This is a genomic window from Methanoplanus endosymbiosus, assembly GCF_024662215.1.
Lineage (GTDB): Archaea > Halobacteriota > Methanomicrobia > Methanomicrobiales > Methanomicrobiaceae > Methanoplanus > Methanoplanus endosymbiosus.
Map to the genome: position 1 here is coordinate 2,475,988 of NZ_CP096115.1, position 57,671 is coordinate 2,533,658.

Below are 57,671 nucleotides of genomic sequence, written 5' to 3' on the forward strand. Positions count from 1 at the left end.
TCCGCTTCTGATCATCTCCATACAGGCGAGTTTTGTGCCCCAGTACACATCATCAGCCTGAAGGTGCGCCTCAAGCGGCCAGATCTTCTCTGACAGCCACTCCTGAAGGTGCATATCATCTGCATATCCTCTCAGAAGTGACATTGCCGCATGTGTGTGTGTGTTTACAAAACCGGGCACTGCAATCATATCCGAGGCCTCAACTACAATGTCTGCCTCATTTTCAGGTTTTCTGTCGGATTTAAATCCAACAGCTGCAATGATTCCGTCTTCGTCTATCAGTATGCCTCTCTTTCCGTCAGCAGTTTTTGCATCTTTCAGGAAAACAGACATTTTGCCTTTAAAAATATCATCATCAAGATAGTCAGGGGTCATAATATAACTTCCATTATTTGTTTAAGCTATTTATATCCGGAATTAATAATATGTCTGAAAAGTTTTTGGATTACAGGTACAGGAGAAGGATTCCTGCTGCAATAACCGGTATAATTCCGGTTCAGAGTTTCTCTGTAATCTCTCTGACTGTCTTTTCTATCCTCTCTTTTCCGGCCTTTGACCTCTCCAGTATAGCCTCATAGCTGAGTTCTTCATGGCAGAGGCCGTTGCAGTAGTTGTCAACCGAACAGAGGGCTGCAAATGGGATCTTCAGCTCGTTTGCAATGGTTGCCTCGCTTGCAACTGTCATCCCGACGATATCTCCCACACTCTTCAGTGTTCTTATCTCGGCATGGGTCTCAAATCTCGGCCCGGCTGTCTGGACATATGTGCCGCCCATAACCGCATCCGGAATTATCTCATGCAGTCTGCACCTCATATCCAGATCCAGCGAGGTTGCCGCATGGCCGATACTGTTGTTAAATATTGTCGGGATGTCTGCATAGCTGAAGTAGTCGTCCGGAATTACAAACATTCCGGGTGCGATTTCATTTTTTAGTGAGCCTGTTGAGCCTATTGAGAGTATTCTGTCAACCCCGCACAGTTTCATGGCCGATATTGTTGCGGCAAAGTTGATTCTGTGCGGCGGGGTGCTGAACTGATGTCTCATCAGGAGGGCAATATCGCCGAGATATACTTCGGCCGGGCCGAATGGTGTGCACACCGTTTTTTTCTTTAGGTTGGGAATGTCTGCATAGAGAAGACTTGTTCCGCCGATTATTCCAAGCATTGGCATTTATCCTGTAAATTATAATATTGATCTGAACTGCTCTCTGTTCCGTGAATCTCTGTTATTTTATATCTGATTCACAGTTCAGTAATTCTCTGATATATTTGTCTGTCTCTCTTTTTATGCCTTTATTCTCTACTGACTTTTGAAAGTCTGTGGGTTTTTGTTGCAGAATCTGACAGAAGATTTAATCTGTAATCTGGTTGAATCTCTTTTTATGGGAATATTTCAGATTGTCGGTGAAGAAGAGATTAAGTCGGGGCAGTCCACTGATATATATTTTATACGTACTGAGGATATTTTAACGATTGAGGACAAAAATCCGGCCGTAACTGTTGAGATAACAGCTTCTTCACTCTGTAATGACTGGGGTGTTTTCTGCGGCTTAAATGATGCCTTAAAACTTCTTGAGGGACTGGATGTTGATGTATATGCCATTCCGGAAGGCAGTGTCTTCTATCCCGGTGAGCCTGTAATGAGGATTTCAGGAAATTACAGGGATTTTGCCCGTTATGAAACCGCTCTTCTCGGCATGATCTGCCATGCTTCCGGTGTTGCATCGTCCGCTGCCCTGATCAGAATATGTGCCGGCGATGTTCCGGTGTACTCCTTTGGCTCACGAAGGCAGCACCCGGCCATTGCCGGAATGATTGAACGGTCCGCATGGGTGGGTGGTGTTGAAGGTGTGAGCAATACCTCGGCCCCTGCGGGAATTCCGCTTGCAGGGACTATGCCCCATGCCTATGTGATGTGCTTTGACAAACCTGCTGATGCCTGGAATGCCTTTATGCGGCACGCTCCGCCTGAGGTTTCAAGGACAATGCTCTGTGATACTTTCTGTGATGAGAAGAGGGAGGCGCTTTCAGCGGCGAGGGCCGGTGCAGCATCTGTCCGTCTTGATACACCGAGGTCAAGGAAAGGGGATATGAGGAGTATCATTGAGGAAGTCAGGTGGGAGCTTGATGTGAATGGTTTTAAGGATGTCGGGATCTTTCTCTCCGGAGGTCTGACTGCTGAGGATGTTTTAGAATACCGTGATATCGTGGACTCCTTTGGTGTAGGCGGTGCGATTGCCAATGCTCCTGTCGTTGATTTCTCACTGGATATTATTGAAACAGAGGGAGTTCCGGTATCAAAAAGAGGTAAGAAGAGCGGTGTGAAGGAGATATATGAGTTTGAGGATGGCGTACATCTTCTCCTTCCTGCGGGAGATGCCCCTCCTGAAGGTGCAAAAGCCATGCTGAAAAATTTTATCCGGAAAGGTCAGATACTCTCGCTTCCGGATATGAACAAGTCAAGGGCAAGGCTTCTTACATATCTTGAGAAGTCTGCCTGATTTTTATCACATATTTTTCATTCCCTGAATTGGGGATATTAACATATATTTTGAGATTAAATCTATTTTCAGGTGAGAAAATGGACTATAAAATAATCGGAGACAATCTACAGTTTGTAAACCTTGCAATAAATCCCGGTGAGCTGATCTACGCCGAGGCCGGCGCAATGGTCTATATGAGCGGCAATATCAATATGGAATCAAAGCTTCAGGGCGGACTTTTTACCGGGCTTAAGAGAAAGCTTGCCGGTGAGTCCTTCATGGTCTCGCATTTCACAAGCGCAGGCGGCCCCGGCAATGTGGCATTCGGGGGTAACTGTCCGGGTAAGATTATCACCCGCGATATGGCTGACGGCGATCTAATAGTTCAGAAGGACGCTTTCCTGTGTGCGGAAGAGGACGTAAAATGGGAGATTGCACTCCAGAAGAAGCTTGGTTCTACATTCTTCGGCGGAGAGGGTCTCATTCTTGAGCACCTCTCCGGCAGCGGTCTTGTATTCTGCCATGCAGCAGGAGACATTGTTGAAGTTGACCTTCAGGCTGGACAGGTGTATAAAGTCTCAACTGCACACGTGGTCGGATGGGAGCCTTCAGTTCAGTATGATATTCAGGCGGCAGGTGGTGTGAAGACTGCACTCTTTGGCGGAGAAGGGTTCTTTGTTACAACGCTTACAGGTCCTGGAAAGGTTTATATCCAGTCGATGACACTGCCGCAGCTTGCAAGTGCGCTGAATCCGTTTATGCCGCAGACCAGCAGTTCTTCGGGCGACAGCGGCGGATTTGGATTTAATATCTAAGAGGTTATGTCTATGGAGAGCAATACCAGAGCTTCAAGGGCAGGAGGAATACTCCTCATTGCTGTTCTGGTGATTCTGGCTCTTCTTTTCGTCCTTTATTTCCTTGAATTCATACTCTTAGGGGCATTTATTGCATTGGTTGTGGTCCTGTTAATTACGATTGCTGCGTGTTTCCTCACCGGAATTATAGCTATTCCGATGTATATCATGAAAGACACAACAACCAAAGCCGGAGACTACAGTATGGATTCAGTTAAGTCTGTTGAGGGCGAGAAGAAGAGAAAAGAGGAATAAAATCTTTTTTTTTTAATATTTTTCCCGGAATATCCTGCATTTTTCAGGTCGGGAGTTATTGCCGGAAGAATGCTTACTTTCAGCCTTTACCTTGTAAAATTGCCTGTTACCCAGCGTATATCTGCTCCTTCAATGATGGCTCCTGTGAGGTCGGCATTGTCAAGCTCTGCGCCCCGGAGATCTGCATATCTTAAGTCGGCATCCTGAAGGTTTGCTCCTTTAAGGTTCGCATAATCAAATTTAACACCTATAAGATCTGTATTTGAGAGGTCTGCCCCTGAAAAGTCTGCAAGTGTAAATCTTGCACCGTGCAGGTCAGCATTTCTGAGGTCGGCTCCGGTGAAGACTGCTTTATACCCGGCAGCGTTTGAGAGGTCGGCACCCTCCATCATAGTGCCGGAATAATCAAGATATGACAGTTCCTTTGGAGTATTTTCGTTATTATTCACAACTGTACTGCCGGAGACCTGGTATATGGGTGACTGATCCTGTGCATCAATAAACGAGGTATAAAGGACGATATTGCCAATTGCAGATACTGCAAGAAGGGCAACTGCAATTATGAGTAACTTAAACAGGCTTTTTTCTTCCATGCTTCCTCCTTATTCATATCATTAGATTACTTTGACAATTTATTTATTTTGTGGAAGCTATTCTGATTATCAGGGATATTATGGGATGTTCACAGGAGAGCCGGCTTGAGGGGCTGTCACGCCTCATTGTCACACCGCAGGACTGGAAGAAGTCTGTATTGTTCATTATACTTGCCGGAATCTGCATTGATCTGCTCGGATATGCCGGTATATTCACAATGAAGAGTGAGAATTTTGTCCTGCCCTTCTTTGGCATAGCATGCTTCACTCTGCCGGGAATCTTCTCGGTTTTCATGACCAATTTTCTGCTCTCATCATATGGCAGAAAGATAAGCCGTAACTGGTCTGCCCTTATCTCTGCTGCCTGCGTCGGTGTGAGCATTATATTCTCCTTTCTTCCGCTTACAATATTCTGGGATGATCTTGAATTTTTCTTTGCGATATCAATCGCCGCTGTATTTTCCCTAAGAATAATTGCCCTTCTTGTCCTTGCCGACAGCAGGTTCTCCCATGTATTCTTCCCGGCATTTTCACAGAGCCTCTTTGCCGGATTTATGGGCACAATATTCTTTCCGGATGAGTTCTTCGCCTTTACATTTCTGCTTCAGTTATTCTTCGGCGGCGGTATGTTTCTCATCGTCTGGCTCATTGAAAGGCCGCTTAAGATGAGTTTTGGTGTGAGTGCCCTTGGAATGGCAAATGCCTTTATGGCGCATGTGAATGACGGTTCTAAGGCTCTTGATGCGATATTTTCAGAGCTTGGCGAGGAGGTTTTTGTCCCGCAGGTGACACTGTTCTTTAAAAGGGAGGGCAGGGATGAGATTATCTTTACAGTGCCCAATGTCCATCCCGGCCCTCTGGGTGAGATCGGTGGCAGTAATCTCCCGTTTATTCTGAATGGTCTTCTTGGAAAAAATACTGTTGTACCGCATGGTGCTGCCACACATGACTTCAATCCTGTATCCTCTGATGAGATATCAAAGATTGCTGATGCGGTTGAAGATACCAGAAAGGATCTTGTATTTTCCGGAAAGGCAAGCCGCATGGTTCATTTTGATGAAAAGCCTGTCCATGCAACTGCACAGGTTTTTGGCGACTCACTCCTGATTATTGCCTCCCGCTCTCCTGAGATAACTGATGATCTCGACTTCTCAGTCGGCCTTGCCATTATGGAGGGCGGGCGGAGATATTTTAGGAATACTGCCTTTGTTGACGGGCATAACAGTATGAAAGATATTGCTCCGGCAGTTCATTCCGGTTCAAAAAAGGCCATTGAGTATATGCGTACTGCGGAAGTGGCTGCCGGAAGTATGCACGGGATGGATACTTTCAGCTTTGAGACCGGAATTTTCGCTGTTAAACTTCCGTTCGGGCGTGAGCGTGGATTTGGTGATCTCGGTATTCAGGCATTTGCAGTCCGTGCGGGTGGGAAAATCTCTGTTTATCTCATCTTTGACGGGAATAATATGGTGAGCGGGCTTAGGGAGAGGATAATTGACCTTGTTGTCAGTGAGACTGATGCTGATGCCTGTGAGGTTATGACGACTGATACCCATGTTGTCAATATTGTCTCCGGAAAAAATCCCGTTGGCGGTGCTGTGCCTTTTGAAGACTTTTCAGAGTATATTCTTGCTGCTGTAAGGGGAGCGACAGCTGATCTTGCGCCGTCAGAGGTTGCCGGTTCGACTGCATGGTGTGACGGGATAAAGGTGTTTGGTTCGCATAAGATCTCTCAGCTTGCAAGTTCGGCAGGAGCTATGATAGGTCTTTTAATTCCGGTTGCTGTGATTATTCTTATCCTCTCACTGCTGACCACGGTTCTTGTCTATATGGTCCTGCTGATCTGAATAATTCCGGTTTACACCGGAAATGTGGATAATTATAATCTTATGGCTGTCTGAAAAAAAGGGAATGGGTTTTTCACTTAAATACGAGCATTGTTGATGTCTGGTTTATATGACCGATATACTCCTCGCCATATGTGCTGAATCCGATGGCGGGGATGCCTTCAAATATTCTGGCATACTCTTCTGTCTGGTTTTTGGATTCAAGTTCAAGGGTTCTTAAGATACAGTGAAAGTTAATCAGGCCCGATATCTCTTTCAGTTCTGAGAGCCTGGCATTGACATCCTCTTTTGTGCTCTGTACGATGTCATCTGATTCAAGGATGTTAAGTTCCATTCCCTCAATGATATTGCAGTAGAATTTTACTGCACTGCCAGCAATCTGCTGAGGACTTCTGACAAATATGTCATCATCCGTAATTACGCCAAGAGGGTGCTTCATGAAATATTCCGGCAGTTTTTCAGCATCTGTGCCAAGCTGTGCAGCGTACTCTTCAGCGGCAGGTTTTCCGTTGAATTCAATGACTGTTCTGTTCTCCTCATCTACCTTTGTGGCAGTCATCTTTTTGTCAAGTGCAGTGAAGCTCTGGGTTTTTATGATCTCAAATCCGTTTGCAGGTTTTATTACTGCCAGCAGGACTGCATCTGTATATGCCTCTTTGTCTGCAAAGAGGTAAGTTTTCTCAAATTTAAGGTCATCTCCGGCAGATCCGCCTATGAATGTTATATTTGTGAGGTCCCCTATTTTGTCCATGACCTTCTCTTCTGAATTCGATAGGCCGTCAGCGAGAATGATGCCGACGTAATCCTCAAATTCGAGTTCTGACATGGGTTTTTTGAAATGCCGGGCGAAGGACTCAAACGCTTTTTCAGTGTTCTGTGTGTCGCCCGGATTTTTTACTATCTCAAGGGCGATGTCTGAGATCATTCCTTCCGGAAATGCCATTGCAACGATGGAATTTCTCAGCATTTTTCCACTTATTATCTCTCCTGATGTTGTGCATCCGATGACGGATGCATCCGGAAATTTCTCCTTCATCGCTCTGGCGGTCTCTTCCGCCGGGTAGGCTGATGATGAGAAGAAAATCACCATCTTTGGGTTTATTCCTGAAAAAATCCCCCTTATTTCCTCAGCTGCATCATTAATATCTGGTTTTTCCGAGTATGCTGTTGACGTTTTCATGATTATTCCCTTATAATTTAATTCCCATCTCTTTTGCTACAGATTTTACTTTATCAATGACTTCAGGGTCATCTTCTGACTGGCTGTCATACTTTTTTGGGTTTATTCCCTTAAGAAGCAGTTTTGTTCTCGTTGTGTTGGCGAGTGTGGGATTGCCACCTGATTTTAACTCAACAACTTTGTCAATGAGTTCGATTATTTTTCCGGTCATAATCTACCTTATTTTAAGGTGAGGATAATACTATTTATGTGTGACCTTTTCTGATTTGGATGCTTTATGTCTGTTATGTGGTCTTAAATTCAGAAAATATTGCTGTTTGGGGCTGTATTTTGTTGGTTTTTTATTGTTGGATGATCCATATTGTAAATAGTTATGGGTTTATCTTACTGTTTTGTCAGCACATTTCGTCTGCCTTGCTGTTTTTTATAATCTGTCTGATATTTCACCCGTATGTCCGGGCTGTTTGCCTGATTCAATGCCGGTTTATCCGGTAATTTTGTTATGCAATGGGTCGCAGCAGTGCCCTGCGACAAAAAAAGGAATGTATTTGTGTGGTCTATTGTATGTGGAATTTTATTTTAAAAATTTAGCGTAAATCCCCTTGGTCTTTAGCCAAGGGGATGTAAGCGACATCATCTTTGTTCTCATATATATATTTCGTAATTGTAGTTTTACCAGAAAATATATGGGGGGTTGAAATCAAACCAAATCTATATGTTGAGAGCCTACAAATACCGAATCTATCCTAACAAAGAACAGGAGAAAATGTTCTTTCAGCATTTCGGTGCCTGTAGGTTTATCTACAATTGGGGTCTGGAAAATAAAATCCGAACTTATGAAACAGATGGAAAATCAATATCGAGATTTGCATTACAAAAAATGCTGCCTGATTTGAAATCAGAGCATGATTGGATGAAAGATGTTAATTCGCAATCAATACAGGGTGCATTGTTAAATCTTGAGAATGCATTTACTCGTTTCTTCCGGGAAAAGAAAGGATTTCCAAAATTCAAATCCCGAAAAAATCCAGTGCAGTCATTTTCAGTTCCACAACACTACATTGTGAATTTTGATACCCATAAAATTAAATTACCTAAAATTGGATGGGTTAAAGCAAAATTACACAGGAAATATGAAGGAGTTGAAAAAACTGCAACAGTGTCAGTCACCTCAACGGGCAAATTTTTCATTAGTATTCTGATAGATGATGGACAGGAGCAACATCCTGCACAATGTTTTGATGTAAATACAACCATGGGTGTTGATGTAGGTATCAAAGATTTTGCAATACTTTCCAATGGGGAAAAGATTGACAATCCCCGATATTTGAAACAGTCAATTCTCCGAATGAAAGTGTTGCAAAAACGATTGAGTAGAAAACAAAAAGGTTCTAACAACAGAAATAAAGCAAAAAATGCAGTAGCAAAAATTCATGAAAAAATTCACAATCAAAGAAGCGATTTCCAGCACAAACTCTCTTTTAGATTAGTATGCGAGAACCAGGCAATTGCACTGGAAACTTTGAATGTTGAAGGGATGCTAAAAAATCATAAACTGGCACAACATATTGCTGATGCATCATGGAGTTCATTTGTTACTCAATTGGAATATAAAGCACAAAAACAAGGTAAAACTATCTTACGGATTGGACAATTTGAACCATCTACAAAAATCTGTAGTGAATGTGGATATTACAACCGTGACTTGACTTTATCTGATAGAGACTGGATTTGTCCAGACTGTGGGATACATCATGACCGGGATATTAATGCCGCAATAAATATCAGGAAATTTGCTTTAGATAGACAGAATCTAATTGGAATATAATATCTTTGCACCCTTGGAACGAGGGGAAGGGCCTGTGGACTTACGAACAATGGTTCGGGGTATGAAGCAGGAAGCCTCTGGGTCTTTAGCCCAGAGGTAGTTCACATCTCCTTATCTTCATCGTTACTCTGACCGGCACAGTCGTGTTTTTCAGTGATATGATGTCTGAAGCAGGCAATGTCAGCTTAGATCAGATGAAAAACTAATATATGCTTAAAAATGGGCGGCCATCACTCATTTTTCATATAGTGCCCTCTGACCTGCAAGTTTAATTCCGGTCTCAAACGCCTCGTCAAGTATATCCTCATGTTCTAGTACATCTTTTGGCTTTGCAAGTCCGCCTGCGACTACCCATCCGGAATTTACACCTTTAAAGAAGTGCATTGCAAAGTCAAAGGTCTTTGTAATATCTTTGAATGCTGCCCTGTCCGGGTTGCCCTGTGTCATGACAACTGCGTATTTCATTCCGGCATCTATTCTTGAATTGTATTCTTTGTCAATCAGTGCATACATTCTGTCGATAAAACTTTTCATCAGACCTGACATATGGGAGAAGTACACCGGAGTGCCGAATACTATCGCATCTGAGTCTCTGATTTTGCCATATAATTCCTGCATCCCGTCTTCAAGTCTGCAACTGTCATTTACCTTGCAGTTCATACATCCCTGGCAGTCTTTGAAGTCATAATCGCAGAGATATATAAGTTCGGTCTCTGCTCCTGCCTTTTCTGCTCCTTCGAGTGTCTTGAATACCAGTGCTGCTGTGTTTCCGTTTTTCCTTGGACTTCCCACAAAACCTGTTACTTTCATATTGTCTTTCTATTGAAATGAGAGGATATAATATTTCCCTGAGGTTTTTAGATCAGAAGAACTGAAGGGAATATACTGCAATACAGACCACGAAAGGCACAGTCAGGTTGTCGTCTATTGGTGAGAGCAGTTCGGTAACCGAGCCGGCTATGGCGGCAATAACTGCAATGAATATGGTTGTAAATGGCAGAAGAACAATAAATCCGGCAATGAGTCCGGCTGCGGTTCCTTCCCAGGATTTTTTGCCGTATAGTCTGTGTTTTCCAAACTTCGTCCCGACTATTGTTGAGATTCCGTCTGTTACTGAGAGGACAAGTATTGCAATTGCGGCGTAGTCTTTGGAGAATATTACTGTGCAGAGGAGGGCGCTTATGAAGAATATTATGGCACCTTTGCCGGGGACTTTGACATCCCTCTCCATTTTGTTTACTATTATTGAGAACAGGGGTATATTGTAGCCTTTGGATATCGCATCCGCAATTGCGACTGATACGAAGACAACGGCCGTCATAACCTGCACGGCGAAGTCGTGGGGTGATAAAAGTATGAATGCAGTGATGAGAAGACCAAACAGCATGTGTGAGGTCTTTCTGAATATTTCTCTCATATAGACATTTTATCCGGTTCAGGTTTATTATTTCCCTATTCTTTCCGGAATTTTAAGCCAGGTATTTTCAGTTTACAATTCACAATCTGCAATTTCCTGTTTCTGTTTTATTTCCGGATTGTTTTTATCTGGTTTTCATCTGCTCATTACCCGTTTTTATATTTTTTTCATCCATCAACCCTTATTTTTCATGGGTGAAATTCTCCGGTAAAAAAACAAACTATATCTGTTTAAAGCACACATTTTATTAGGCAATATTAATTCTGTTGATATTGTCTGTATTTGCGGGCTGGTAGATCAGGGGAAGATCGCTACCTTGGCATGGTAGAGGCCGCGGGTTCAATTCCCGCCCAGTCCACTATTCTTCGTATTTCAGGGTTTAGGTTTTTTCTTCTGTTAAAAATGCAGTGTTCCTGATATTTTATGTTTTATCCTTCAGCCTGTCAGAAGGGTAACGGTTGTAAAAGAGCGATTCTGAGGTGAAGTGTTACCTGTACAGATGACTTTTTCTGATTGACTCAGTATGATATTACAGGGACATTGTAGCGGTTTGTGAAATGATTATCTCTTGTAATGACAGCCTGTCCTGTGCGGTGTGCTATTGCTGCAATGGCTATATCATACCCTCTGAGTTTCCGGACGGGATTTTTCTTCCGGCACTTGAGATCACGGCAATATATGCCGCACATTTCACTGTCTGAAGGACAATATCTTTCTATAGGGAACCTTTTGAGTATGTTGTTTATTTTATCATAATCGGCTTTAGGGTTGCCTGATTTATTTCCTATGCCCTGATAGAGTTCTATGTTTGTAAATATGGTACTTGAAATTTCAATCTCTTTCTTTTTTAACTCTTCCAGAATACAAATTGCTTTTACGTTCCCTTCCAGGAGGTCCAGTATAAAGCAGGTGTCTGCTAAAGGCAATTTTATTCCTCTACCGGTTTTTCTTTTTCTTTCTTTTCTGTTATCTTATCTGTTTCTTCCCTTTCTTCACGAACATATCCTGCAATTCGTTTATAGTCCTCGCGATTGGCTTTAAGTTCTTCAAGCATTTCATCATATTTGTCCCTGACACGTGGTTCTGCAATGAATCTGCATATAACATCATCATATGTGTCATTTTCCCCTTTTCTTGCTTTAATACGGTTAAATGTGTCTATGCTGATAGTTATCGTCTTCCTCTGCGGTTGAGGGTTTGCACTCTGAGCCATATTATTCTAATTGATGTCTGATAATTTTAGATTTTCCGTAGTGGCCCTTATCTTCATAAAATTATGAAAATCCGGATAAATCTTTAAATCCACTGAAAATCTGTAAACCCGTAGTCTGTAAAATGGTATTTTAGTGTCAGACCTGTGCAGTCTTAATTTTCCTGTATATGTCTGAACGCATCAGGTCCATTGTGTACTGCATAAATGAAGAATCATTGAACATGCGGATGAAGAATTCATCATTCTGCTCATACCTCTGAATTGCTATATCTTTGAACACTTTTTCAAAGACCGGCCTGAACACACGCTCATCATTGTTCTGTGCAAAATTGACAAGGCTCTCTTCGGCCCGGATATCATTTTCAATCTGTAGCAAAACCTTATCCATCTCGGTAAAGTCTGTGCCGAACTTTTCATTTATCCGGTCAAGAAGTTTTGTGAGTGTGTCTTTCTTCTCTTTTTTAACTCCGGCTTCTCCTTTGATTGGATCAATTGAATAGTCATCATGTTTCTCCATGACAATTGATCCTCCAAAGCTCTTTTCAAGTCTGTAGTACTGAAGAAGGATCTTATCGTCAAGGTCCACAGTTACTTTCTCACCTTTTGGAAGTACGGTTGAGAGGAATTTTGCATATGCACTGAATTTGTGCAGATCTTTGTCAGACATCCTGCATACCTGAGTGATAAACCCATATATCCGGATGAAGCGTGAGAGTGTTGTTCTGAATGTTTCACGCTCTTCAATAGATTTTGCAGCAAACCTGTCCATTGCAGGCTGAAGTGTTGCAGAGAGTTTTCCCATCTCCTTTTCCTCCCGGTCTGCAAAGAAAATCTCTGCAAAAGAGCTTATCTCTGATTCCCTGTATATCCGGAAGTCATCAAGGGTGTATTTGAGATCATAGAGGACATTGGGATTCGTCTCCTCTGCAAGTATTGTTGCCTCGTAATACTGCTGAAATGCCTCCCGGATATCTTCAGCGGAGTTTACAAAGTCCAGAACAAATGTGCTTTCTTTGCCTTCGGCAGTTCTGTTTATCCGTGAGAGTGTCTGAACTGCTTTTACTCCGCTGAGCTTTTTATCGACAAACATTGTGTGAAGATACGGCTCATCAAATCCGGTCTGGTATTTCTCTGCTACAATGAGGATATTGAAATTTTCATGAAATTCTTTTGGGAGCTGTTTTTCCTTAATCTGTTCACCGGATTCTGTCCTGTTTATCTTCTCTTCTGTCCATGTCATACCTTCGTCTGTTATGTCGCCGGAGAAGGCGACTAAAACATCAAGGTCTCTGTATCCTTTCTCTTTGATGTACCGCTTAAACTCAAAGCAGTACCTTACTGCATGCAGGCGTGAGGGTGTGACGACCATTGCCTTTGCCCTGCCGCCGATCTGGTTTTTAGTCTGATTCCGGAAGTGCTCAACCATAATTATGGTCTTTTGTGCGATGTTGTGGGGGTGAAGGCTTTCGTACCGCCTTATTGCTTTTATTCCTGCGGCTGTATCAAGCTCCGGATCATTGGGTATGTTTTTGATTATCCGGTAGTACATGCTGTATGTCATGTAGTTTTTCAAAACGTCCAGAATGAATCCTTCTTCAATGGCCTGACGCATTGAGTAGATGTGAAATGCCCTGTATTTGCCGTCCGGCTGTCTGACTCCGAACATCTGAAGTGTTTTGTCTTTGGGTGTTGCGGTGAAGGCGAAGAATGAGAGGTTTTTATGCCGGCCCTGTGCTGCAATTTCGGCGACTAACCTGTCTTCTTCGTCAGGTCGCTTCTCCTCTTCTTCGAGTTCTGCTTTTGCGTATTCCTCAAGGATCTCTTCTGTGTCTGCAAGGGCTGTTTTGAGCTTTTTTGCCGCTTCTCCGGTCTGTGACGAATGTGCTTCATCCACAATGACTGCAAAATTTCTGTTGCCTGATTTTATTTCCTTAAAGATTACGGGGAATTTCTGAAGTGTTGTGATGATTATTCCTGCACCGGAGTTGATGGCATCTCTAAGCTGTTTTGAGTTTTTGTCTATTTTTACAACGACACCTTCGACATGGTCGAACTGATAGATGGTGTCCTGTAGCTGGCTGTCGAGTACTCTTCTGTCGGTGACGACTATTGTAGATTTGAATATTTTTTCATCTGAGCTGTCATGCAGTCCTGAGAGCCGGTGTGCAAGCCATGCGATGGAGTTTGACTTTCCGCTTCCGGCGCTGTGCTGTATGAGATAATTTTTGCCTGCTCCGTTCTCTTTTATGTCTGATAGGAGTTTTGTTACAACGTCAAGCTGATGGTATCTTGGGAAGATGAGGGTCTCTTTTGTCTCTGTCTTTCCATTGCTGTCTGTTGTGGTTTCGGTTTTGATGTGGAGGTATTTGTGAAGGATTTCAAGCAGGCAGTCTTTTGTTAGAACTTTTTCCCAGAGATATGAGGTCTGGTATTTTCCGTAGGTTATGGGGTTTCCGGCACCTCCTACCTCGCCTGCTCCGTTTGATCCCTGATTGAAGGGTATGAATTTTGTTTTCGCTCCGTTTAGGCGGGTGGTCATATAGACGTTGCAGAGGTCAACTGCGAAGTGAACAATAATTCTCTTTTTGAATTCAAATACGGGATCACGGGAATTTCTGTCAAATCTGTACTGCCCGATTGCGTTTTTTACATTCTGGCCGGTGAACTGGTTTTTGAGTTCGATTGACACAACCGGAATTCCGTTTACGAAAAGCACAATATCAAGGCTGTTCTCATTTGCCGGGGAGTAGTGGAGCTGTCTTGTGCAGTGGAGAATATTTTTGGCGTAGCGTTCTGTTGACTCTTCGTTGATTGCTGTCTCCGGCTTCCAGAAGACTACCCTGAATCTGCAGCCCCTGTCGTTTATTCCCTGCCGGAGTACCCGGATGATGCCTGTTCTTGCGGTTTCCCTTGTAAATCTCTCAAGGAATGCTTTCTCGCTGTCACTGCCGTATATGCCGACATATTTTTTCCACTCCTTTGGCTGTGTTTCCTTAATGAATGAGAGCAGTGTTTTGGTGTCAAGAGCAAGACTGCGGTTGAACTGTTCCGGGTTTCCCCTGGTATAACCCCCGTTTGTGCAGAGTGAATATTCTATATCGGTCTCAAACTGTTTTTCTGTGTAATCTCCGGCTGCCATCTGCTTAAAATCCCCGTATGTTGAACTGTTATTCATCAGTGATTAAAATCTGTTAATGACTGATGTGTTATTTTTCTGTCATTAAACCATGTTTTAGCTATTATTTTACCATGATTTAGCTATGATTTTATATTGTTTGTGCTGTGATAATAATTTATTGAGTTATCCTGCTTTTCTTTCTGATGATTAGAATGTTTTTATGCGAAATCTCTATTATGATCTCTGACATACAGAGTAATTATCAGATAACAGTGTCATATTCGGGTATTTGATGGCGGTATCAGATACGGGCATGAGATTTTTGGAGGTTATGCAGATGAGCGGTTCATATGTCAGTATTCGTGAAGAGGTTTTAAAAAAACTTGAGCGTGAGCTGCCTTATCTTCAGGAAGAGTTTGATATTGAAACGATAGGGATTTTTGGTTCTGTAAGCAGGGGAGAGGATACGCCTGACAGCGATGTCGATGTGCTTTATACATTTAAGCACGGTGCTGTTGGAATCCGGAAGTTTCTGGACCTTGCTGATTTTCTGGAAAACCTGTTCGGAAGAAAGGTTGAGCTTGTATCCGAAAAGTATCTGAGTCCTTATATCAGACCTTATGTTGAAGCCGATGTTGTTTTGTATGGTGCGGATGCGGGTTTTTAGATGATCAATAACTCAGATTATGAACTGCTGACTGCAAAGCAGAATCTAAAGAAGGAGGATGTTGTCAGGTGTCTGGATTATACCACATATTTTGACCTGGTTAAAATACCTCTTCCAACTGAGATTGATAAGATTATTCATTATCTTGCAGAGGAGCGTATTGTAATTTTGGAGGACAACGGGCTGTATTCAATAACAAACCTTGGTGCGATCATGTTTGCCCGGAAACTGTCCTATTTTCCGGGAATTTTCAGAAAGAGCATCAGGGTTATTCAGTACAGGGGCAATAACCGGATTGAAGCAGTCCGTGAGTATGAAGAGTTAAAGGGCTATGCATCAGGCTTTGAAGGACTTATTACATACATAAGCGGGCTTTTGCCAATGTCCGAGGTTATCGTATCCGGTATGAGAAGAACTGTCTCTTCTTATCCGATGGATGCAGTCCGCGAACTTATCGCAAATGCACTTATTCATCAGGACTTATCAGTTACCGGTGCAGGCCCTATGATTGAGATATTTGAAAGCCGTATTGAGATCACCAATCCGGGGGCACCGCTTGTTGATGTCTGGCGTATTATTGACAATCCTCCAAGGTCACGCAATGAGATACTCTCCTCTCTGATGCGAAGAATTGGTTTTTGTGAAGAGCGTGGAAGCGGATGGGACAAAGTGGTTTCTCTTTGTGAGTTATCCCAGCTCCCGGTGCCTAAGATTGAGGAGTATGAGGAATTTACCAGAGTGACGATGTACAGCCACATCCCTTACAATAAGATGACTCATGAGGAGAGATTGTGGGCCTGTTACATGCATGCATGTCTAAAGCAGGTCAGCAATGATTACATGACCAATAAGTCCCTTCGCGAGCGTTTTGGTCTTTCTCCCTCAAAGAATTCCGCAATTTCCAAACTGATTAAAGACGCTCTTACCAAAGATCTCATAAAACCCTTTGACCCCGACACAGCACCGAGGTATATGAAATATGTACCCATCTGGGCGTGATTAGTATGGTAATTTGCTGCTATATGTTGTCAGAGTTCTGATTCGTCAATACCTGAAAGTTTCATCAGATGCTTCTGTAAACCAATTTTTAGTGAAGTATTTCCATGTACAGGAACAGTAATTCTGTTTGGATCTCCAAATTTGCAATATATGTGGTGACTTCCGGAAATTCTCTTTAGTTCCCATCCATGTGATTCCAGAAGACTACAGAATTTTTTACCACTGACGGCTTTCAAACCGCTATCTCCATGATTCTGTCTTTTCCTGAAAGAGAAAGGTCCTGTACATCTACAGACAGACACCCTTCAACTGCGTCATAAAGATTGGCAAGTAATTCATCAAAAGTTTCACCCTGAGTTACACATCCAGGAATTGAAGGGACTTCTGCCCAGAATCCACCTTCTTCTGCCTCATGAATGATTACTTTCAGTTTCATTGTATGATAATATTGTTTCCTGCCTTATATTAGATTTTACCCCATGCTATGTCGGGACCTCAATCTTTCCGGTAACTGCCTCATATATCAGTGATTTTTTATACTCCTCAAGTTTCTCAATAAGTTTCTCCTTCCCGGACACTGTTTTATCAATCACACTGCATTTTTTGTCAAGATATGCAGCGATTTCGGTTTGTTCTTTTATAGGAATAGCTAAAACAGGAGTTGTGGATAATTTTTCTTTTGTATAATGAGCAATGGTTGCCTTATTGCAGATTAAATCTAAGTATCCTGAATTTTTAACAGCACACATCCAATAATAAAATAATTTATTGCTTGCACTTTTATCCTTTGCAGTTACTTTATGAACAGCATTCTGAATATAACAAGGACTTGCTTCTCCAAGATATTCTGATGAGACACCAATATCCCCACCTTCAGTAACGACAATATCCCCTTTTGTTAATAGATAACGAGATTTTTCAGTCTCAGAAAACCACATTCGCTTTACTTCATCAATCCGTATTCCGTCCCATTTTAAGTTGGCTGCACACAGATAATTTTCCAAAGAATCAAATTCATCTGAAGGATTATTGCTAAGCATCTTCCCCAAAATTACATTGTAGAGCATTGAAACTTTTGTTACATCCCACTTTTCCGGAATCTCACCAATCCATTCAACCCCGGAATCCTTCATCGGCACATCAGGATTAAGGCCCTTTGTCACAGCCTCAGTTATCACTGCCTGCCGGTATTCCTTCAGCTTATCAATTGATGCCCGCTGATTTTTTATTGCAGAGTCAATCGCGGCACATTTTTTGTCAAGGAATGAGGCGATGCGGGTTTGTTCATTTAAGGAGGGCAATAATATGGGTAAAAACCGAATTGTATTAGCACTGATATTTGGTTGACCTGCTCCATATGCTAAAGTCAATATATATGGTCGCATTCCAAACAAAGAATAATATAAGTATAAAGGAATTAGCTCAGTGCCACATGTCATTACACAACATGCTTGGTTGGTGGTTGTAGGTGAGGTAATAATTCCCAATTTACCAATTGTTGCACCATACATTGCAATAACAACTGAGTTTTCAGGATATATTTTTAAGGCGGAATAATCTTTTACAGCAAGTTCAGATACTGTTTTTTTAATTTGAGAAATCTGTCCATCATTCAGATCACCAGTGTTTAACCAAGAAATATCCCCTTTATAGTAATCGACTTTGTTCTTAGGGGTGGTTCCACTTCCTATACTTGTGAGTAAATGGCTTAATTTTCTTAAATTCCAATATTCCGGAATCTCACCAATCCACTCAACACCGGAATCCTTCATTGATCTCATACTTCATCACCGTTGTCTTCCGGATCGTCATCGTTTATTTTCCGGAAGCCATCGAGGTTCAGTTCACGCTTAAATTCTTCTTCTGTCGGGATATACTGCATGTATTTAGATGCAAAAATCTGTGAATTGTCCTCAGGCAGGGTGTATTTTACAACAGCATCGCTTTTGTCAGCGCAGAGAACAATTCCAACCGGAGGATTATCGCCTTCGTTTTTCATCTCACGGGTATAGTAGTTCACATACATCTGCATCTGACCTAAATCCTGATGAGTAAGATCACCGAGCTTCAGGTCAATCAGAACAAAGCATTTTAGAATATAATTGTAAAAAACAAGATCAATATAGAAGTTGCGACCGTCAAAGGAAATTCTCTTCTGCCTTGAAACAAATGAAAATCCTCGTCCAAGTTCAAGCAGGAAATTTTGCAGGTTTGTAATAAGTGCCTCTTCCAAATCCCTCTCGTAGAATTTCGGGTTCGCTTCAAGGTTTAAAAATTCCAGAACATAAGGGTCTTTTATTATCTGCTCATATTCCGGTTTTGGCTCAGTAGATTCAACTTCTTTTACGAGACCCTCCTTATCCTGGCTTGCAAGAAGCCGCTCATAGAAAAATGTTGTAATCTGCCGTTCAAGCTGTCTTGAACTCCAGTTTGATTTTACACATTCGTCCATATAGAAATTACGTGCATTTGTGTCTGAAATCCGCATTAAATGTCTGTAATGCGTCCAACTCAATTCGAGACGCAGTGCGTCTCGAATTGGAAACACTATATAAAACTGTCGCATCTTCCTGAGATTTGTAATGTCAAAACCGCGTCCAAACTCTTCTGTAAGCTTTTCAGACAGGAATTTCAGAAGATTTTTGCCGTATTCTGCACGAAAATTCTCACCACACGCCAGGCTTATCTGCTCGCCAATTTCCCAGTATGCCTGAACCATTGCAGAATTTACAGCAGTATAGACCTGTTTCTGTGCTGTAATAACACTCCTGCGGACATTCTGGTAAATGTCATCTGATTGGAGGGAGCAATAATCAGAATCAGAATTTAAATTATCTTCAGATGTCATTTCCGGAAAATCTCCGTGAGGCTGCCTTCGAGTTCCTGTTCAAGTGTCAGGATTTCGTCCATGATCTCAGTGCTTGGTCTTGGTGGTGTGTACTTGTAGAAATAGCGGGTGAAGGAGATCTCGTAACCGACCTTTGTCTTCTTATCATCAATCCATGCGTCCGGTGCGAAAGGGAGAACTTCACGTCTGAAGTATTCATTTATCTCTTCACTCAGGGGTATGTTCTCTGTATCACGCTTTGCTGAGTCGGGTTTCGGTTTTCCTTTTGAGAGGATAGGTTTATTGTTTTCGTCCAGGAGAGGGCGTTCAACCGTTATTTTGTGGTAGCCGAAATCCTCATTATTGAATATTTTGCTTACGTCATTCTCCTTAAATTCCCCGTAAATCCGGGTGATTTCAGCAATTGCTTCCGGGGAGATGTCGTTTCTCTTATTGCCAAGCGATTTCCTGCGTTTGACAAACATCTGGTTTGCATTTATTAACTGAACTTTGCCTTTCCTCATAGCCGGTTTCTTGTTGGATAACACCCAGATGTACGTTGCAATTCCGGTATTGTAGAAGATGTCATTCGGAAGAGCGATTATAGCATCTAAAAGATCATGCTCTAAGATATATCTCCTGATCTCAGACGGCCCTGAACCCGCATCTCCGGTAAAGAGCGGTGATCCGTTGTGAATAATTGCCACCCTTGAACCCGAATCCTTCATCTTCGAGATTGCCGTCAGCAAAAAGAGCATCTGGCTGTCGCCGATTGCAGGCGTTCCCGGACCAAACCGTCCGGCATAACCCAGTTTTGCCTCTTTATCAATCGCACTCTTCTCATTCTTCCACTCCCTGCCAAAAGGCGGATTTGAGAGGATATAATCAAACTGCATATCAGCACACTGATCGTCAGAGAGCGTGTTTCCGTTCTTAATCTGATCCGCACTTCCGCCCTTAATCAGAATATCAGCCTTACAGATTGCAAACGTCTGATCATTAAGCTCCTGACCAAACCCGATTATGTCAGCCCCGGAATTCATCCTGTGCAGATATTCGGAGGCGACCGAAAGCATACCGCCGGTACCGCATGCCGGATCATACAGCGTCTTTGTGATGTTCTTTCCGGACAGGACATCACTGTCATCAATAAACAGAATGTTTACCATCAGCTCAATGACTTCACGCGGGGTGTAATGCTGTCCTGCATCCTCATTATGAGCCTCAGAAAAACGCCTGATAATCTCCTCAAAGATGTATCCCATCTCCAGATTGGAGATCTTTGACGGGTGAAGGTTGCCTTTCGGAGTTGTGTATTCCTTTAAGACATTGTACAGAATGCCTTTCTTCGCCATCGTTGTGATGTGGCCGTCAAATTTAAATTTCTCAATAATCTCCTGAACATTCGGAGAAAAACCATTGAGATAATTTTTAAAGTTCGCCTCTATGTTATCCGGATCATCGAGGAGTTTCTGAAATGTAAATCTGCTTGTATTGTAAAAGGAGTAACCGGATGCTTTCTTAAGGAAAATATCCTTCATCGCAACCGCTTTCATATCCTCATTTTTTGCAAGAACGGCATCCTTCGTGTCCGCAAGTACGCAGTCAAAGCGCCTGATGACTGTTAAGGGAAGAATAACCTCTCCGTATTCGTGTGGTTTGTATGCCCCGGTCAGTTTGTCCGCAATTGACCAGATAAGATTGGCTTTGTCACTGATATTTGAACTTAGATTTCCCATATTGACCCATTTACCGCTATTATTTTCTTATTTAATATATGATTTGACGATTAATAAATGGTCTCTGAATTATAGTGCACCACCTGACTTTTTGGAATAATCTATAAATATTCTGATATTTTCCGGTGAGTTTATCCTTCTCTAACATCAATTAAGAATTATTACTGAATATCTGTCATGGGAGACTGAATACTATTAAAGGGAAAAATATCACTGACATAAGGTCTGAACAGAAAATGTGGTGTGCAGCATGAGTTTTTTGTGGGAATATGGATCTATCGGAGTATAGGCATGTCATTTTGGGTTCTGGGATTTCTGAAAGATATGGCATATTGTTTTGAGGTATAGAGAATGGGGGATTTTTCATTTGAGGCTCTTGTAGGTTCAATTCGTGAACTGGACTTGCGGTTTGTTTCGTCTGCTGTTAAGGCAGTGAATGTGAATCTTACTTTTCGGAACTGGTGTATCGGTGCATATATTTCTGAATTTGAGCTTCATGGCTCAAATCGTGCCGGTTACGGGGATAAACTGCTTTTTAATCTCTCTAAAGAGTTAAAATCTACAGGTCTGAATAATTGCGGCAAGAGGGAGCTTTCAAGATATATCCGGTTTTATATTCGTTATCCTGATGTTGGCTTACTTCTTCCTGAGGCTGTCAGGATTCAGTATCTGTCAATATGCTCACCGGCAGATGGTGGTCAAAATCATTTTATAGGAGGAATTGAGGGTACACTGTCCCCCCAATTCAGAACACCACCTGAAAAACTAATTTCCTCCTTATCATTTTCACATATTTCTGAGATTATGGAGATTGAAGATCCATTAAAACGCCTCTTTTATGAAGTTGAATGTATCAGAGGGTGTTGGTCGGTTCGTGAGTTGAAACGGCAGATTGGGTCATTGTATTATGAGCGGTCCGGTCTATCAGAGAACAAAGAGGCATTAAGCCGTCTGGCAAACGAGGGGGCAGAGATTTCATCTCCTTTAATGCTTATTCGTGATCCGTATGTGTTTGAGTTTTTAGGTTTAAAACCGGTCGAGGTGATGGACGAGTCAGAGTTTGAGTCTGCCCTTCTTGAAAAGCTGGAACATTTTTTGCTTGAACTTGGACGTGGCTTTTGCTTTGAAGCCCGTCAGAAGCGTATTCTGATTGGAAATGAGTATTATTTTGTTGACCTTCTTTTTTATCACCGGATTTTAAAGTGCCATATACTTGTTGAGCTTAAAACAGAGAAGATGAGCCATGAGGCAGTCGGGCAGTTGAATACATATCTTAACTGGTTTAAGGCAAATGAGATGACTGAAGGGGACAATCCCCCGGTTGGAATTCTGCTCTGCACTGAGAAGAATGACGAGCTTGTCCGTTACGCAACGGCAGGTATAGCCAACGACCTTTTTGTATCCAAATATGAAGTGGTTCTTCCTTCAACCCTCGAACTTGAGAAATTTGTAGCGGATGAGATCGGAGCGCTGAGGAAGAAAGAGATGGGATGTCAAAGTGTGAGTAAAGATAATAGTAATTGAGGGTGTGATATGTGATATTGGTAGATATTTTGCATTGAAATGGTTCTTCCAGTTTAAATTCAAAAATACAGGCTGTGCATCCAGAGCGGTGTCTAAGAATTTAGATATTTAATCCCTTGTAAAATAAAGTTATAATCCGGCTTTATTTTTATTCTGGACTGTTATTGTTTCACATCCGGATAATTTCATTTTTCTGTAAAATCCCGGCCTAAATATAAATAATATCCTCTCCCTCTGTAGATGTAACATCAGATGGAGGTAATATTTTTGAAAGATAAAACTGCTCCGGAGAATAAGCCCTCCGGATTAACATCAGCTATACAGGGTTCTTACGGCTTAAATCCCAATGACTTTAATCCTGATTACTCGATTCTCAGTAATTCTGATTCCGGTAATTTTAATCCCCGGAATTTTAGCGGAAAAAATCCGGAAGCTGCCATAACCGCCACTGCCACACTCGTTTTTCCTGCCGGAATTATGGCTGCTGTTGTGGCTGTTGCTATGGTCATCGCTTTATCTGCCGGCGTGGCATCTGCCTACCCTGCACAATATATCGAATCCGGCACAGCATGGGGCTATACGCCCGGTGACATCTCCGGACTGAAAGATGAATACCCGGCAGATTTTCAGTTTTACCATATCTCATGGATAAAGATAGTCCCGGAATCAGACACTGACGAATGGGACGTTACATCGGATTACATCTGCATTCTCAAAACCCCTTACGGCAAGGAGATCTACATCCGGCCCGGCAGGGATGTTTTTTATACACCCGGAGATGACGAAGGCGGACTCTTCGATGACAGCGGCATGGGGTATTACTCAGTAAATATCAGCAGCCTTATAGCCGGTGCAAAAGCCGATATGATCCCGTGGAGAGGAACATGGACTGTGGATTATTTCTTCAATCAGGAAGACTCAAAAAATGCTCCGGATTATGCCTTTGTAACCAATACCACCTTTACAGTCTATGATGATTATACCCCGACAGCAACGCCGACACCTGAGAACATAGTCCGGGAAACGGCTGCCGCAACCCCTGAAGGGTTTGTTCCGGCAGACTCCTACACACCGGAAGCCTCCGTTGCTGACTCAGAAGCAGGTAATTCCGGGAGCGGCATAGAAGCGACAGCCACAGTGTCTGCCGGATATACTGAAATGCCGGACTCTGCTGCCGGTTCAAACACCACCGGCAGTGCTGAGAATGATAACGGTATTTATATCTGGGTAATTGCGGCAGTTGTACTCATTATTGCAGTGGTGGTTATTATCAGAATTAAATCGGGCAGAAACAGGGATGACTATTATTTATAGCCGGAATTCTGATATGATAAAAGCCGGCGATAGTATTATGGTGTCATCGGGACATTCTGGATTATGAAGGGGGTAATTGTAATTATAGCATTTCTGTCACTTCTTCTCTTATCTGTATGTATCAGCGGATGTTCAGATCAGGGCAGTGAAGGTACAGAAACAGTACAGCCAACAGTGGCAAAGACCACAGAAACTCCTCTGCCAACCGTGATGGCAGAAATTCCGGGTGAAGATAAAGAGGAAATGACACCCTGGACCCCGGATGGTGTCATCACTGAAGGTGAATATAAAGAAGTCTTCAGATCAGATGACGGTAAATTTGAGTTTTACTGGCGAAATGACGATGAGAAGCTGTACGCCGGAATGTCGGGCAACTCTGAAGGCTGGGTATCTGTCGGCTTCAGTCCGACATCTGTAATGAAGGATGCGGATATAATTCTCGGCTACATTGAAGACTCTGTATTAAATATACATGATATGTATTCAATCGGAATTTACGGCCCGCATCCGGATGACACAGATATGGGTGGTGAATACAGCATTCTCTCATCCGGCGGCATGGAAAAAGACGGCAAAACCACAGTAGAGTTTTCAAGGTATCTCGATACAGGGGACAGTTATGACTCAAAACTTTCAAAAGGTACTGATGTAAAATTCCTCTGGTCAGTTGCAGAGAGAGACGATCCTGAGTTTAAACACAACGTGGCAAAGGGGAGCAGCAGTTTCAGGCTCTCCTGAATCACTGATATTTTTTTAAATTTCCGGCTGAGATGCCTCGGTAAGTCCACCGGAAATCTCTTTTTACCCAAAAAATCCGGCAAAAAATCACAGCATATATACAAAAATACCAAAAATTCCGTGAATTATCCCAAGCGCTACTGTGATCTTTCCAAAGATGAAATGCCATTTCATTGGGATCTTATGATAGCCTCTTTTATTCAGCATAACCACAGTTCCGGTCATGAAAAGAAAAATCAGTGTTATAAGCCCTATAAGTACTATCAGGGGCATCCCTGCAATATAGTAATATGCAATCCCGTATAACAACCCACATCCTCCGGTTGATCTGTAATTGCTTCTATAATATATAGTTTTTATCCGGTGCAGTCTGTTATTGTCCGCCGGAATTTTTTGCTGAAAAAAAGGAGGGTTGATTTCCTGTTATTTGTTGTCAAAATGCTCTCTATCAATTCTTTCTCTTTTATAATGTGCTTGTTTTCTACCGTTCACTTTGGTTCTATTACTAAATGTTAATGTAATTTGCAGACTAATTTTAAGTGGTGAAAAAGGTTGGGCCTTAGAGACTGGATAATACCTCAGGATAAAGTTTTTTTTGATCTCTTTGAAGAACAGGCAGAAGTGATCAAAAAGGCATCTGTTCATTTGTGTTCAATGATTCAGAATTTCAATGATCCTATGAATGACTGCCATAAGATAAAGGCTTACGAAAATCAGGGTGATGATATCACCCATTCGATATATCTGATATTAAATAAAACATTTATAACTCCTATTGAGCCGGAGGAGATCTCAAGACTTGCAAAGGTTCTTGATGATATTTTAGATCATATTGATGACATTGCAAGGCAGCTTTACACATACAATATCAAAGAAACCGATCATTATATGGTTGAGATGTCAAAGCTTATTCATCTTCAGGCCGAGGAACTTGTTCTTGTAACAGGTGCCTTAAGAGATCTCAAAAATCCCGATTTCATCTCAGAGAGGTGTATTGAGATAAACCGCCTCGAAAATCTGGCAGATGAGATCCTGGACCGGGCACTTAAGGAATTATTTCTTAGTGATGATGCAATAAGAATTATCAAGCTCAAGGAAATTTATGAAACTCTTGAGATTGCGACTGATCTCGGTGAAGAAGCGGCGAATGTAATCGGCGATATAGCAATTAAGCACTCGTAGAGGTTGAAGAAGATTCATGGAATTTCTGATAATCGTAGCTGGCATAATACTGGCCTATCTCTTTAATTTTGTAAACGGGCTTAATGATGCCGCAAATTCCATTGCAACAATTGTGGCTACAAAGGCACTTTCACCTTTAAAAGCCGTTTTAATGGCATCTTTTTTTAACCTTATAGGGCCACTCGTTTTCACAACCGCAATTGCGGCTATGATTGGAAAAGGCATTGTTGATCCCTCATTTATGACCAGCCAGCTTCTTTTAGGAGCTATGTTTGGCGCTGTGATCTGGGTATTTTCCGCGTCATACTTTGGAATTCCTGTATCAAGCAGTCATGCACTGATCGGCGGGCTTCTGGGTGCGGGTATTGCAAGCGGTGGTCTTGGTGCGATAGTTTGGCCGACTGCCGGAACTGCTGAAACCCTTCTCTTCTTTATGCTTGCCGGCGGCACACTCTTTACTCTTCTCTTCCTGGCAGTCTGCATCTATAAAAACGAGAACTGGCGCTTATATCTGATTCCGGCCTTCCTTGCCGGAATTTCATTCACTGTCCCGCTACTGATTATATTTGATATTGTTGAGGTCAGGGGTATTTTGGCTGTTGTTGTCTTTATCATTGTATCTCCGATGCTTGGGCTTATATCTGCACTGCTTCTTGGCCTTATCATTATGCGCCTCTTTCAGAAGTCAAATCCCAGCAAACTGAATCATGCTTTCAAACCGCTTCAGATTATTGCCGGTGCATTTCAGGCTGTCGGTCATGGTGCAAACGATGCCCAGAATGCGATGGGAATGATCACTGCAATGCTCCTTGCCGGAGGTTTTTTAACAGAATTTGAAGTGCCGTTCTGGGTTATAATATCCTCATGCCTGATGATCTCCCTTGGTACCCTCCTTGGCGGATGGAGAGTTGTTGAGAAGATGGCGAACCGGATTACAAAGATCAGGCCATATCAGGGTTTTGCTGCATCAGCTGCCGGTGGTACTGTCCTCTCACTTATGACCTCGTTTGGTGTCCCTGTCTCAACAACCCATGCGATGTCAGGCGCGATTATGGGTGCCGGTGCATCACGTGGATATTCGTCTGCTGTTAAGTGGGGCATTGTAAGGGAGATTGTGGCTGCATGGATTCTTACAATTCCTGCTGCTGCTTTTGTGTCAGGTATGGTTTACCTCATCATTGCCACATATCTCTGAAGAGAAAATAAATGGGTTTTATTATTAAATCTGTATATTTTCTGAAAATATTCATAAGTGCTCTTTTTTATACAGAATATGAATAATATATTATTATGGTTAAGTCTCAGAAAAGTGGTTCTGTTGCTCTGAACAGAATGATATATTCACTTTTTTTTCTATTTGTGAGTATCTGCCTTATTTTAACAGCCGGATGCACAGGCAGTGAAAGTCCCTCTCCGGCAGCAGAGGATGAAGAGAATGCTGTTGTTATTTCTCCGGATAACAGCGTGGATTACAGTGATTCATCCAACTGGATCTCAGTTCCGGCTATAGATAAAGAGGTTGATGTATTCTACGTCTATCCGACAGTCAGCGGCAATGAAACCGGCCTGATGGATATAACAAATGAAGATGAAAGAGCTCTGGCAGAGGGTGTCTTTACATCACAGGGCAGTGTATTTGAGTCAAATGCAAATGTTTATGCTCCTTATTACCGTCAGATGTCAACCGGTGCTGATATGACTCAGACTCCGGTGGCAACTGACATTAAGGAATTTAAGATAGGTGCAGCTGACGTTGAGGATGCTTTTGATTATTACCTGAATAATTACAATGAAGGTCGTCCCTTTATCCTTGCAGGACACAGCCAGGGAACAATGGCACTTATGGAGCTTCTTAAGGATCGCTTTGGAGACGATGAGAAACTCCGCAGTCAGATGGTTGCAGCTTACCTGATTGGATATACCGTAACTGACGAAGATCTCGAAAAATACGGTCTTAAGGCAGCAGAGTCTGCAAATGATACCAGCGTTGTCATAACATACAATACCCAGTCTGCAACCTCCGAAGGCGGCCGTATGCTTCTTCCGGGTGCAATCTGTATCAATCCTTTAAACTGGAAGACAGATTCAACCTATGCCCCGGCATCTGAAAACCTCGGTGCAAGGTTTTACAATGATTCAACCGGAGAATTCCTGCGTGAAGTGGCTAATTACACTGGTGCTGAGATCAACCCGGAGAACGGGGCACTGATAACAGAGATTCCCGAAGGTGAAGTTCTGGACCTCGGTCCTCACGGAGAAGGTGTCTATCACCGCTATGACATCTCATTCTGGTGGAGGAATCTTGAGGAGAATGTTGGTGAGAGAATTGATGCGTATTTGATGCAAAATTAAATCTGGACGAAGATAAGAGCTGAATTGAATAAAAGCGGATCAGATATGTCCGTATCTTTTTTTCCGGAAAAATATCCTGAAAGAAACTTCTTATAATGCTGTAAAAGTAATATACTGTATGGTAAAGTCTCAGAAAAGGGATTCTGTTGCAGTAAACAGATCCGTTTTTTCTCTTATTCTGTTTGTATTTGTTGGAATCTGCCTTATTCTGACGGCCGGCTGCACAGGTGCCGACAGTCAGGTTCCGGCAGAAGAAAATGAACAGAATGCTGTTGTTATTTCTCCGGATAACAGCGTTGATTACAGTGATTCATACAACTGGCTCTCTCTGCCGGCCGCAGAAAAGGAAGTGGATGTCTTTTATGTCTATCCGACTGTCAGCGGCAATTCATCCGGTTCAATGCTTATAACGGATGATGTAGACCGGGCACTTGCCCAGGGTATCCTTGAGGCACAGGCAGGCGTGTATCAGTCAGATGCCAACGTCTTTGCCCCTTACTACCGGCAGATGTCAACCGGTGTTCAGATGTCGGGAGATGATATGCTTGCAACCGATACAAATGAGTTTAAGCAGGGTGCTGCCGATGTTTCAGATGCCTTTGATTATTATATCAGTAATCTCAATGAAGGCCGGCCTTTTATCATTGCAGGTCACAGCCAGGGAACAATGGCACTTATTGAGCTTATTAAAGATCGCTTCGGTGACGATGAAGAGCTTCGCAGCCGGATGGTTGCAGCGTATCTTATCGGCTATACTGTAACAGACGATGATCTTGCAAAAGCCGGTCTTACAGCGGCCAAAGGGGCAGATGATACCGGAGTTGTTGTCACCTACAATTCCCAGTCCCCGACTTCAGTTGGCGGCCCTATGCTGATGGAGGGTGCACACTGCATAAACCCCCTGAACTGGAAGACAGATTCAACCTATGCTCCTGCATCTGAAAATCTCGGTGCAAGGTTTTACAACGATTCAACCGGAGAATTCCTGCGTGAGGTTGGCAATTACTCCGATGCACAGATTGATATGGAAACAATGGCACTGACAACGACGATTCCGGAAGGAGAAAATCTGGACACAGGTTCATATCCGGAAGGAGTCTATCACCGCTATGACTACGCATTCTGGTACAGAAATCTTGAAGAGAATGTCGGCGACAGGATTGATGCGTATCTGAATCAGAAATGATAGATCAAAGCGGGAATTTTACATAAATATCCCGAAAAATTTATTTTTTCCGGAACTATTCTTTATCCGGAGAGTTATTCTCCCTGTAATACCTGCACAACTCTTTTATGCAGCATTTGTCACAGGCAGGTTTTTTTGCATCGCAGACTGATCTTCCGTGTGAGATGAGCAGGAAGTTTATCTTTCCCCAGGCTTCTTTAGGAAAGAGCGATGTGAGATCTCTCTCAATTTTGTCGGGACTGGTATTGTCTGTCATCCCAAGCCTGAAAGATACCCGTTTCACATGGGTGTCAACCGCAATTCCGGCATCTATCCCGTAGGCATGGTTCAGGACAATATTTGCCGTTTTTCTGCCGACACCCGGAAGTTTTACAAGTTCTTCCATGCTGTCCGGAACAATTCCCTCATATTCCCTGACAAGCATCTCAGATGCGCCCCTGATATTCTTTGATTTTGCCCTGTAAAATCCGGTAGGTCTGATGATCTCCTCAATTTTAGAGATATCAGCATCTGCCATAGAAGACGGGTCGGGGTAGGCTTCAAAAAGTCTGCCCTTTACTGAATTGACTGTTCTGTCAGTGGTCTGTGCACTGAGAATGGTCATTATCAGAATCTGGAAGGGATTGTCAAATTCAAGGAAATTAAGGTTAGTATCCTCTCTGATGTATTGATTAAAAAGAACAGAAAAGATCCTGCATGCAGTATCTTTCAACATTATGGGGTAGGGCAGATTCGAACTGCCGTCAAAGCGTCCCAAACGCTCTAGGATGGACCAGGCTACCCTACTACCCCGTGGGACAACATATATTGAACGTCTGCATATTAATGTCTGCCGATTTGGGTCTGAATTCCGGTGCAATGGGAGTTATCACGAATTTCCTGCAAATATTCATATTGTGGGCGTTTATTCGGATTTAAACAATTTATTCTGGTGTTTTTCTGAGATGGTGTAATGTTCCTGAAGATCTGCACAGGCAGAATAAAAAGAGATTTTTCCGGTATACCGGTTCCGGGAGTGCCAAAAAGCGCAGTGACTCTCAGGCAGTTCTTGCTTTAGTTATTTCCGGACTACAGAAGTTTTGGCATTTTTCTGTCACTGCTGACAATTGTTCCTGTTCTCTCCCCGTTCAGAATTGCCGATTTAAACGCTGCCGGATCTCTTCCGTCTATAACAAGGAGCGGAATTTCACTTCTCTGCACAATCTTGGCTGCCACAAGGTCAATGATATTGTTTGAGCCTGCCTTCATCTTTCCGGATGAAACAATATCAACAAGTTCGTCATGTGTCAGTGAGTCGAATTTTACTGCTTCACTGTTCTTCTTTGGATCGTCAGAATATATGCCGTCTATTGATGTTACGTTCACCAAAAGATCTGCACCTGAGCGTTCTGCAAGGACAGCTGAGACAGCATCAGTGGTCTGTCCGGGAGTTATGCCGCCCATAATGACAATTCGTGAAGTCTTTGAATATAACAGTGCATCATTGTAATTCTCTGCAACTGCCGGGCTGGCATCATCTCCAAGTGCCCACGATAGAAGCGATGCATTTATTCTTGTCACCATAATGCCGACTTCGTCACAGGTTGCCTCATCAATGGCAAGGGATCGCGCAACAGAAATGTACCTTCTGGCCTCTCCTCCACCACCTATAACGACAAAAACTTTGAATTTTTCAGAGAGCGATTTTAAAACAGAAGCGAATTCGCTAATTTTATTTGATTCAAGTGAAGGGACAATAATTGAACCTCCTACAGAAAGAACAATGGTTTTCATTCTGATTCTAAATATTGTCCTCAATAGCATATATGTTTTTTAAAATGTACATATCCGGATCTCTCTTTTTTCTCCTGTCCGGCCATTTCGATAATATCATCAAAAGATATATTGGTATTACGAGCGTATTTTCGGCACTGAAATAATTAAGGGGTGAAACTGAATGCGTGAAGCAAATCTTTATGGAAGAGAAGGAGATGGTACTGTAGTCTGCCATCTCTGCCCCCACAGGTGCAGAATCCGTGACGGAAAGTCAGGCATCTGCTCAGTGAGGGTTAACAGGGGAGGGACACTGTATGCGGAGAGTTATGCGAAAGTTGCGGCAGAGGCTGTGGACCCGGTTGAGAAAAAACCGCTCAATCATTTCCTTCCGGGTACAAAGGTGTACTCCCTTGGCGGAGTCGGCTGCAACTTCAGGTGCAGGCACTGCCAGAACTGGCAGATCTCGCAGGTCGATGTGAAAACAGCTGATTACCTCAGGGTGATTGAACCTGAAGATGGGGTTAATAAAGCGCTTGCGCATGGCTGTTCATCTATTGCATGGACATACAACGAACCTACAATCTGGCATGAATATAACCTTGATATGGGAATAATTGCCAAAAAGAAGGGCTTAAAGACCATTTATGTCACAAACGGATATATAACCGGAGAGGCCCTCACCGAACTCTCCGGCATGCTTGATGCCTTCAGGGTTGATATTAAGGCATTCACCGATGATTTCTACAAAAAGATCTGCGGTGCAAAGCTACAGCCTGTCCTTGACGCGACTATGATGGCAAAGGAGAAGGGTATGCACATTGAGGTTGTAAACCTTGTTATTCCGGGCTTAAACGATTCTGAGGCTGAGGTTAAGGCAATGATAAACTGGATATATGAAAATCTCGGTGAGGATACTCCCGTTCATTTCACACGGTTTCATCCGGATTACAACATGACTGACATTCCGCCAACACCTCTTGCAGAACTTGAGAAGATTTACCGTTATGCGAAGGAAGGCGGGCTTAGATATCCATATATCGGCAATGTTGCAGGCCATGAATATACCAATACATACTGCCACAACTGCGGGTCACTGCTCATAGAAAGGGTTGGATTTATGGACAGGTTTGTTCATCTTGATGGTGATGAGTGTGATTCATGCGGTGAAAAAATCCCGATAATAGTATAATCCGGAATTTCAGCCATGAATGCGAACAGTTCTACTGCGACAGGACTTTTCAGTCCGGAGAACAGTCATTGCAGCGGAGATGATTCCGGCACTAAATTCTTAACCGACAGAATGCTTGGAACACTCACAAAATATCTGCGCTTCATGGGTTATGATACACTCTCTGCCGATGTCGTCATTTCAGGTAACAGCAGAGAGGACAGCATTCTTTTAAAAATTGCAGAGGGTGAGGGCAGAATTCTTCTGACAAGGGATCGTGAACTTGCAGAGAGAGGAGAGGGTATTTCTGCGGTACACATAACATCTGATGACGTATTCTGTCAGCTTGGTCAGATTATCGGTGAAGGCCTTATATCAGGTGACCTTAAAGTCAGGATGAAAAGGTGCACCCTCTGCAATACTCTGCTCAGACCTGCACGCCCTGAAGAGATTGATGGTGCGGATTATGCCCCTTTTGGCAGAAGAGAGCTCAGGTTCTGCTGGTGTCCACGGTGCCGGAAATTATACTGGGCCGGCACTCACCTTTTAAACCTTGAAAAGAAGATTAAGGCAGGATTGTCCTGCACTGGGCATAATTCTGCCTGAACTTCTATTTTTATGCTCTTTTTGGACAGCACAAAATTCCGGTTTATTCACCCTTCTTTTTCTTCAGGTATTTGTATTCGTGCTTCCATTCCTTCTTGTTTGCAGTAATGAGTTTCTCCATTCTCTCCTGCATATATTTATGAAACTCCTCCTGTTCCGGGAATTTTTCATTGTTTCTGATAGCAGATGCAAGTTTTTTACCTTCTTCGTATGCCTTATTCTCCCAGGGTTTAGCTCCTTCTTCTGCATCTGCAATATCCATTCCGATATGTCCTGTCGTGTCAGCGCCAAGCACCCGGAGTGTCTGGTTCATATATTCCGAAACTTCGTCTGCACCTGAACCTCCTGCTGTGCTGATGGAAAATCCGTATTTCCCCTCAAACATCTGGCAGTGTATGGCATCCGCCATTCTGTCAAAGAATGTCTTCATCTGGCCGGTGACTGAGTTGATGTAATTTGGTGATGCAAATATTATGCCGTCGCTCTTCATAAGTTTTAAAAATATTTTCTCAAAATCATCATCATGGATGCATTTTCCGGATTTGAAACATTTTAAGCATCCATTGCAGTAATTGATCTCAGATTTTGCAATATTGATGATCTCTGTCTTTGCCCCTTCATCCCCCGCACCCTTCAGTGCGGCCTCTAAGAGTGGGTAGGTATTCCCTTTCTTCCCCCTTGGACTTGCGATAACTCCTGTAATCCTCATTTGTCCTCCGTTTTAATGTTAACTCCTACTCCGTAGTTTTTGCCGCAGTCACCATCAAGTTCAACTGTGAATCCTTTGTTCTCACCTGCCGGAAACAGTTCATAATACTTTGTCTCTGTATCTGAAACAGTGCCTGTATCTGCCTCTTTAAGGCTGCATCTGACAACTACGTTTTTTTCATCCTTTAAGCCGTTATTTGTGATCATGATGTCAGATACCCAGTAGCATGTCCCGTCCTGTCTGTAATGCTGCTCCGGCAGTGTGATTGTGCTGCTGAATGTCTGGCTGTACATTCCGTCATCGTTTTTGTTCTCTGTTCCTGTGGTGCAGCCCGAAGCTGCGGTCAGAAAAACCACAAAGGCAATGGTGATAATGATGATAAACCCTGATCTTTTAGGCATATGGATGATAAGTTCTAAAGCATTAAATATTTATAATATTTTGCCTGCTCATCTTCTCTTGGTTTCTCCGCCGGATATCTTTTTTTATCTGTAAATACAATTTTATATAAGTTATATCCATGAAATCAATTATTCTTGCCGGCGGTGTGGGCACAAGGCTGTGGCCTTTGTCAAGGGAGATGTATCCCAAGCAGTTTTTAAAGATGAACGGGCACTCGCTCTTTCAGGAGACATACTTACGTTCATTAAAGATCTCTTCTCCTGATGAGATAGTCGTTGTAACGGGGGAGCCGTATGAATATCATGTGATAAACCAGATAAAAGAGCTTGGCTACTCCATACCTTTTGAGCATGTCCTTAAAGAACCGGTGGGCAAAAACACCCTTCCGGCGGTAATGTGGGGGATGAAGGTGCTCTATGACGAATGCGGTGACTGCACTGCCGCGGTATTCCCAAGCGATCATATGCTCGATGGCGCTGCCTGTGATGTGATTGCATCCTCTGAAGATCTGGCCGGGGACTCTCTTGTGGTATTCGGGATTAAGCCTGACAGCCCGCAGACAGGCTATGGGTATATCAAAGCCGGAATTCCGGTTAAGAACGGTTATTTTGTGGATGAGTTTAAGGAGAAGCCTGACGGGGAGACTGCACAGAAATATCTGGATGAAGGATATCTCTGGAACAGCGGGATGTTTCTGTTATCGACAAAGGTCTTCTTCGGCGAGGTTTTGAAGTTTCGTAAAGATATTTATGATGAATTCTTCTCCGGAAATCTGAATTATCACAGTATTGACGGTATTTCGATGGATTACGGCATACTTGAAAAGTCAGATAAGGTCTCGGTTGTTCCCTTAACTCTCTCATGGAATGATCTCGGCAGTTTCAGATCCATGTATGCTGTCAGGGATAAGGATGAGTCAGGCAACTGCGGCGATGCTCTTTTCCTAAGGTCAAAGAACAATTTTGTATCTTCAGGAGGCAGAAAGATAGCCCTCCTGGGTGTTGAAAATATTGCTGTCATCGACTCCGGGGATGCGGTTTTGGTCTGCAATCTTGATGATACTGAGTCTGTCAAGGAGCTTGTGAATATCTATCTTGAGAAGGGTGACGATATTGCAAAGATTCACCAGACAGTATTCCGGCCCTGGGGTTCATATACAACTCTTGAGGAGAAGAATTTCTATAAAATAAAGCGGGTTACGGTCAATTCCGGAAGTGTGCTCTCCCTGCAGAAGCACCATCACAGGAGTGAGCACTGGGTTGTTGTGAGCGGGTGTGCGGAGATAACACTTGGCGAAGAGGTGCGGACTCTTACGCATGGTGAGAGTACATTTGTTCCTGCCGGATTTATGCACAGGCTCAGAAATCCCGGCATGATTCCTCTTGAAGTTATTGAGGTTCAGATTGGGGAATATCTCGAAGAGGATGATATTGTAAGGTTTGACGATGCTTACGGCCGGCAGTGACTGTAGTTATTCTTTTAAAAAATTATTTTTTAACTGATTACGGGTTATTATCTCTGCCCTGCCATCGGACGGAAATTATCCCTTATCTGCTCTCTTTACTCAGTGAATTCCCCTTCTTGATGAGATAATATCCGGCTGTCAGCGCAAATATAATTACACCAATTGACATCAACACGAGTGGTTCTGTAATCTGAGTGTCTATGATTATTATTTTTCTTGCTATTGCAATTATTGCCAGTATTAAGACGATCTCTACCTGTATTCTCTTGGTTTCAAGGTATGCCTTTATTGTCTCCATAAGCTCAATGCCTATTAAGACGAGCAGGAAGAAGTCAAAGAAGCTTAAAATCCCTCCCGGATTTAACAGCATGAAGTCTCCTGATATCAGGCTTGCAAAGAGCATATATCCCAGTTCCAGAAGTGAAAAGATTATCACTATTGTGAGGAGAACAAGGAGACAGAGATATACTGATGTCTCAATATTGTTTATTATTCTGATAATTTTCTTTTCCATATTGCCTGCCTGAATATTTACTTTATTACTAATAAAGTCACCTCTTCTTTTAAATATTGTCTCCGGTCTCTTTTATGTCAGAGATTATCTCCCGGTAATAATTTATTCCGGGCAAAAAAGTCACTCATGAGCAATAGCTCAAAGATGATGGATGAAATATATAAGTTTTCATAGGAGACTTAATATGTACAATCATCCGGAAAGTTAACTTAAGTTTCCGGATGAAATCAGCCATAAATTTTGCATCCTCATCTGAGACAAATCTGGTTGCATCAGCTTTGATTCTCTGTTAGCTTAAATGAATCCGGATTTTAAGGATGATATGAAAAAATGTTTGTGGGTTTTTTTAAGTTTATTTTTTAAGTTAGTTTACGCAGACGAATCCTTCTTCTTCGATTATTGCCTGGCCGTCACTGCTCAGGATAAAGTCGATGTAGTCTTTGGAAAGTCCGGTTGCCTCTCCGTTGGTGAACATATTAAGTGATCTTGCGATTGGGTATGAACCGTTCTGGACGTTTTCGACTGATGGCATTATCCTGTTGCCGTCTGCATCAATCTGAACAGGTTTGATTGTATCGTCAATGTATCCGAGTCCGACATATCCGATTGCACCGGGTGTGTTTACAATAGTCTGCTGGACTGCACCGTTTGAGTTCTTCTCCATCTGTGTTGCAACGAAGTCTTCCTTGTCCATTACTAGTTCGGAGAAAGTTTCTCTTGTTCCTGATGAACTGTCACGTCCGACTACGACAATCTCCATGTCGTCTCCGCCGACTTCATTCCAGTTTGTGACCTCACCTTTGTAGATTGATTTGAGCTGATCAATTGTGAGGCTCTCTACCGGGTTGTCCTTGTAGATGATGACACCAATGCCGTCACGTGCGATTACGTGCTGGACAAGGCCGGGGTATTTCTCCTTCTCTGAATCTTTAAGCTCTCTTGAAGCCATGCCTATGTCAGCCGTTCCTTCACCGACTGCCTGTACTCCTACGCTTGATCCTCCGCCGCTGACCATGATGTCAGCACTCTTGTCTTCCATCATGAAAGACTCGGCTGCTGCCTGAGCTGCCGGAAGAACTGTTGTTGATCCTGTTACTGAGATTGTTCTGATGCCAGTACTCTGTCCTGTACCGGATGATGCTGTCGGTGTGTCTGAGCTTCCAGTGCAGCCGCAGACAAGTGCAAATGCTGCGACAATTCCAAGAACTGCCACAAGCATCATACCTCTGCTGAAGGTCTGATCTTTCTTCATCGGAATAATGTCGGCTGAGGTTAATATATTCTTTACCGAAGTAATGTATATTTTAAAATGTTTAGTACGTACTGGTATAGTTTTTACTTTCGGTATATGTATTGGGATCTGTCAATTTTATTCTGTTTTTTTATCCGGAAATTTGCCTCTTTTTCATAACCGGTTCGGTATTGTAATGTGTGATTCTGTTCATATTATGGCAGGATTAGTATGGATGTCACTGTCAGAAAAGCGATGGAGGATGATGCAGCTGTTATTTCCGGGAATAACATCCGGATGGCATACGAGACTGAAGGGCGGGTGCTTGATGCAGATACTGCTCTCAAGGGAGTATTAGGTCTTTTTGAAGATGAGAGCCGGGGATTTTACATTGTTGCGGAGTGCAAAGGTGAGATTGCCGGGCAGTGTATGATAACTTATGAGTGGAGTGACTGGAACTGCGGCAGCTACTGGTGGATTCAGAGTGTTTATGTGAGGGAGGATTTCAGGAGGAAGGGAATTTTCAGAAAGATTTATGAATTTATTGCTGAACTATCCGTTTCAGAGGGGGATGTCTGCGGGCTGAGGCTTTATGTGGATGATGATAACCTGAATGCCATTGAAGTTTACGGCAGGATGGGTTTTTCACGGTCGCATTACCTGATGTTTGAGAAGGGTTTATAGCCGGAATTCCGGCTATAAATTCCGGTTCTGAATGTTAGTTCTCCGGTGGACTCTCTCTTATCCGGGGAAATATATCAATAGATATACGGAGAATATTTTTCTGATGGATTTTAAGTCCCGGCTTAAGGGCGTTATTCCGGACGGGGTGCTGGATGAAATTCCGGGCCGGTTTGATGCCATTGGAGATATTGCAGTGCTCTCACTTCCGGTATCTGCAAAAACATATTCCGGTTCTGTAGCTGAGGCTCTCTGTTGTTCCCGAAAGAGTATCAGGACTGTTCTGAATAAGCGGTCCTTACTGTCAGGTGATTTCAGGACTTTTGATTTTGATGTTATTTATGGCGGCGGGACTGAGACGGTTCACCGTGAGTATGGTTTTTCGTATAAGGTTGATCTTAAGGATTCGTTTTTCACCGGAAAGTTGTCCTCTGAGAGGATGAGGGTTGCTTCTCTTGTTGAGGCAGGTGAGTCTGTATTTGTGCCCTTTGCAGGTGTCGGGCCGTTTGCTGTTCCGGCGGCGAAGAGGGGCGGGAATGTTATTGCTATGGAGCTGAACAGGAAGGCCTGCGGTTATATGCGGGAAAACATGAATCTTAATTCAGTTTGTGGGAGTATGGATGTCATATGCGGTGATGTCTGTTGTTGCGGCTCTCTCTTTGGGTCTGTCACCGGCTCTCTTTCTGATTCGGGGTCTTCTTTTGGATGTCTGTTTGACAGGATAATCGCGCCGGCACCTTACGGAATGGATGATGTCATTCCTGTTCTCTCAGGAATTTTAAAGAAGGATGGGCATCTTCACTTTTACTCTTTCAGGCCGGAGAATCAGGTGGGGGATTTTATTGATTATGCAAAGGGCTGTGGGTTTATTGTGGAGGGGTATTCAGCATGTGGTAATGTCGCCCCCGGAATCCTGAGGTGGGTCTTTGATATGAGGAAATTATGAACAATCTTTACTGTAGGTTTGTGCAGTAACAAAAAAAGTGCGCACTGTGCCCGGTATGATGTTATGATCTGCGTTTTTTCAGCTGAATTTTACCGGTGATGATGGTTGAGGCTAAAAAAACCGTGATTTTTCAGGATTGAAATGATAATTCTTAAATATTCGTCCGGACAATCTTTAGAGGCACAAGTATTGCTGATATAGTGTAGTTCGGCCAATCATGCAGGACTCTCACTCCTGCGACTGGGGTTCAAATCCCCATATCAGCACTATTATGCGTTTTTAGGACTTCTTTTTGTGATTTAAATCCATATTGGAGTTTATATTCTGATGTGATTTTCTGGCTATTTTAGGGTGAACTTTCTATTCTGCTTGGCGGCATTTCCTTCTTTTGCCAGTTTATTGTTCTGTTCTCCTGCCTAAGTCCTTTTAATCAATGTCATTCTCATTTGCCTTTTTTGATCTCCACAATTTCAGTGTTTTCCGGAAATCCCTATTCTAAATTACCCGCCTTTCACTTCTCCATGTAACTGATACTCCAATCCAAACAGTTTTTCTCTCCTTTTTACTGGCATAATAATGTTTTCCTCGTATATATCTCCGTTAAAACAGCTAGGGGACAAATAAGTTTTAAAAATGTGTGGCTGGCACACATTATGTGGACTTAAAGGTGAAGATGTCATTTAAACTGAATAAGTTTTATCTCGTAGTTTTTGATTTGCCGCCGCCGTGAAGAAAGTGCAGGATCACGCGGATATTATACTATAAGTAAGTAAACGCAGTCTTCACTGAGCATACTGGTTTTTATGTGCGGGTTCATGGGGGAAGATCGGGAAAGTACTTTTCCGGAAACTCAGACCGGCATTGACAGAATGGATATTATTCACTGTTTTAATGTGGTTATTCAGCGGGCGGTTAATTAAATCAATATCTGTCCTGAGACAGTATACCGGAAGTTCTGTAATTCCTATTTACTGAAAGATCGACACACTGTCTGCCTGTAAATGGAAAATGCAGATTAAAATAAGAAAATATTAAAGATTGTTAATTTTTCCCACAAAATACCATGAGATTCTGGCAGCATCTCCTGTATCGACATCTCCGTCATTGTTAAAATCTGCGGCCATGTTCTTTGATGTCAGTCCGGCAACCATATATGCAACTTTAGATACATCGCCAATATCAACAACTCCGTTGCCATTGAAATCGCCTTTAACCCCAAAAAAACTGATAGTTCCGTTAATGCATTCAAGATTGTATTCTGCCATATTCGTATCAGTCCATGTTGCATTAAATGTTGATATCATGGATGAATCTCCGCTGTTTCCTCTTGGGACCACTGAGATGTCAAATAAGGCATTCAGATCTGTATCTGTCATTGAATTTGTATTGACAAGAATCAGATCCGCCCGCTCTTCTGTAAGGTTAAGTGTGACTGAAGATCCAAGAAATACTGTATTGTTTGCCTTAACTTTATTAACCGTTATGACTGAAGAATCCCATTTTAATGAACATGAGACCTCCTTTGCATTAGTTATCCCGGAGACCATAACAGGAATTACATATGTGGAGTTTAAAGGGATGCTGATATCCGGAATCACTAGTTGTGCTGATGTAAATCCGGTCGTAAATTTTTTGAATATATCTGTGAACTCAAAGTTTTCCTGGTCCAGTTGTGACCACTGGAATATTGCAGTACCCTCACTGCCATTGTTATCTCTGTTTATTGACCACATGCCGAGCATTGTGACCCAGTCTTTTGATTCGGCCCATTCTTCAACCTGATTTGCATTATCTATGGTAAATATTTCCTGGGCAGCATCATTCTGCCCTATCATTGGTGTCATACCCAGCGTTGCAGATACATTTCGTTCTTTTAGCTGGCTATAAGCTCCTTCAGTTGCTGAAATTGCAGCATCACCCATTTTTCCATGGACAGCTGCATCATAGTAATCCATAACCATTAGATTTACAATGTCAATTTCGACGCCGTTTTCGGTAGCATTGTCAATTACATTAAGTCCATAGGCATCAAGTCCTGTCGGAGTTACAGGGAGGCAGAATCCGATTCTAAGTCCGGGATTATTATCCTGTAATCTTTTAATAGATATACTCCTTCTTCCTATGGAAGGCCTGTCACCAACTGCTGTCCCTTCAATATCAAAATCAATCCATGTTGGATTGTATTTGTCAATTACCTGCTGGTATTTCGATGTCAGGGTATCAACATCGGTATTGTTTAACGCAATTTCAACTCCGCTTGCCCCGCCAAAGGATATTGCAACATCACCGCCTACTGAGCGGATATAATTTATTTTATCTACAAAGTGGTCTGAATCCATTCCAAGACTGGTATATCCCCCCCATGTCGGATTGGCATTTCCGTCACTCACAATAAATGCCAGGGTATAATATTTCTGCCCGGTAGAGAGATATGCCTTCTTCAGGTCATAGTAACCGCCGGCACTGGTACTCCAGAGTGTTGTGTCAATATAAGGTGCAAATACTTCCTTTGGCCATCCGGATTGTTCTGAAATATAACCAGACTCTGCTGCCCCTGATACTGTCATTGTGCTGCATGATATGAATAACAACATAATGATAAAAAATCCCGTAAATGAGGATTTTCTGGAGAATATCCTCCTATCCTTTCTTTTTTCCATTCATAATCCCTCCATCCCGAATTTTGTTTTTATTACCCTGGACCCGGTAAGCCTTATTCCCCTTTTCGTACTGATATTATTAATATATTTCCGGAAAAACCGGTTCTGGCCTCAAAATAATTAATCCGGTTTTTCAGGACTGCATGTTCAGCACACTCACACAGTCTGCCGGAGATCTGACTAGTGAACTACCTCTGGGCTAAAGACCCAGAGGCTTCCTGCTTCATACCCCAAACCATTGTTCGTAAGTCCACAGGCCCTTCCCCTCGTCCCAAGGGTGTAAAAATATTATATTCCAATTAGATTCTGTCTATCTAAAGCAAATTTCCTGATATTTATCGCGGCATTGATATCCCGGTCATGATGTATCCCACAATCCGGACAAATCCAGTCTCTATCAGATAAAGTCAAATCCCTGTTGTAATATCCACATTCACTACAGATTTTTGTAGATGGTTCAAATTGTCCAATCCGTAAGATAGTTTTACCTTGTTTTTGTGCTTTATATTCCAATTGAGTAACAAATGAACTCCATGATGCATCAGCAATATGTTGTGCCAGTTTATGATTTTTTAACATCCCTTCAACATTCAAAGTTTCCAGTGCAATTGCTTGGTTCTCGCATACTAATCTAAAAGAGAGTTTGTGCTGGAAATCGCTTCTTTGATTGTGAATTTTTTCATGAATTTTTGCTACTGCATTTTTTGCTTTATTTCTGTTGTTAGAACCTTTTTGTTTTCTACTCAATCGTTTTTGCAACACTTTCAGTCGGAGAAGTGACTGCTTCAAATATCGGGGATTGTCAATCTTTTCCCCATTGGAAAGTATTGCAAAATCTTTGATACCTACATCAACACCCATGGTTGTATTTACATCAAAACATTGTGCAGGAGGTTGCTCCTGTCCATCATCTATCAGAATACTAATGAAAAATTTGCCCGTTGAGGTGACTGACACTGTTGCAGTTTTTTCAACTCCTTCATATTTCCTGTGTAATTTTGTTTTAACCCATCCAATTTTAGGTAATTTAATTTTATGAGTATCAAAATTCACAATATAATGTTGTGGAACTGAAAATGACTGCACTGGATTTTTTCGGGATTTGAATTTTGGAAATCCTTTCTTTTCCCGGAAGAAACGAGTAAATGCATTCTCAAGATTTAACAATGCACTCTGTATTGATTGCGAATTAACATCTTTCATCCAATCATGCTCTGATTTCAAATCAGGCAGCATTTTTTGTAATGCAAATCTCGAAATTGATTTTCCATCTGTTTCATAAGTTCGGATCTTATTTTCCAGACCCCAATTGTAGATAAACCTACAGGCACCGAAATGCTGAAAGAACATTTTCTCCTGTTCTTTGTTAGGATAGATTCGGTATTTGTAGGCTCTCAACATATAGATTTAGTTTAATTTCAACCCCCCATATATTTTCTGGTAAAACTACAATTACGAAATATATATATGAGAACAAAGATGATGTCGCTTACATCCCCTTGGCTAAAGACCAAGGGGATTTACGCTAAATTTTTAAAAAAAGTCATCCATGAACCACCTGGTTCACAAATGATGATGAAACGGTGCACTTTTTTATAGGGTGATATAATCTGTTTTGATTTATCTCGTATGCAAAATATATCTGGGGTATGATCCTCACAATTTCAATGCGGGATGCCTGAGGGAAAGTAATTATGGATCATTAAAGAGAAAATTTTGGGCTGATAACATTAAAAGGGTTGAATTATATTCATCATGCCCTTTTAATGACTGAATCAAGAGTAATTGTAAACCGGAGATCTTTTCCGACAAGCGGCCTGTTTGTGTCAACAGTCACCGAATCTTCCGTTATATTGGTAAACACATATCTCATGAATTTCCCTTCCGGAAGTTTATATTCGATCATCGGACAGGGATAACCCGGAATGAATGATATTGTGATATTTTCCCTGTTCATTCCGTTTACTAAATCAATCGCCTCATTTAATGGAATTTTCTTTACAAGACTCTCATTTTTCTCGCCGTAAGCCTCATCCGGAGTTAGAATGACTGTTTTTGTCTCGCCCGGAACCATTTCCCTGATTGCCCTGTCAAATCCGGAGATCATAGCTCCGCTTCCGAGTGTAAAATTAAGGGGTGTGTCATTTACATTTGATTCAAATACAGCACCTCCGGGAAAAGAGAGCGAATAATATACACTTACCTGATCCCCGGATTTTGCAGGGGCATTTTTATCCATTGCATAGCCTCCTGCAAGCGACAGTCCGGCTATAAACAGAGCTGACAGAATTACGGCAATAACTGCCAGTGAAAAGGGAGACAGCCCTGAGAAATGAGTTTTATTTTTCATGTATTAACAGTTGATATAAAATATTATAACAATTTCTGATATATAGCTGTGTTTCAGCAGAGATTATACAAAAAAAAATACCATTGCCTGTAATGGATTCTCTTCTTAATGCAGGATGCGATGTTATTTTAAGTGTCGGTAAATCGGGGGAGAACAGTATTGGAAGCAACTACCGGAAGTAACACCGAAAAATTAGATGAAGGCATTTCTCCGGCACAAAATTACCATATTTATAATATATGAGGTCCCTGAGTGACCCTGAGTAATGCAATTCCCTATTATCAGCGTTTCTCTGAGATAATTCCGGCTTTAATCTCTGAATATTCCTCATCAGTAATTATACCCTTCTCTCTAAGTCCGGCGGCCCTCTCCAGCAGGTCCATCATCTGTCCTGATTTCTCTAAATAATCCTCTGAATTATCGGGTTTATCTCCGTTATTCTTCTGCCTCTCTTCGATAAACCCGGTAGCCAGAATTGCGGACGGCAGGGCAAGGAGCAGTACACCTGCAAGGGTGATAAATGACCCAAGAACCTTTCCAAGCGGAGTAATTGGGTATATGTCGCCATAACCCACCGTTGTCACCGTCATCATTGCCCACCATATTGCTGCCGGAATGCTGGAGAATTTATCCGGCTGGGCGTGGTTCTCCACCAGGTACATAATTGTTGATGAGAATAAAATAACAAAGACCAGGAAGAATATCATGATGGTGAAGATTTCCCTTTTCTTAAAGACAACCCGCTTTAGCAGGTCAAGTGATGTGGAATTCCGGGCATAACGGCCCAGCTTAAAGATTGAGATCAGTCTGAATCCACGCAAAAGGGCAAAATCACTAAGAAAGAATACCGGAAAGATCAGCGGAACTATCGAGAGCAGATCAATTATCTGATAAAACCCGGTTGCATACCGGAGACGTTCAGAAAATCTCTTTGCAGTGGTCGGTGCACTGGTGCAGGACCATATCCTGAGAATATATTCGATGGCGAATACCAGCAGACAGAAGGTAATTATAAGGTTTAGTCCGAAAGAGAAGGATGCATCCACTGAAGGGATTGTGAATATAATTACGGCAACCGTATTGGTAATGATCACAAGAGCAAGGAATACATGGGTAAACCGGGCAGTTCTGTCACCCGGTGCCGGTTTTTCCATGAGTGCCTGTATCCGTGCTCTGACCCTTTCTAAACGTGATGGTTCTCTCATATGTCTCTCCTGACCGTTCATTATTCATTTTCCGGACAGGATGGTGCACATAGTGTAATCATTATGCCGGTTTTTTTGCTGACAATTCATCTTCAGGTTTTCTTATCCGTTTATACAGTAAAAAATTCCGGATAAGAGTATCCCGGATTTCCGGTCAGAAACCGGCTACAGGTTCACCGTCAGTGCTGTACCCGTTCTCCTTCTCTCTGACAAAGAGCATCAGTACAATTCCGAGAATCTCAATTCCCATCAGGAAGAGGAATGCAACATCAAATGCACCGGCAAGATCTGAGACCGGGAGGTTGTGTATGGACTCATCTGCAAGTTTAGGTCCGAGTGCTGCGGTGGCAATCAGCATGACAAGAGCAACCCCAAGTGAAGAACCAAGGTTTGTCATCATCTTTATCATGCCGGAGGTAGTCCCCCTCTCTTTTTCCGGCGATTCTCCCATTACTGCACTGTTTAGAGGTGCATATGCGATTCCTGTTCCTGCTCCAAGAAGGAAGAGATATATGACCACATGGCCTACACTGGTATTCTGGCTGATTGTTGAGAGTAGCAGGAGTGAGATGGCACAGACTACGAATCCGGCGATAATAGGTTTCTTAGTTCCCAGCACATCTGAGAATCTGCCGGCAATCGGTGATGTGAGGATCATTCCGATTGGGAGAGCAAGAAGGACTGTTCCTGCGTTGTCAGTCGGCAGATCCTTTACCAGTTCCAGGAAGAACGGCATCAGAATCATCACTCCCGCCATTGCCATCTGTATGAGCATGACACTTATATTCTGAATGGTAAATGCCCTGTTGGAGAAGAGACCGGTATTTATCAACGGCTCTCCCGCTCTCTTTTCCCTGAACCAGAATATAATCCAGAATATTACGGATATAATCAGGGCCGGAATTCCTCCCGTTGAATCTGTTCCCTGAAGGGAGGTTAATCCATATATAAGAGTACTTAATGCAATGAAGACAAGTGCCACTCCGGGAATGTCAATTTTACCTCCTGGCGAGACCGGATTTTGCCGGGGCAGAGTATGCAGTCCCAGCAGAATGGCGATGATTCCCACCGGAAGATTGACATAAAATATGAAGCTCCAGGAAAATGCACTTGTTAAAAATCCACCCATGACAGGACCAAGTGCCGCTCCAAGCATGGTAAACATTGCAACAATGCCGAGTGCCTGCCCACGAAGTGATGGTGCAAGGTAGCTTGTGACCATCACTGCTCCAAGTGCCGCTATTATCGCCCCTCCTGTTGCCTGAAGCATACGTGATATTATCAGAATGTCAATGGAGGAGGCAAATCCGCACAATGCAGATCCAACAGTAAATATGGCAAAACCTGCCAGGAATACTTTCCGGTATCCCTTTATGTCACCAAGACGGGCTGCGGCGAGCAGCAGGCTGACAAGGATTATCAGGTAAGCATTCAGAACCCAGGAGGCCGTCACTGTTGAGACATCAAATGCTTTTGCTATTGAGGGAAGAGCAATATTGACTATTGTGGCATCAAGTCCCGCCATAAATGATCCAAGTGAGATGACGATGACTATCATCAGCTCCTTTACGGACATCTTCTGACGGGCGGGTTGTTCGTTCATAATTATATAAAATCCTTCTGTCCTGATATATATTTATTGATTTTTTTGGCAGGACACTTAAGGTTGAGGATTCAGGGCGGTAATACATTATATTTCCGGATAGCACCGGAATAATTCATATTATTGATTTACTCACTTCAGCGGTCAGACAATAAAATGGCAGTGTCGTGAGGTAGTAACTGGTTTTTTTGGACAAATTAATGATGATGTGTCAAAAAATGGTTTAAAGAGAAAACCGGCAGATGGTGCTCTTCACATTCTCATCCGTATGTTCATCCTTCTTAAGGGCAACATTCCCGCCGTTGTTTCCGGTCATCTTATCCAGTGCCAGTGCTGCTTCCTCCATTGTAAGCGGCACAGTGTCACATGTGCAGCCGTAGCAGCCCAGGATACAGAACAGTTTGCAGATCTCCGGCACCTCAAGGTTGTTCTCCTCTAAAAGTTCAATGTCAGAAAAGATCTCCTGTGAACTTCCGTCTGCAACAACAGTCCTGTTCAGCACAATGATGCGGTCAGCAACAGACGGCACAGCATTGACATCATGCATAGCAACAATTGTTGTAATTCCCATATTCCTGTTCAGGTCATTAATTAACCTGATAAATATGGCTCTGCTCTTTGGGTCAAGATTCGCTGTAGGCTCATCAAATACCAGAATTTTGGGCTGCATCGAGAGCACAGCCGCAAGAGCAGCACGCTTCTTCTGCCCATAGCTCATATGATGAGGTACCCGGTTCTCAAAACCGGAAAGTCCGACAGTCTCAAGTGCTTCCTTTACCCGGCGGTCAGTCTCCTCCTTTGAAAGTCCCATATTTATCGGTCCGAAGGCTACATCATCATACACAGTCGGCATAAAGAGCTGGTCATCCGGGTCCTGAAATACTACCCCTACCCTGCATATTCGCTCCTCAACCTGCATTGTCCCGATATTCTCCCCGAATATCAGCACATTCTTATCAGGACTTTTAATAGACCCGTTCAGGTGGAGAAACAGTGTCGTCTTCCCCGCCCCGTTCTGCCCGATAATTGCGATCATCTCCCCTTCATCAACAGAGATAGAGACATTCTCAAGCGAGATGGTCCCATCGCTGTACTGATGATTCAGATTGGTAATTTCTATGGCTTTTTTCATAATAATCCCGGATTTATGATGTAAATTCCTGTAACAGCAACAATGGCAGCAGAGCAGAAGAGGTAGTCTGTGCCGGTAATTTTAAACGATGAGAAGGAGACTGGTTTTCCTGTATAGCCCTTCCCAATCATTGCCTGATACACCCGCTCTGCACGTTCATAACTCTTAATCAGGAGCATCCCTATGAGATTTCCAATCATTGACAGGCCATGGCTGTTAAACCTGAACCTGTAACCCTTCGCCTGCATAGAGCACCAGATATTCATAAATTCATCAATCATCACATAGATGTACCGATAGGTGAAAAGAAGCATCTGAATGATAATTCCCGGTACATAAAGCATTGAAAGAGCTTTAAGTGTAGTATCAAACCTCTGAGTTCCAAGCATTGTTATTACCAGAATGATGGCGGCAACTGATCTGACTGACACAAGGACTGCAAAGTCAAGCCCCTCCTTAGACAATATCATAAATCCAACTGTAAATATGGGAGTCCCCGGCACAGTCAGCGGCATCAGCAGAAGAATCGGCACCAGAAAGACACAGATTATCTTCACACGCCCAAGGATAAACCTGAGAGGCAGGCGTGATATAATAAGTATCAGTACTGATAAAATAAGAAAAAGGGATGCCGCCCGGATGCTGCCTGCAAATACGGCGGACACAATGAGTATTCCAAAAGATATAACCTTAATCCGTGGCTCAATGCGGTGTATGGGGGAATCCATATCCGCATATTTATCTATGTCAGGATATTTCATCTGATTTCTGCACTATGCCTTTTTTCACTGTCCCTTAGTCATCTTCCGTGCCGAATAGATCATTCCAAGTCCGGCAAGACCGACCAGATAACCAAATCCTGCAATAATACGTGCGAAAAGCGGCATTTCATCACCGGAATTTCCTGTAGATACGCCGCCTTCAAGATCAAGGTCCATCTTTGCACGGTGTCCTGTCTGCTCTACCTTTATTGCGTATTCGGTTACTTTGTACTCAGGTTCAAAGGTAAATAATCCCTGTTCATCGGTTGTACCCTCAAGATAAACTACCTTCTCGCCGTCTTCTATTTTGTAAATGGTTGTTTCAGCGTTTGCCATCGGGGCACCGCCCTCATACCATGCCTTAATCTGTACCTCGTCATCTGCGTCTCCTGTCAAAAAAGCCCCTACAAATGCCTTATGTGCAGAAACGGGCGAGATAAAAAGCATTGCCATAAGCACTGCAAGTCCGATCAGGGTTAATAAGCGTAATTTCTTCATTAATATCTCCTTATAATTTATTCATTGTTGTTCCGGTCACCGGATTTTTCACCTTTAAGTGGTATGGGCAGAAGTTCGGGTTTGACCTTTGCGATATAGCCAACCACAGCACCGCCGATGAAGGCTTCAGCGATCATAATCGGGATATGGGCAACTGCAAGCACTCCTGCAACTGCTGTGAACTGATCTCCGGATATGACAAGCACACTTACCAGACAGACCACTGTCAGGAATATTGCAAGTGCACAGCAGATACCTCCAAGCAGTGCAAGCGGGATCTTCTTCTTATATCCTGCCATGAAGATGAAATAGCAGATAAGTCCGGGAATTCCAATATTAAGTGTGTTAATTCCGATAACTGTCAGACCTCCGTGCTGGAACAAAAGGGCCTGAAGCGTTAGTCCGATAAACATCGCAACATAGCAGAGCGGTCCGAGAAGGATACCAAGCAGTCCGTTTAGAATCAGGTGTGCACTTGAAGGGGGAATGTCAATATGGATCAGGGATGCTACAAAAAACGCACTTGTAAGAACAGATAGTTTTGGAATTTCTTTTGCGATATCACCATTTTTTCCTGCCCACCTGAGTGTTACTGCAAGAAGGATGATGGTGATTATCCAGCCACCTGCAATGACAGGCAGGGGCAGGACTCCATCAGATATATGCATTTATCTCTCACTTATCCGTTATTTATTTCCTTCTTACAAGACATGCAACTGTACCAAGGACTGCACATAATGCCAGAAGTGCACTGAATCCCGGAGCAGAGGTTTTTGCTGTTGCCGGTGCCAGGGTAGCCTGTGACTGTGTTGTCTGCCCTGCCGGTGTATTAAGTGCAGTTGTAAATCCGGTCAACTGTTCACTTAAGTGATCTGCGATGTCTTCTGCACTGTGAGCATTGTCATGGACGGCATCTGCATTATCTTCACGTGATTCAGGGGCCACGAATACAAGCTCGTGTATGTTCTCGTGCTGTTCCTGAAGCATAGCGGTATAATTTGCTGTGTTTGTCTCCATTTTAGCAATTAAAGCCTTAATTGCGGCCTCGTTTGCAGTCGGGTCTGCGGTGAGGGTCTCAAGTTCTGCTGAATCTTCCTGAAGGTCAGCGCCTATGTCCTCAAGTTTGTGGGATACAAGGTGTATTGTCTTTGCAAGGTCGCGGATCTCCTGATCTACTGTATCGTCCTTAACAATTGCCTTGGTGTCAAGGAGTATGGACTCGGCTGAGCTGAAGAGTTCATCAGAATAACCTTTGATCTCTGTTACTTTTACAGTAACATCGCCGTTGGTAGTGCAGAGTGTTGTCTTTGCTGATGCTGTGGCAGGTTCTGCTGCAACTATTGTTTCAAGTTCTGATGTGTGTTTAATAATATGTTCAGCAACTTCGCCTGCTTCGTGGGCAGCATCATGTGTGGCATCAGCATAATCCTCGTGTGATTCCGGGACACTGAATACAAGGTCATGTATCTCCTCATGCTTTGCTTCAACCATGGTACTGAACTCTCCACAGTGCTCCTTTATTTCGTTAACAGCCTCAGCTATCGCAACACTGTCTGCTGTTCCTGAAGCGACAATGTTCTGAAGCTCAAGGGCATGTTCGTTTATATGCTCTGCGATGGATTCAAGTTCGTGTGAACAGACATGAATTCCTTCAGCAAGTTCACGTAGGTCCTGATCAAGGGACTTGTCATCAGCAATTTTTTCGGTCTCATCGTGAATTGTTACACAAAGGCCAATGAGTTCCTCAGAGTGTTCAACTATCTCAACTGCTACGTCATCTGCAGTTTCTTCGGCAGCGTTAACGGGTATGCACATTAATGCTGCAATAAAGAATGCCAGAAAAATAATTGTTTTTTTAATACAAATCAAATTTATCACCAGATTATTTGTTGTATATATATTTTTTTTGTTCTTGTGGTATATATATTGTCATCTGTACCGGTTTTTTTAATATAACTCAACTTTTATTTACAAGAATGTTAACCAGTTATGTTTAATTTCAAAGTCATTTAATGTTCAATGCGGGAATTATGATGTAAATGGTAAGCCCTGATCTGAATGTTTCCAATCTGTAGTAAATCCCCGGAGAATTGCATTGTTATGCTACCCAAACAGCCGTTTTTGTACACTATCTGTCCTGTAAATTCTGAATTCCAATTTAAGACTATCATTTTCCAAAGTATAGGATTTATGGGGAGAATGCTCAAAATTGCATACAGTGCACACGTATATTACACTTGAAAATCCTTTTCCGCAGCATCTCTAATATTTTGATAAAATAGTGAGTTGACGCTGAGATTTTGAAAAGAGATCAACCCATAGTGTACATTTTTATGCTGTTTGGGTGTATTACTGCGAAAAATATCGAAGTCAACGCCAGATTAAATATGCTTTATGACTATTATTCAGGTATGGAAAGAAAATTATTTGCGGCACTTGCAGCAGGGGTTCTGCTTATCTGTCTTGCTGTATTCGCAGGGTGCACAGGGACACCTGACGCAGGAGATGGTGCAGGTGATGGTGCCAAAGAGACGGCTAAACAGACTCCAGTGCCACAGCCTACAACGGGCCCGGATGAGTCCGGTGCAGGAGAGTCAGAAAAGGCAGTTGCCAGTGCAGATAACATGTTTGCATTTGACCTTTACAAGCAACTGACAGCAGGGGATAATCCGGATGAAAACATCTTCTTCTCGCCCTATTCCATCTCATCTGCCTTTGCACTTGTGTACGAGGGAGCAAAAGGTGGTACTGCGGATGAGATACAATCTGTATTCCACTTCCCTGAGGGGATTAAGGTTTTAAGAGATGGATTTCTGAGTATAAATTCCGGAATTAACGCCGGAGATCCTGATTATGAACTGAGCGTTGCCAATGCACTCTGGGCCGAAGAGACATACTCTTTCCTGGATGATTACATCAAAACGGCGAAGGACTATTACTCGGCTGACACAACAAATCTTGACTTCATAAATCAGCCTGAAGAGTCAAGACTTACAATCAATAAGTGGGCAGAGGATGAGACCCATGATAAGATTAAGGACTTAATCCCGCAGGGTATGATTGACCCACTTACAAGGCTTGTAATCACCAATGCAGTATATTTCAAAGGTGACTGGGTAAAGCAGTTTGATGTAAACAATACCCATGAGGCCGCCTTCACAACCGCTTCCGGAAAGTCTGTAACGGTTGATATGATGCAGAGGACAGATGAGGACGCAGTATTTGGCTATATGGAAAACGATGACCTTCAGATGCTTAAGATGCCGTATGACCATGATTCCGGCAGAGAACTTGCCATGTATGTAATCCTGCCAAAGGGTAATGATCTGAAAGCCGTTGAAGAGAATCTTGATGCTGACAGACTCACAGAACTTAAAGGAGCCATTGCAGAAAAGGAAGTGAAGGTATTCTTCCCGAAGTTTAAACTCGAAACTGAGTACTCGCTCTCAAAAACCCTTGCTGCTATGGGAATGCCCGTAGCATTCTCGGATATGGCAGACTTTTCCGGTATGGACGGGACAAAGAGCCTCTCAATCAGCGATGTTATCCATAAGGCATATGTTGACGTAAATGAGGAAGGCACCGAGGCAGCAGCTGCAACTGCGGTTGTGATGAGGCTTACAGCAGTGATGGATGAAGAACCTGTCCCGGTATTTTTAGCAGATCATCCGTTCATTTTTATGATTGAGGATACGGATGACGGCAATATTCTCTTTATGGGTAAAGTGTCAGATCCTGCCTGAAAGAAGGAATAAATATTAATACTCTTTTTTTGTAAGTTATGTCTATTATATATTGATCTATATCCCGGGCTTGAATCACCTTCTGCATCCTAAGTCTATATTTCCGGATTTAGATTTATCTTCTGCCTTCTGAGTCAGCCTTCCCTGAATTAAGATATCATATGAGTGCGGGCATATGCAGCTATATTGTCTGAATTCTTCTGCATGTCTACAAATACTGCAAATTATATTCTCTGAAATTTTCACCTCAAAGCGGCATATTTCCGGGTGACAATACACTCATTTTTTGCCTTTAGGTGCAAATATTATTCAGGTGAGATGGCATGGGCTTTTTAAGCAGAATTAATCCCCCGGAAGAGGCATTTGAGAAAGGAAACCGGATGTATGATTCCGGCAGGTACAAAGAGGCCTTAAAAGCATATGACTCCGTATCTGAAGATGAATATCCTGAAATACATTATTGCAGAGGCAATGCATATTACTGCCTCTCAATGTATGACAAGGCGACTGATTCATATAATAAGGCCGTTGCAATAACCCCCGGTGATGCTGATGCACATTACAACCGGGGAAATGCCCTGTATAAATTTGGCTGTCCTGATGAAGCTATAGAGGCATATGATCTGGCAACCGGAATTGACGGCCGGCTTGCTGAAGCTTACAATAACAAAGGAAATATTCTGTTAAATTCCGGCAGGCATGAGGAGGCTCTTGTGGCATTTGAGAGTGCCATAGCCGCTGATATAAACTTTGCAGAAAGTTACAATAATAAAGGGCTTTCACTGTCTGCACTTGGACAGTATGATGAAGCACTTTTAGCCTATAATAAAGCAATAAGCATTAAAACTGACTATTCAGAAGCATATTTTAATCGTGGAAATGCCTTTTTTGAGACCGGACGTTATGAGGATGCTCTGGATGCTTATAATAAAGCACTTGTAATTCTGCCTGATAATTCCGGATATCACAATAACAAAGCTCTCAGTCTCTTTGAGCTGGGCCGTTATGACAAAGCCCTTGCAGAATTTGATAAGGCTGCCGGTATAAGTCCGAAAGGTGCTGATCTCTGGTTTAATAAAGGATTTGCCTTAAATAAGCTGGAACGCTACCCTGAGGCCCTTAAGGCGCTTGAGAATTCAGTCAGCCTGAGTCCGGATGATGCTGAAATACAGTATAATCTGGGATTTGCCTTACATGCACTTGGACGTTATGATGAGTCAGTTATTGCTCTGGACAGATCGGCTGCTATAGACTCCAAAAATCCGGAAGTACACTGTATAAGAGGGGTTGTTCTTACTGAACTGGGCCGTTATGATGATGCAGTTTTGGCGTATGATATGGCAATAAGCATAAATCCGGATGATGCTTCTTTCTATTATCAGAAAGGCAATGCCATTGGAAAAACCGGCCGGTATGAAGAAGCAATTGAGATATATGATCAGGCAATTGCCTTAAAGCCTGATTATGCTGCTGCATATTCAAAGAAAGGAAAGGCCCTTGTTCACCTTGGCAGATATGACGCTGCCTCAGAGGTTTATGATATGGCAAAGAGAATTGAGCCGGATGTTGTTAAAGAGAAATAACTGATTTCTGCTGATGTTTTCCGGATATGGCACAGAAGGATTTTTCAGTTGTATGAGAATATGAAACGGGCTGCCAAAGCTTAGTCAGCTGAAAAGGTAAGTGATCCAGAAGAATGGTCAGCCATCACCGGATTTTCAGACAGTGCCGCAACGGGGATGTTTGCAACATGCGGTATGTCTGCGTACAGTTTCAGGATGAAGTCTGCAAAGAGAAGAACTGATATAATCATATAAATGTTGATTTAAATGAATAATAGCCATTTTTTCTCTTTGTTTGCTGCAGAAAGAAAAAGCGGGGAAGCAGGTTATAATGAATAACTGTTTTACCCTCTCTTCTGTGTTATCCGGGATCTGCTGCAAAATATTATTTTTGCCGGTATGAAATTCAAATACTCTTTCAGATCCAGCTTTGGCAGATTTAAACAGCTTTTTCTGATTGCAGTTCTCTGCTGAAAATACGCTGCCAACATGCTGCAAATCCGCAAATATGAACCATGATGAGATGGGTGGGAAGGGCATAAACCGGAGGTATTTAAGAGTCATGCCATCTCCTCTTCAGTGATTTCTGGATATTGTATCCTGTCTGTTATTATTAATGTCCCCTCCGGAATTCCGCCCGTCACTATCAAGGGAGATATTGGGTGAAGTTATCCACTCACGGTAGGTCTGATAATTAAATGAGTACCTTCTGACCTTCTTTCGTGCAGTGCCAAATTCACATTCCTCAGGATATACCATCTCATCCAGTGATATGGCGGGGCACTTCTCTAAAAGCCCGGCATATTTCAGACCTCTTGCTGAATAACCATGAAATACTCTTCTGACCTGGTAATAGGAGAAGCCGAGCGCCTCCTGGATCATTCCGACTGTGACGAAGTTCCACTCCATCTTCTCCATAACTGCCAGCGTGTTGGCTTCGTTCTTTGTAAGGTTTGATGACATATCTCCGTTATCCCGGCTGATCTTTTTATAGAGTTTCAGGGCGGCATAAAAGTCCGACTCATCCGCATCAATATATTTCACATCCGGATCTTCCTTTGGGGTCTCCCTCTGCATTGAGAAGAGCAGGGCATGTGATTTTATCAGATCAAAGAGCATTGTTGGATTTCTCCGGTTGTGAACATCTGAAAATCTTATTCTCTCTGCAAATGGTATTCTGACATATACCTGCCTCTCTTTTAAGATACGCCAGATCTCCCTGCATACCGGGATGCCTTCGTGTTCGGCAGTTTCTGGTATGCCCTCAGCTTCACTTCTTTTAATGTGCTTAAGAACATCCTCATCCTGCCGGTGTGAATCGTCAATCCAGACGGTAAGCATCCGGTTTAACACCTGATCATCACCGGCATCCTCAACTTTTGAGAGCCACCAGACACACCTCTCAGGAATTCTGCATATTTTCAGCTTTCTTTCGGTTGTGAGGGTCATATGTTCAATGCTTTCTGTGAAGTTTGAGGTGGAATTTTTAATTATCTCCTGGAAATCATCTGACAGGGCTGTGTCGTCAAACCAGAAGATGGTTCCTGCCTTTAGATTTGGGTTATAATAGAGGGCCTTGTCGCTTACAGTTCCGGAGAGTTTAAAATCCTCAGGTAAGAGTTTTAGCATTGTTTTGCAGGCATGGGTCTTGCCTTTCCCGGAATTTCCGGAGACAGATACATGAAGACCGCTTGTGTTATAAACCGACTGGGAGGCAACTGACATTGCCATACACTCGGCGACAACTCTGTCTCCTACGTGGTTCTTCTCAAAGGTGTCGAGGATGAATTTAAGCGGGTCGCCGTTTTTGAGAATTTCGATGGCGGAATTTTGGGCGGAGGTTGTGTCAATGTCATTTAATAATTTGTCATCCTGGTTGCTCTCGCTGTTTTCTTCGGGAATTATCTCCGGGAGTTTATCATTCCCGCCGGAAAGAGAGGATATTGCTGTCTTCCGGTTGTCATTCTGCTCCTTAACCGTTTTCCTGCCGGGAGTCTTCTCTCCTTCATACATCGCCCGTAATTCCTGCCATCTCTGCCTGCCTGCACCGCAGGAATTGTGGTGGCATCCGGCAAATACTGCACCGTTTTCAAACTGAATAGCAAATGCCCCGTCCTTATGGGCTGAAGAGAACGGGCATTCTTTGAGAATATACAGGGTTCCGCCCTGCCAGTGTTTCTCTGACCTGACTTTTATGTTATGTGCTGAAAGCCAGTCTGCAAGTGCTGTTTTTCTGCCCGGAAATTTAGCTGAATTTGTTCCATTCCCCTCCCTTATAATTTCTGAATTGCCGGCCGGCGGGATCTCCTTTTTGTTTCTGCCCGGAATTGCCTCTGCAAGTTTTATGAGAAGTTTTTTTGGGACGGTCTCCTGATTATCAGCGGCTGAAATTATGCCCGATCTCCGGTGGGGACGAATCTCTGTGCTGTCACCTTTCCGGGCGTGTGTCCCGTATAATTTCCAGATTCGTGAGGCGTTGTAATTGCCCTTATCAACAACTGCTTTTTCGTCTGAGAAGAGGGCATCAAGTGTTTCAAGGCAGTGTTTAATGAGGATAGTTGCATCACCGCTGTTTTTGAGGTCAATTCTGTACAGGAGGTGTGCACCGTTTCCGGAGTCGGCGGATATTGGTTCTGGAAATCCCAGCTCACTTAAGAAAGCTGCAATTTTCTCTGCCATTTTAAGTGCATAGTTATGCTCATCATCTGAGGATGATACGCCTGACGGGCGGACGGGATCTATATCCACCGGAAGAAAATGGCGTCTGATTATGTCGGCATCCGAGGTTGCTGCATCTTTTTTTGTGAGCTGCCTGATTCTGTCTGCTCTTCTTGAATATAGAACCGGGTTTACCTCGTTTAAGGTTACATAAATACCGTTTTCTCCGGATATGTCAAGTCTGAAGGCTTCGTCTGATAGCTTGTCATGGTTCTTAAAGTAGCCGCTGTATGTCTTGAAATCGGATAATGCCCTTAGTTCAACCACATCTTCCGGTAGGAAAAGAAGATTTATACTCTCCCTGATCTCCTCCTTTCTTCTCTTTGCATCCTCAAAGTTCATGCAGGCATCACCATTTTTTTGGAAATTGCAGCATTTTTTGGGAATTTAGCCCTGGAAATTTCTGTTGTGAAATTAGTAATTGTTATATCAGTGTCCGGGTAATACCTGTTAGCAGTCTGGTGGAATTTCACTGTCCTAAGAGTTTTTTCCGGGCTGCTGTTTATCTTGTTAAAACCTTTTATATTAATTCTGCATCTTCTGCTGATTTTTTTCTCCGGTTCTCTGTGTCTTTGATATTTTAATCTCATTTTATCACCGTTCTTCTGTCCGGCCTGTTTTGCCGTCATTTTTTGGAAGTTGGGAT

General features: G+C 42.8%; 55 protein-coding genes and 3 tRNA genes (1 of these 58 running past the window's edge). 23 read left to right on the forward strand and 35 right to left on the reverse strand.

Annotation, left to right across the window (positions count from 1 at the left end; all coding sequences use genetic code 11):
* Together L6E24_RS11190 and L6E24_RS11195 are read right to left on the reverse strand one after the other, a co-directional pair.
* Positions 1–375: the start of an amidohydrolase gene (locus tag L6E24_RS11190; RefSeq protein ID WP_257742060.1), read on the reverse strand. It extends 951 nt beyond the left edge of the window; the window shows 375 of its 1,326 coding nt (coding positions 1–375); it begins with the start codon at positions 373–375; the stop codon falls past the left edge of the window.
* A gap of 121 nt (positions 376–496) precedes the next feature.
* Positions 497–1,165 (reverse strand): MTAP family purine nucleoside phosphorylase, encoded by a 669-nt coding sequence (locus L6E24_RS11195; RefSeq protein WP_257744022.1) that lies wholly within the window; start codon positions 1,163–1,165, stop codon positions 497–499.
* A gap of 217 nt (positions 1,166–1,382) precedes the next feature.
* Between L6E24_RS11195 and L6E24_RS11200 the strand changes: the two genes are divergently transcribed.
* From L6E24_RS11200 to L6E24_RS11210, 3 genes are all read left to right on the forward strand, one after another.
* On the forward strand, positions 1,383–2,501 hold the full coding sequence (locus tag L6E24_RS11200; protein WP_257742061.1) for a nicotinate phosphoribosyltransferase: 1,119 nt from the start codon (positions 1,383–1,385) through the stop codon (positions 2,499–2,501).
* Between the two features lie 80 nt (positions 2,502–2,581).
* Complete coding sequence (locus tag L6E24_RS11205; protein WP_257742062.1) at positions 2,582–3,298, forward strand: TIGR00266 family protein; 717 nt, start codon at positions 2,582–2,584, stop codon at positions 3,296–3,298.
* A gap of 12 nt (positions 3,299–3,310) precedes the next feature.
* Positions 3,311–3,592, forward strand: coding sequence for a hypothetical protein (locus tag L6E24_RS11210; RefSeq protein WP_257742063.1), 282 nt, complete (start codon positions 3,311–3,313; stop codon positions 3,590–3,592).
* A gap of 86 nt (positions 3,593–3,678) precedes the next feature.
* On the opposite strand, the gene L6E24_RS11215 is transcribed toward L6E24_RS11210, so the two are convergent.
* Entirely contained in the window at positions 3,679–4,185 is a 507-nt protein-coding gene (locus tag L6E24_RS11215; protein ID WP_257742064.1) for a pentapeptide repeat-containing protein, read from the reverse strand.
* Positions 4,186–4,265: 80 nt separating this feature from the next.
* On the opposite strand from L6E24_RS11215, the gene L6E24_RS11220 reads away from it, so the two are divergent.
* Complete coding sequence (locus tag L6E24_RS11220; RefSeq protein ID WP_257742065.1) at positions 4,266–6,032, forward strand: DUF2070 family protein; 1,767 nt, start codon at positions 4,266–4,268, stop codon at positions 6,030–6,032.
* Positions 6,033–6,105: 73 nt separating this feature from the next.
* Here the strand turns inward: L6E24_RS11220 and L6E24_RS11225 are convergent, their stop codons facing one another.
* Positions 6,106–7,212 carry an FIST signal transduction protein gene (locus tag L6E24_RS11225; RefSeq protein WP_257742066.1) on the reverse strand — a complete coding sequence of 369 codons (1,107 nt, stop codon included), beginning with the start codon at positions 7,210–7,212 and terminating at the stop codon, positions 6,106–6,108.
* A gap of 10 nt (positions 7,213–7,222) precedes the next feature.
* Positions 7,223–7,423 carry a hypothetical protein gene (locus L6E24_RS11230; RefSeq protein WP_257742067.1) on the reverse strand — a complete coding sequence of 67 codons (201 nt, stop codon included), beginning with the start codon at positions 7,421–7,423 and terminating at the stop codon, positions 7,223–7,225.
* A gap of 555 nt (positions 7,424–7,978) precedes the next feature.
* Here L6E24_RS11230 and L6E24_RS11235 point away from each other — a divergent pair.
* Positions 7,979–9,040, forward strand: coding sequence for an RNA-guided endonuclease TnpB family protein (locus L6E24_RS11235; protein ID WP_257742068.1), 1,062 nt, complete (start codon positions 7,979–7,981; stop codon positions 9,038–9,040).
* Positions 9,041–9,274: 234 nt separating this feature from the next.
* Here L6E24_RS11235 and L6E24_RS11240 read toward each other — a convergent pair whose 3' ends face one another.
* Both L6E24_RS11240 and L6E24_RS11245 read right to left on the reverse strand, forming a co-directional pair.
* Positions 9,275–9,850: a flavodoxin family protein gene (locus L6E24_RS11240; RefSeq protein WP_257742069.1), complete on the reverse strand. Its 576-nt coding sequence runs from the start codon at positions 9,848–9,850 to the stop codon at positions 9,275–9,277.
* Between the two features lie 52 nt (positions 9,851–9,902).
* Positions 9,903–10,457 (reverse strand): diacylglycerol/polyprenol kinase family protein, encoded by a 555-nt coding sequence (locus L6E24_RS11245; RefSeq protein ID WP_257742070.1) that lies wholly within the window; start codon positions 10,455–10,457, stop codon positions 9,903–9,905.
* A gap of 286 nt (positions 10,458–10,743) precedes the next feature.
* Between L6E24_RS11245 and L6E24_RS11250 the strand changes: the two genes are divergently transcribed.
* Positions 10,744–10,815 (forward strand) — tRNA-Ala (locus tag L6E24_RS11250).
* A gap of 160 nt (positions 10,816–10,975) precedes the next feature.
* Here L6E24_RS11250 and L6E24_RS11255 read toward each other — a convergent pair.
* The 3 genes from L6E24_RS11255 to L6E24_RS11265 form a co-directional block, all read right to left on the reverse strand.
* Positions 10,976–11,383, reverse strand: a complete 408-nt coding sequence (locus tag L6E24_RS11255) for a PIN domain-containing protein (RefSeq protein ID WP_257742071.1) — start codon at positions 11,381–11,383, stop codon at positions 10,976–10,978.
* Between the two features lie 2 nt (positions 11,384–11,385).
* Entirely contained in the window at positions 11,386–11,670 is a 285-nt protein-coding gene (locus L6E24_RS11260) for an antitoxin VapB family protein (RefSeq protein WP_257742072.1), read from the reverse strand.
* 136 nt (positions 11,671–11,806) lie between these two features.
* Positions 11,807–14,845: a type I restriction endonuclease subunit R gene (locus tag L6E24_RS11265; protein ID WP_257742073.1), complete on the reverse strand. Its 3,039-nt coding sequence runs from the start codon at positions 14,843–14,845 to the stop codon at positions 11,807–11,809.
* Positions 14,846–15,080: 235 nt separating this feature from the next.
* Between L6E24_RS11265 and L6E24_RS11270 the strand changes: the two genes are divergently transcribed.
* Both L6E24_RS11270 and L6E24_RS11275 read left to right on the forward strand, forming a co-directional pair.
* Positions 15,081–15,455: a nucleotidyltransferase family protein gene (locus tag L6E24_RS11270; RefSeq protein WP_257742074.1), complete on the forward strand. Its 375-nt coding sequence runs from the start codon at positions 15,081–15,083 to the stop codon at positions 15,453–15,455.
* Positions 15,456–16,454 (forward strand): ATP-binding protein, encoded by a 999-nt coding sequence (locus L6E24_RS11275; RefSeq protein ID WP_257742075.1) that lies wholly within the window; start codon positions 15,456–15,458, stop codon positions 16,452–16,454.
* Between the two features lie 29 nt (positions 16,455–16,483).
* On the opposite strand, the gene L6E24_RS11280 is transcribed toward L6E24_RS11275, so the two are convergent.
* The 5 genes from L6E24_RS11280 to L6E24_RS11300 are packed head-to-tail and all read right to left on the reverse strand — an operon-like array spanning position 16,484 to position 21,020.
* Entirely contained in the window at positions 16,484–16,690 is a 207-nt protein-coding gene (locus L6E24_RS11280; RefSeq protein WP_257742076.1) for a type II toxin-antitoxin system HicA family toxin, read from the reverse strand.
* Positions 16,687–16,890, reverse strand: coding sequence for a type II toxin-antitoxin system HicB family antitoxin (locus L6E24_RS11285; RefSeq protein WP_257742077.1), 204 nt, complete (start codon positions 16,888–16,890; stop codon positions 16,687–16,689). The genes L6E24_RS11280 and L6E24_RS11285 overlap by 4 nt, the downstream gene beginning before the upstream one ends.
* A gap of 46 nt (positions 16,891–16,936) precedes the next feature.
* Positions 16,937–18,235, reverse strand: coding sequence for a restriction endonuclease subunit S (locus tag L6E24_RS11290; protein ID WP_257742078.1), 1,299 nt, complete (start codon positions 18,233–18,235; stop codon positions 16,937–16,939).
* Positions 18,232–19,302, reverse strand: coding sequence for a PDDEXK nuclease domain-containing protein (locus L6E24_RS11295; protein WP_257742079.1), 1,071 nt, complete (start codon positions 19,300–19,302; stop codon positions 18,232–18,234). The genes L6E24_RS11290 and L6E24_RS11295 overlap by 4 nt, the downstream gene beginning before the upstream one ends.
* Positions 19,299–21,020 carry a type I restriction-modification system subunit M gene (locus L6E24_RS11300; RefSeq protein WP_257742080.1) on the reverse strand — a complete coding sequence of 574 codons (1,722 nt, stop codon included), beginning with the start codon at positions 21,018–21,020 and terminating at the stop codon, positions 19,299–19,301. The genes L6E24_RS11295 and L6E24_RS11300 overlap by 4 nt, the downstream gene beginning before the upstream one ends.
* Before the next feature lie 351 nt (positions 21,021–21,371).
* Here L6E24_RS11300 and L6E24_RS11305 point away from each other — a divergent pair, with 351 nt between their 5' ends.
* From L6E24_RS11305 to L6E24_RS11315, 3 genes are all read left to right on the forward strand, one after another.
* Positions 21,372–22,544 (forward strand): PDDEXK nuclease domain-containing protein, encoded by a 1,173-nt coding sequence (locus L6E24_RS11305; protein WP_257742081.1) that lies wholly within the window; start codon positions 21,372–21,374, stop codon positions 22,542–22,544.
* A 267-nt stretch (positions 22,545–22,811) separates the two neighbouring features.
* Positions 22,812–23,858 carry a hypothetical protein gene (locus L6E24_RS11310; RefSeq protein ID WP_257742082.1) on the forward strand — a complete coding sequence of 349 codons (1,047 nt, stop codon included), beginning with the start codon at positions 22,812–22,814 and terminating at the stop codon, positions 23,856–23,858.
* Between the two features lie 63 nt (positions 23,859–23,921).
* A complete protein-coding gene (locus tag L6E24_RS11315; protein ID WP_257742083.1) occupies positions 23,922–24,596 on the forward strand; it encodes a DOMON domain-containing protein in 675 nt (224 codons plus the stop codon).
* Between the two features lie 87 nt (positions 24,597–24,683).
* Here the strand turns inward: L6E24_RS11315 and L6E24_RS11320 are convergent, their stop codons facing one another.
* Positions 24,684–24,905: a hypothetical protein gene (locus L6E24_RS11320; RefSeq protein WP_257742084.1), complete on the reverse strand. Its 222-nt coding sequence runs from the start codon at positions 24,903–24,905 to the stop codon at positions 24,684–24,686.
* Positions 24,906–25,217: 312 nt separating this feature from the next.
* On the opposite strand from L6E24_RS11320, the gene L6E24_RS11325 reads away from it, so the two are divergent.
* The 4 genes from L6E24_RS11325 (at position 25,218) to L6E24_RS11340 (ending at position 29,316) form a co-directional block, all read left to right on the forward strand.
* A complete protein-coding gene (locus L6E24_RS11325) occupies positions 25,218–25,778 on the forward strand; it encodes a DUF47 domain-containing protein (RefSeq protein WP_308219156.1) in 561 nt (186 codons plus the stop codon).
* 16 nt (positions 25,779–25,794) lie between these two features.
* A complete protein-coding gene (locus tag L6E24_RS11330; RefSeq protein WP_257742086.1) occupies positions 25,795–26,973 on the forward strand; it encodes an inorganic phosphate transporter in 1,179 nt (392 codons plus the stop codon).
* Between the two features lie 137 nt (positions 26,974–27,110).
* Entirely contained in the window at positions 27,111–28,130 is a 1,020-nt protein-coding gene (locus tag L6E24_RS11335) for a DUF3089 domain-containing protein (RefSeq protein ID WP_257742087.1), read from the forward strand.
* Positions 28,131–28,248: 118 nt separating this feature from the next.
* The gene (locus L6E24_RS11340) at positions 28,249–29,316 is read left to right on the forward strand and encodes a DUF3089 domain-containing protein (RefSeq protein WP_257742088.1); all 1,068 of its coding nucleotides are present in this window, start codon (positions 28,249–28,251) and stop codon (positions 29,314–29,316) included.
* Positions 29,317–29,371: 55 nt separating this feature from the next.
* Here L6E24_RS11340 and nth read toward each other — a convergent pair whose 3' ends face one another.
* The 3 genes from nth to pyrH all read right to left on the reverse strand — a co-directional run bounded on the left by nth (position 29,372) and on the right by pyrH (position 31,089).
* Positions 29,372–30,031, reverse strand: coding sequence for an endonuclease III (gene nth / locus L6E24_RS11345; RefSeq protein ID WP_257742089.1), 660 nt, complete (start codon positions 30,029–30,031; stop codon positions 29,372–29,374).
* A gap of 2 nt (positions 30,032–30,033) precedes the next feature.
* A tRNA-Pro gene (locus L6E24_RS11350) sits at positions 30,034–30,108 on the reverse strand.
* Between the two features lie 276 nt (positions 30,109–30,384).
* Positions 30,385–31,089 (reverse strand): UMP kinase, encoded by a 705-nt coding sequence (gene pyrH / locus L6E24_RS11355; RefSeq protein WP_257742090.1) that lies wholly within the window; start codon positions 31,087–31,089, stop codon positions 30,385–30,387.
* A gap of 163 nt (positions 31,090–31,252) precedes the next feature.
* On the opposite strand from pyrH, the gene amrS reads away from it, so the two are divergent.
* On the forward strand, positions 31,253–32,260 hold the full coding sequence (gene amrS, locus L6E24_RS11360) for an AmmeMemoRadiSam system radical SAM enzyme (RefSeq protein WP_257742091.1): 1,008 nt from the start codon (positions 31,253–31,255) through the stop codon (positions 32,258–32,260).
* 15 nt (positions 32,261–32,275) lie between these two features.
* On the forward strand, positions 32,276–32,845 hold the full coding sequence (locus L6E24_RS11365; protein ID WP_257742092.1) for a Mut7-C RNAse domain-containing protein: 570 nt from the start codon (positions 32,276–32,278) through the stop codon (positions 32,843–32,845).
* Positions 32,846–32,888: 43 nt separating this feature from the next.
* Here the strand turns inward: L6E24_RS11365 and L6E24_RS11370 are convergent, their stop codons facing one another.
* Positions 32,889–33,554, reverse strand: a complete 666-nt coding sequence (locus L6E24_RS11370) for a flavodoxin family protein (protein ID WP_257742093.1) — start codon at positions 33,552–33,554, stop codon at positions 32,889–32,891.
* The gene (locus tag L6E24_RS11375; protein ID WP_257742094.1) at positions 33,551–33,955 is read right to left on the reverse strand and encodes a hypothetical protein; all 405 of its coding nucleotides are present in this window, start codon (positions 33,953–33,955) and stop codon (positions 33,551–33,553) included. The genes L6E24_RS11370 and L6E24_RS11375 overlap by 4 nt, the downstream gene beginning before the upstream one ends.
* Before the next feature lie 119 nt (positions 33,956–34,074).
* Here L6E24_RS11375 and L6E24_RS11380 point away from each other — a divergent pair, with 119 nt between their 5' ends.
* Positions 34,075–35,421, forward strand: coding sequence for a mannose-1-phosphate guanylyltransferase/mannose-6-phosphate isomerase (locus L6E24_RS11380; protein WP_257742095.1), 1,347 nt, complete (start codon positions 34,075–34,077; stop codon positions 35,419–35,421).
* An 82-nt stretch (positions 35,422–35,503) separates the two neighbouring features.
* Here the strand turns inward: L6E24_RS11380 and L6E24_RS11385 are convergent, their stop codons facing one another.
* Both L6E24_RS11385 and L6E24_RS11390 read right to left on the reverse strand, forming a co-directional pair.
* Positions 35,504–35,935 (reverse strand): phosphate-starvation-inducible PsiE family protein, encoded by a 432-nt coding sequence (locus tag L6E24_RS11385; RefSeq protein ID WP_257742096.1) that lies wholly within the window; start codon positions 35,933–35,935, stop codon positions 35,504–35,506.
* Between the two features lie 364 nt (positions 35,936–36,299).
* Positions 36,300–37,187, reverse strand: a complete 888-nt coding sequence (locus tag L6E24_RS11390; RefSeq protein ID WP_257742097.1) for a phosphate ABC transporter substrate-binding protein — start codon at positions 37,185–37,187, stop codon at positions 36,300–36,302.
* Positions 37,188–37,397: 210 nt separating this feature from the next.
* Here L6E24_RS11390 and L6E24_RS11395 point away from each other — a divergent pair, with 210 nt between their 5' ends.
* The 3 genes from L6E24_RS11395 to L6E24_RS11405 all read left to right on the forward strand — a co-directional run bounded on the left by L6E24_RS11395 (position 37,398) and on the right by L6E24_RS11405 (position 39,059).
* Entirely contained in the window at positions 37,398–37,850 is a 453-nt protein-coding gene (locus L6E24_RS11395) for a GNAT family N-acetyltransferase (protein WP_257742098.1), read from the forward strand.
* A 103-nt stretch (positions 37,851–37,953) separates the two neighbouring features.
* Entirely contained in the window at positions 37,954–38,793 is an 840-nt protein-coding gene (locus tag L6E24_RS11400) for a class I SAM-dependent methyltransferase (protein ID WP_257742099.1), read from the forward strand.
* A 191-nt stretch (positions 38,794–38,984) separates the two neighbouring features.
* Positions 38,985–39,059 (forward strand) — tRNA-Glu (locus L6E24_RS11405).
* Between the two features lie 765 nt (positions 39,060–39,824).
* On the opposite strand, the gene L6E24_RS11410 is transcribed toward L6E24_RS11405, so the two are convergent.
* From L6E24_RS11410 to L6E24_RS11455, 10 genes are all read right to left on the reverse strand, one after another.
* The gene (locus L6E24_RS11410) at positions 39,825–41,453 is read right to left on the reverse strand and encodes a dockerin type I domain-containing protein (RefSeq protein WP_257742100.1); all 1,629 of its coding nucleotides are present in this window, start codon (positions 41,451–41,453) and stop codon (positions 39,825–39,827) included.
* 288 nt (positions 41,454–41,741) lie between these two features.
* Positions 41,742–42,803 (reverse strand): RNA-guided endonuclease TnpB family protein, encoded by a 1,062-nt coding sequence (locus L6E24_RS11415; protein WP_257742101.1) that lies wholly within the window; start codon positions 42,801–42,803, stop codon positions 41,742–41,744.
* Positions 42,804–43,206: 403 nt separating this feature from the next.
* The gene (locus L6E24_RS11420; protein ID WP_257742102.1) at positions 43,207–43,803 is read right to left on the reverse strand and encodes an FKBP-type peptidyl-prolyl cis-trans isomerase; all 597 of its coding nucleotides are present in this window, start codon (positions 43,801–43,803) and stop codon (positions 43,207–43,209) included.
* A gap of 281 nt (positions 43,804–44,084) precedes the next feature.
* Positions 44,085–45,029, reverse strand: a complete 945-nt coding sequence (locus L6E24_RS11425) for an ion transporter (RefSeq protein WP_257742103.1) — start codon at positions 45,027–45,029, stop codon at positions 44,085–44,087.
* A 133-nt stretch (positions 45,030–45,162) separates the two neighbouring features.
* Positions 45,163–46,611, reverse strand: coding sequence for an MFS transporter (locus tag L6E24_RS11430; protein WP_257742104.1), 1,449 nt, complete (start codon positions 46,609–46,611; stop codon positions 45,163–45,165).
* 223 nt (positions 46,612–46,834) lie between these two features.
* Complete coding sequence (locus tag L6E24_RS11435) at positions 46,835–47,743, reverse strand: energy-coupling factor ABC transporter ATP-binding protein (RefSeq protein WP_257742105.1); 909 nt, start codon at positions 47,741–47,743, stop codon at positions 46,835–46,837.
* Positions 47,740–48,504 carry a cobalt ECF transporter T component CbiQ gene (gene cbiQ / locus L6E24_RS11440; RefSeq protein WP_257742106.1) on the reverse strand — a complete coding sequence of 255 codons (765 nt, stop codon included), beginning with the start codon at positions 48,502–48,504 and terminating at the stop codon, positions 47,740–47,742. The genes L6E24_RS11435 and cbiQ overlap by 4 nt, the downstream gene beginning before the upstream one ends.
* Before the next feature lie 24 nt (positions 48,505–48,528).
* Positions 48,529–49,002 (reverse strand): hypothetical protein, encoded by a 474-nt coding sequence (locus L6E24_RS11445; RefSeq protein WP_257742107.1) that lies wholly within the window; start codon positions 49,000–49,002, stop codon positions 48,529–48,531.
* 17 nt (positions 49,003–49,019) lie between these two features.
* Positions 49,020–49,670 carry a cobalt transporter CbiM gene (cbiM, locus tag L6E24_RS11450; RefSeq protein WP_257742108.1) on the reverse strand — a complete coding sequence of 217 codons (651 nt, stop codon included), beginning with the start codon at positions 49,668–49,670 and terminating at the stop codon, positions 49,020–49,022.
* Positions 49,671–49,692: 22 nt separating this feature from the next.
* Positions 49,693–50,871, reverse strand: coding sequence for a hypothetical protein (locus L6E24_RS11455; protein WP_257742109.1), 1,179 nt, complete (start codon positions 50,869–50,871; stop codon positions 49,693–49,695).
* A 518-nt stretch (positions 50,872–51,389) separates the two neighbouring features.
* On the opposite strand from L6E24_RS11455, the gene L6E24_RS11460 reads away from it, so the two are divergent.
* Entirely contained in the window at positions 51,390–52,745 is a 1,356-nt protein-coding gene (locus tag L6E24_RS11460; RefSeq protein ID WP_257742110.1) for a serpin family protein, read from the forward strand.
* Positions 52,746–53,068: 323 nt separating this feature from the next.
* Positions 53,069–54,328: a tetratricopeptide repeat protein gene (locus L6E24_RS11465; RefSeq protein ID WP_257742111.1), complete on the forward strand. Its 1,260-nt coding sequence runs from the start codon at positions 53,069–53,071 to the stop codon at positions 54,326–54,328.
* 80 nt (positions 54,329–54,408) lie between these two features.
* On the opposite strand, the gene L6E24_RS11470 is transcribed toward L6E24_RS11465, so the two are convergent.
* Positions 54,409–54,558 (reverse strand): hypothetical protein, encoded by a 150-nt coding sequence (locus tag L6E24_RS11470; protein ID WP_257742112.1) that lies wholly within the window; start codon positions 54,556–54,558, stop codon positions 54,409–54,411.
* 325 nt (positions 54,559–54,883) lie between these two features.
* Positions 54,884–57,367, reverse strand: a complete 2,484-nt coding sequence (locus tag L6E24_RS11475) for an MTBMA_p00010-related P-loop-containing protein (RefSeq protein ID WP_257742113.1) — start codon at positions 57,365–57,367, stop codon at positions 54,884–54,886.
* Positions 57,368–57,671: the final 304 nt, after the last annotated feature.

Bases quoted from the DNA above. Each gene is read 5' to 3' on its own strand.
- pyrH (WP_257742090.1), bottom strand. From the start codon at position 31,089: ATGAAAACCATTGTTCTTTCTGTAGGAGGTTCAATTATTGTCCCTTCA.
- L6E24_RS11205 (WP_257742062.1), top strand. From the start codon at position 2,582: ATGGACTATAAAATAATCGGAGACAATCTACAGTTTGTAAACCTTGCA.
- L6E24_RS11400 (WP_257742099.1), top strand. From the start codon at position 37,954: ATGGATTTTAAGTCCCGGCTTAAGGGCGTTATTCCGGACGGGGTGCTG.
- L6E24_RS11465 (WP_257742111.1), top strand. From the start codon at position 53,069: ATGGGCTTTTTAAGCAGAATTAATCCCCCGGAAGAGGCATTTGAGAAA.
- L6E24_RS11295 (WP_257742079.1), bottom strand. From the start codon at position 19,302: ATGACATCTGAAGATAATTTAAATTCTGATTCTGATTATTGCTCCCTC.
- L6E24_RS11225 (WP_257742066.1), bottom strand. From the start codon at position 7,212: ATGAAAACGTCAACAGCATACTCGGAAAAACCAGATATTAATGATGCA.
- L6E24_RS11200 (WP_257742061.1), top strand. From the start codon at position 1,383: ATGGGAATATTTCAGATTGTCGGTGAAGAAGAGATTAAGTCGGGGCAG.
- L6E24_RS11370 (WP_257742093.1), bottom strand. From the start codon at position 33,554: ATGAGGATTACAGGAGTTATCGCAAGTCCAAGGGGGAAGAAAGGGAAT.
- L6E24_RS11315 (WP_257742083.1), top strand. From the start codon at position 23,922: ATGAAGGGGGTAATTGTAATTATAGCATTTCTGTCACTTCTTCTCTTA.
- cbiM (WP_257742108.1), bottom strand. From the start codon at position 49,670: ATGCATATATCTGATGGAGTCCTGCCCCTGCCTGTCATTGCAGGTGGC.
- L6E24_RS11245 (WP_257742070.1), bottom strand. From the start codon at position 10,457: ATGAGAGAAATATTCAGAAAGACCTCACACATGCTGTTTGGTCTTCTC.
- L6E24_RS11390 (WP_257742097.1), bottom strand. From the start codon at position 37,187: ATGAAGAAAGATCAGACCTTCAGCAGAGGTATGATGCTTGTGGCAGTT.
- nth (WP_257742089.1), bottom strand. From the start codon at position 30,031: ATGTTGAAAGATACTGCATGCAGGATCTTTTCTGTTCTTTTTAATCAA.
- L6E24_RS11385 (WP_257742096.1), bottom strand. From the start codon at position 35,935: ATGGAAAAGAAAATTATCAGAATAATAAACAATATTGAGACATCAGTA.
- L6E24_RS11230 (WP_257742067.1), bottom strand. From the start codon at position 7,423: ATGACCGGAAAAATAATCGAACTCATTGACAAAGTTGTTGAGTTAAAA.
- L6E24_RS11270 (WP_257742074.1), top strand. From the start codon at position 15,081: ATGGCGGTATCAGATACGGGCATGAGATTTTTGGAGGTTATGCAGATG.
- L6E24_RS11195 (WP_257744022.1), bottom strand. From the start codon at position 1,165: ATGCTTGGAATAATCGGCGGAACAAGTCTTCTCTATGCAGACATTCCC.
- L6E24_RS11305 (WP_257742081.1), top strand. From the start codon at position 21,372: ATGGGGGATTTTTCATTTGAGGCTCTTGTAGGTTCAATTCGTGAACTG.
- L6E24_RS11215 (WP_257742064.1), bottom strand. From the start codon at position 4,185: ATGGAAGAAAAAAGCCTGTTTAAGTTACTCATAATTGCAGTTGCCCTT.
- L6E24_RS11435 (WP_257742105.1), bottom strand. From the start codon at position 47,743: ATGAAAAAAGCCATAGAAATTACCAATCTGAATCATCAGTACAGCGAT.
- L6E24_RS11340 (WP_257742088.1), top strand. From the start codon at position 28,249: ATGGTAAAGTCTCAGAAAAGGGATTCTGTTGCAGTAAACAGATCCGTT.
- L6E24_RS11430 (WP_257742104.1), bottom strand. From the start codon at position 46,611: ATGAACGAACAACCCGCCCGTCAGAAGATGTCCGTAAAGGAGCTGATG.
- L6E24_RS11330 (WP_257742086.1), top strand. From the start codon at position 25,795: ATGGAATTTCTGATAATCGTAGCTGGCATAATACTGGCCTATCTCTTT.
- L6E24_RS11445 (WP_257742107.1), bottom strand. From the start codon at position 49,002: ATGAAGAAATTACGCTTATTAACCCTGATCGGACTTGCAGTGCTTATG.
- L6E24_RS11425 (WP_257742103.1), bottom strand. From the start codon at position 45,029: ATGAACGGTCAGGAGAGACATATGAGAGAACCATCACGTTTAGAAAGG.
- L6E24_RS11380 (WP_257742095.1), top strand. From the start codon at position 34,075: ATGAAATCAATTATTCTTGCCGGCGGTGTGGGCACAAGGCTGTGGCCT.
- L6E24_RS11415 (WP_257742101.1), bottom strand. From the start codon at position 42,803: ATGTTCTTTCAGCATTTCGGTGCCTGTAGGTTTATCTACAATTGGGGT.
- L6E24_RS11365 (WP_257742092.1), top strand. From the start codon at position 32,276: ATGAATGCGAACAGTTCTACTGCGACAGGACTTTTCAGTCCGGAGAAC.
- L6E24_RS11460 (WP_257742110.1), top strand. From the start codon at position 51,390: ATGCTTTATGACTATTATTCAGGTATGGAAAGAAAATTATTTGCGGCA.
- L6E24_RS11260 (WP_257742072.1), bottom strand. From the start codon at position 11,670: ATGGCTCAGAGTGCAAACCCTCAACCGCAGAGGAAGACGATAACTATC.
- L6E24_RS11240 (WP_257742069.1), bottom strand. From the start codon at position 9,850: ATGAAAGTAACAGGTTTTGTGGGAAGTCCAAGGAAAAACGGAAACACA.
- L6E24_RS11220 (WP_257742065.1), top strand. From the start codon at position 4,266: ATGGGATGTTCACAGGAGAGCCGGCTTGAGGGGCTGTCACGCCTCATT.
- L6E24_RS11470 (WP_257742112.1), bottom strand. From the start codon at position 54,558: ATGATTATATCAGTTCTTCTCTTTGCAGACTTCATCCTGAAACTGTAC.
- amrS (WP_257742091.1), top strand. From the start codon at position 31,253: ATGCGTGAAGCAAATCTTTATGGAAGAGAAGGAGATGGTACTGTAGTC.
- L6E24_RS11395 (WP_257742098.1), top strand. From the start codon at position 37,398: ATGGATGTCACTGTCAGAAAAGCGATGGAGGATGATGCAGCTGTTATT.
- L6E24_RS11475 (WP_257742113.1), bottom strand. From the start codon at position 57,367: ATGAACTTTGAGGATGCAAAGAGAAGAAAGGAGGAGATCAGGGAGAGT.
- L6E24_RS11210 (WP_257742063.1), top strand. From the start codon at position 3,311: ATGGAGAGCAATACCAGAGCTTCAAGGGCAGGAGGAATACTCCTCATT.
- L6E24_RS11275 (WP_257742075.1), top strand. From the start codon at position 15,456: ATGATCAATAACTCAGATTATGAACTGCTGACTGCAAAGCAGAATCTA.
- L6E24_RS11290 (WP_257742078.1), bottom strand. From the start codon at position 18,235: ATGAGATCAATGAAGGATTCCGGTGTTGAGTGGATTGGTGAGATTCCG.
- L6E24_RS11285 (WP_257742077.1), bottom strand. From the start codon at position 16,890: ATGAAACTGAAAGTAATCATTCATGAGGCAGAAGAAGGTGGATTCTGG.
- L6E24_RS11420 (WP_257742102.1), bottom strand. From the start codon at position 43,803: ATGAAAAATAAAACTCATTTCTCAGGGCTGTCTCCCTTTTCACTGGCA.
- cbiQ (WP_257742106.1), bottom strand. From the start codon at position 48,504: ATGAAATATCCTGACATAGATAAATATGCGGATATGGATTCCCCCATA.
- L6E24_RS11335 (WP_257742087.1), top strand. From the start codon at position 27,111: ATGATATATTCACTTTTTTTTCTATTTGTGAGTATCTGCCTTATTTTA.
- L6E24_RS11265 (WP_257742073.1), bottom strand. From the start codon at position 14,845: ATGAATAACAGTTCAACATACGGGGATTTTAAGCAGATGGCAGCCGGA.
- L6E24_RS11410 (WP_257742100.1), bottom strand. From the start codon at position 41,453: ATGGAAAAAAGAAAGGATAGGAGGATATTCTCCAGAAAATCCTCATTT.
- L6E24_RS11235 (WP_257742068.1), top strand. From the start codon at position 7,979: ATGTTCTTTCAGCATTTCGGTGCCTGTAGGTTTATCTACAATTGGGGT.
- L6E24_RS11375 (WP_257742094.1), bottom strand. From the start codon at position 33,955: ATGCCTAAAAGATCAGGGTTTATCATCATTATCACCATTGCCTTTGTG.
- L6E24_RS11300 (WP_257742080.1), bottom strand. From the start codon at position 21,020: ATGGGAAATCTAAGTTCAAATATCAGTGACAAAGCCAATCTTATCTGG.